The following is a 51,586-nucleotide window of genomic DNA, read 5'->3' on the forward strand; positions in this document are numbered from 1 at the left end:
ATGAGCATGAGCATGAGCATCATCACGCCCATTCCCATGGCCATCAAGATCGGCAGGGTGAACTGCATTACGGCAAGGGAGAAGCGGGGCTGTCAGTGCCGGGCATGGGCCAGCGTCAGCTGATCGCCATCGAGATGGATGTGCTGGCCAAGAACAATGCCCTTGCCGTCCACAACCGCGATCACTTCGAGGCCGCCTGCCAGCTGGTGTTGAACTTGGTATCGAGCCCTGGCTCGGGCAAGACCACCTTGCTGTGCGAGACCCTGCGCCGCCTCGAAGGCCAGCGTCCTTGCGCTGTCATCGAGGGGGATCAGCAGACCAGTGCGGATGCGGATCGCATCCGTGCCACCGGGGTGCCCGCCATCCAGATCAATACCGGCAAGGGCTGCCACCTGGATGCCAAGATGGTGCACGACGCCTGTCACCAGCTGATCGTGCAGGAAGGGGGCATCCTCTTTATCGAGAACGTCGGCAACCTGGTCTGCCCCGCCAGCTTCGATCTCGGCGAGAAGTACAAGGTCGCCATCCTCTCGGTCACCGAGGGTGAAGAAAAACCGCTCAAATACCCTGACATGTTCGCCGCCGCCCAGCTGATGATCATCAACAAGACGGACTTGTTGCCCCATGTGAGCTTTGACGTCGAACGCTGCATCGAGAATGCCAAGCGGGTCAATCCCTATATCCAGGTGATCCAGCTGAGCGCCACCACGGGGGAAGGGATGGATGCCTGGCTCAACTGGTTGGCGAGCGCCTGATCGCCAAGGGCCGATTAGGCTGCGCCAATCGAACCTACACACCACCAAGGTGCTGGGTATGTTGATGAAATAAGAGAGGGAGGCATCGGCCTCCCTCTTTTTTATTTTCGTCGCCTTGGCAGGGTTATGACCATCAATGTCACACACCCCGATCCCCTCACCCTGGCCCTCTCCCCAGGGAGAGGGAATCCATTCGTGGGTACCGACAGCATGCCCCCGAATCTGTGCTGATCACGAGAGTCTGTATGGATTCCGAAGCCAGCGGCTCAACGGGAATGGCGCAATTTTCTCCCTTCTCCCCTCGCGGGAGAAGGGCTGGGGATGAGGGGGAGAGCCACAACCCTCAGGCCGCACTGCTGACCCTCAACACCTGCTCACTGTGCCCCTCACCGAAGTGGATCACGCGATGACACACCTGTTGCAACAGCGCCTGCTGGTGGCTGAACACCAATATGCCAAGCCCCCGCGTGTCGCATTCCCTCATCAGCTCGTTCCAGAGCTGGCGCTGGATGCGGGGATCGAGTTGGGCGGTCACCTCGTCGGCGATAAGCAAGCTGGTACGGGGATCCAGCGCCCGCAGCAGAGCGATGCGGGCCAGCTCGCCGCCAGAGAGCTGGCCCGGCTTGCGAGACAACCACTCAGGCTTGACCAGAAAACGCGCCAGCATGGCGTCATCCGGGCGCCAGACATCCCACAGCGCCTGACCGGTGCTGCGATAGGGGTTGAAGCAGAGCTCTGGATGCTGGGGGATCAGTTGCACCGGGTTGTAGCCCCGGGGGAGCAAAGGGGCGCCATCGAGCAAGACTTTTCCGCTTCCCCCTGCCGGTTGCCAACCCGCCAATACCCGCCCCAAGGTGGTCTTACCATGGCCGCTTGGCGCCGAGAGGCCGAGCCGCTCCCCCGCCTTGATATTCAGACTCAAGCCCTGCCAGAGGGGGCGCTCTCCCTGGTGAATAGCCAGATCCTGTACCTCGAACATCAGCACACCTCCGCTCTGACAGGGAACAGCGGATGAAACTCCGGCAGCGCCTGCCACTGGGCCCGCAGCATGGCGCTGCCCTGCCCCGCCCGCAGCTGCTGGCTGCTCAGGCTATCGCTCACCCGCCCCTGATGGAGCGCGACGATGCGATCGGCAAAGCGCGCTGCCAGTGCCAAGTCATGGGTAACCCAGAGGATGCCACTGCCCTGATGAGCGAGCTCGCGAAGCTGGGTGAGCAGTTGGCAGGCCAGTGGCTCATCGAGCCAGGCGGTGGTCTCGTCCGCCAGAATGAAGCGCGCGCCACTGAGCGCGGCGGCGCAGGCCAGGATCCGTTTCGCCATGCCGCCGGAGAGCTGGCGGGGATACTGCACCAGGGTCGCTGGGGGCAGCTGGTATCTCAGCAATTGCTGGCTGAGCTGCTCGCGCGAACCACTCTGGCCGCAGAGGCGGGCGGCGCGACCGAGCTGGCGCTCCACCGTCAACAAGGGATTCAGCGCACTGACCCCCTGCGGCACGTGGCAGAGGGTGTGACCGCGCAGCCGGGCCCGTCCCTCATCGCACAGAGGCATACCGTCAAGAGTAATAGTGCCTCTCATGCGCAGGTTGTCCGGCAGCAGGCTGAGGGCACTTTGCAGCAGCAGACTCTTGCCCTCGCCGCTGCCCCCCACCAGCGCCACTATCTCGCCGGGGGCCAGTTGCAGGTTGATGTCGCTGAGCAAGGGCTGCCAGCGGCGGCGACCCAGCCAGTTATAGCGAGCCGCCTCTATGGTGACCTTCTCGAAGCTCAACATCTTTCATTGCTCCCAAACCACAGCTGCTGCAGGGCGCGAGTCGCCTGATCAAACAGCAGCACCAGCAACAGCAACATCAGACCGGGGAAGAGCGCCAGCCACCACCCGCCACCCGCCAGATAGCGCAGGGCATCGGCCAGCAGCAAGCCCAGCGACGCCTCGTGGGCCGCCAGACCAAAGCCCAGAAAACTTAGCGCGGCGCTGTGCAGCACCGCATGGGGAAACATCAATAGCGTGCCGATAAACCACTGGGGCAGCAAGCCGGGTAGCAAATGGGTGCGCCAACGGCGCAGTGGCCCCATGCCCTGACAGCGGGCCAGCACCACGTAGTCGCTGCAGGCGATACGCCTCGCCTCGGCCCGCAGGATCAGCGCGAGCTTGGGCCAATGGGTGAGCGCCACCGCCAGGATCACCCCGCGCATGCCGCCCCCCAGGGTGAAGCAGATAAGGATCAGCAGCAGCATGTGGGGCAGCGCCAGCATGGCGTCGATGACCAGACGCACCGCGCTGTCACATCTGGGATGCACCAGACAGAGGCTGGCGGCCAGCATGGCCAGCAGGCCGCTGCACAGCGCCGTGCTGACACCGAGATCCAGGCTGGTGAGGGTACCCTGGAAGGCGCGCTGCCACAGATCCCGCCCCATCTGATCGGTGCCAAACCAGTGCAGCATGGAGGGAGCCTGATGGCGGGCCAGCAGATCCATGGGCACGTCTTGCGCCGACAGGCTCCAGCCATAGCAGGCCAGCAAGATCAGGCAGATCAGTGCAAAGCCGAGTCGCAGCAGTGACGGCAGCGGATTAAACAGCATGATGCCCCTCCCAACCCTGATTGATGCGGGCCAGCAACCCGCTGGCCATGCTGTTGCCCAAAAAGACCAGCAGGGTGCAGAACAGCACTATGCCCATCAGCAGGGGAATGTCGCCGCGCAGCCCCGCATCCACGGTCGCCTGCCCCAGCCCCGGATAGGCGAACACCTTCTCCGCCAGCAAGGAGCCGCCGATGAGCTCGCCAAGGGAGGCAAACTGCAGACAGAGCGCCGGAGTCAGGGCGTGGCGCAATACGTGAAAGCGCAGCATGGGCCAACCGCCGTCCCCCTGGGCGCGGGCGTAGCGAATAAAGTCGCTTGCCAGCACCTCGGCCACCCGCCCCCGGGTGTGCAGTGCTATGTTGCCCATCCCGAGCAGGGCCAGGGTCGCCACCGGCAGCACCAGATGGCGTGCCCGCATGACCCAATCCACCTGGTCGGCATCGAGGCCCGGTTCCCAGGCGCAGCAGACCGGCAACAGCGGCCAGTGCACCGCAAAGATCGCGAGCAGCAACAGGCCGACCCAGAAAGTGGGCAGGGAGGCGAGCAGGTAAGCGAGGCGGCAGATGAGCCTGTCCGGCCAGCGGTTGAGATAACGCCCGGCGTACAGCCCCAGCAGCACGCCGAGGCTGCCAGACAGCAGCCAGGCCCCCGCCAGCAGCGCAAAAGAGGCGGCAAAACGCTGGCCAATCACCTCGGCGACCGGCGCGTTGTAGAGCATGGAGTAACCGAGATCCCCCTGCAGCACCCGGCCGAACCAGTGCCAGTAGCGCAGCCATAGCGGCTGATCCAGCCCCCAGCGGGCAGCGATCCTGGCGTATTGCGCGGGCGGCACGTGCAGCAGATCGTTACCGATATAGGCCTTGATGGGATCGATGGGGGAGTAGCTCAGCAGCACGAAGGTGGCGAGCGACACCAGGGCGAGCAGCCCTGCCAGACGCAGCAGGGCCTTGCCCATTGTCTTGGCAATCATCCAGCGGTTTGCGCTTAACGGCACGTCCACCGCCACGCTTGCAGGTTGTTCAGCAGTGACCAGCTACCGTGGATCTCCGGCGCCCCCTTGCCCAAGTCGACACAGGCGTTGGCCAGATAGCTGTGCTGCACATTGAGCAGCCAGGCCCAGGCGGCATCCCCCTGCACCCCTGCCCCGGCCTTGCCGTCCCACTCGACCTGCTGCCAGAACGGCACGGCCGCCTGCCAGTTGGGGGCATCCAGCGCTTGCTTGAGGTGGGCATCCACGGCGGCATTGCGGTAGTAACCCGGGTTGTAGAACTCGACCCCGGCGGCGCCGCTCTGGTAGTGGTGATAGAGCTCCATGGGATCCAGACTCCCCCAGCCCATCAGCACCGGGTTGGCGTGCATCTCCCGCTCCACCTGCTCCCAGCTGCCGGATTTGAGGCTCACATCCAGACCAATGGGTTTGAGCATGGCCCGTACCGCTTCGGCCAGATCCCGCCGGGTGCTGTCCCCGCTGGTGTACCAGAGGGTGAAGGCGGCGCGCAGCTCTCCCTTGTGGCGCACGCCGTCGCTGCCCATCTTCCAGCCTGCCTGCTCGAGCAAGGCATTGGCATGAGCGGCGTCCCCGTCCTTGAAGGCGACCTTGGGGTTATACCAGGGCAGCCCCTGCACCGCGCTGTAGGCGGGAATGGCATGGCCTTCCAGCAGTTGATCCGCCAGCAACTTGCGGTCGATGGCGTAGTTGATGGCGCGGCGCACCGCCACATCCGAGGTGATGTCGTTGCCGATGGGGTTGCCCTTGGCATCCTTATGACCGGCGGGCGGGATGGGGAAGACGATGCCGCGATTCTCCACGCTCGGCCGCACCCAGAGTTTCAGTGACGCAGGTACGGTGGGCGCCAGGGAGGGAGCGATGCGCACCACGTCGAGCTGATTGCTTTGGGCCGCGGCATAGGCACTCTCTTCGTCGATAAAGACAAACACCAACCGCTTGAAGTCGTTGCTGCCACCGGCGTAATAGGGGTTGGCCTCCACCACCAGTTGCTGGCCGGGCAGGAAGCTCACCAACCGGTAAGGGCCGGCGCCGATGGGCTGGCGAGCGTAGCGCTTGGGATCGTAATCCTTCGCCGAGACGATGCCCAAAGAGCCCAGCACGTTGACGAAGGTGCTCTGGGGGGCGCTCAAGGAGATGGCCACCTCCAACGGGGACAGAACCCTGGCATCGACGAAGTTGCCCATGTCAATCTTGCCGCCGCCCTTGACCGCGCTGTTATAGGTAAAGGCCACGTCGGAGGCATCAAGCGGCGCGCCGTTGGAGAACTTCAGGTCTGGCTTGAGGGTGATGAGCCAGCCCTTGCCATCCTCGCTCGGCACCACCGATTCGGTCAGCAGGTTGTCCCAACCGAGATCCGCCTTCTGCTTGAGCAGCGGGCTGTGCAGCAGCAGATAACTGCCGTGGCTCCAGCCGAGCAGAGGATCGAACCCCTCGGTGGGTTCGCTGCCGATGGCGAGCTTGAGCTCGGCAGGCACGGGCTGGGCGGTGGCACTTGGCATGCCGGCGCCCATCGAGAGGGCCAGCAGCGCGGCAGCCCCAAGGGGGTGAATGGTCATCAATGTCCTCGTCTCTCTTCACCACTTTGCATGGGAAAGTGGCTTTCAATAGAAGCGAATGTGGGGCCGAAAGGGCCCCATCTCTTTGTTGCCAAGGTTGGCAAACTAACGCGTAGTGGCGCCAAACAGCCGCCTGCGGCCCAGATCCACTGTCCCTTCCCCTTGTTTGATCGGCAGGGAGAGCAGCATTTTGAGCACGGCGCTCACCAGCGCAGCCCCCTCTTTGCCGTCCAAATGGGGATCGAGCGGCGACATCAGGGAGCAAGAAAGCAGCTGCCCCGTCTCGGGCAAGTCCCCCACCATAAAGGTCAGGTTGCCGCAGGGCAGCGCCAGGGCAATGCGTTCGTTGCCGCGATCCGGCCAGCACTGATCCGGCCCAGGCAGCACCACCACGCTCAGCATCCAGGGGGTAAGTGCCACCCCCAGCCACTGCTCCTCATACAGGTCGCACTCGGCCAGGACTGGCATGCCGGGGTGGTAGAAGGGCAGCTCGCACATCTGCTCGCGAGCGATGCGCTCATATTGGGACACCAGCAGAGGTGCTGGGTTGGTTGCAAAACCAGCTCGCTTTTGCGCTATTTTATGCTCTGTTTCTAGCGCAATATTCTGCTGCTCACTCAAATGAGATTGCGCCATGGGGCCTCCTGTGCTTGCTCGGCCCGCTCTTGTTCGGAAAGGGGGATGGCCGGGCAGCCAAGCTCGGCCAGCAGGGTCAAGATCCGCGCCTTCGCCTCCCCCATCGCCGCTTCCACCACTGGGGTGAGACCGATGCGGGGCTCGAGAGACAAGGGTTCGACGCCAATAAGAGTCAGCCGTTTGGGCGACTCTCCCGTCATCAATAGCGCCGACAGCACGTCCGCCAGCCCCAGCTGATGGGGGGAGATCTTGCGGCCAAACAGCGCCGGGATCTCCTCGCCTCGCAGGGTAACGACGGTGCCAGGCGGATTGCCGCTGCGCACCGCATCCGCCAGTATGATGTGGTCGCGGCTCGCCATGGCTTCCAGCAGCTCCATGCCAGCGGTGCCGCCGTCCAGCAACTCGATACCGGGGGCGAAACGGTATTCGCGCTCCAGCGCCTCGACGAGGCGCACCCCGACGGCCTCATCGCTCAGCAGCAGGTTGCCGACCCCCAGGATCAGGGTGTTCATCACAGCACCTTCACCTGGGTCACTTCGCCATTCTGGGTATCCACCACGTGCACCGCGCAGGACATGCAGGGATCGAACGAGTGGATGGTGCGCACCACCTCCAGCGGCTTGGCGGGATCCGCCACCGGGGTGCCGACCAGGGCCTGCTCATAGGGGCCGGGCTCGTCGTTGAAGTTGCGCGGGCCCGAGTTCCAGGTGGAGGGCACCACCGCCTGGTAGTTCTCAATCTTGCCGCCCTTGATGACCACCCAATGGGAGAGCATGCCGCGCGGCGCCTCCTCGAAGCCCACCCCACGAAACTCCTTGTCCGCCGGGATCTCGGCCTTGATGTAGGCGGTCACATCGCCCTTGCCGATGTTGTCGATGAGCGCCTGCCACTGATGGGACAAGGTATCTTTGAGCACGCAGCAGCGCACCGCCCGGCCGATGATGCGGCCCAGGGTGGAGTGCAGTTGCTCTGTCTTGATGGACGAGCCAGTGAGGGCCTGATAGAGGCCACCGAGCTGCTCGAAGTGCGTCACAGTCCCCGGGTGCTTGGCCGCCAGTTTCACCAGCAAGTCGGCGAGCGGCCCCACCTCGACCACCTTGCCGTAGAAGGTGGGAGATTTGACCCAGGAGTACTTGCCGTCATCCTGCCAGCCGGTGTAGTTCGGCTCTGTCTTGCCCTCCCAGGGCTTGAGCGGCTCGTCATCCTTGTACCAGGCGTGCTTGTTGCTCTCGGCGATGCCGTCCATCAGCCAGGTATCCTGGTGACTCTCGATGGGGCGATAATTCGCCAGATCGCCGTTTTCGATGTAGCCGCCCGGCATCAGGAAGCTGCCACCCTTGGCGTCGGTGGGGAGCTCAGGCACGCTCAGATAGTGTTTGGCCCCTTGCCCCAGCGCCAGCCATTCGGGGTAGTGGGCGGCGATGATGGCCGCATCCACCTTGTAGACCTGCTCGATGAACTCGCCGAGCCGGTCGATAAAGCTCTTAACATAAAGCAAACGCTCGAGGTTGAGCACGCTCGGCGCGTCCAGGTTGATGGGGTTGGCCACGCCGCCCACCGCCAGGTTCTGGATGTGGGGAGTCTTGCCCCCCAGGATGGCGACGATGCGGTTGGCATCACGCTGGCACTCCAGGGCTTGCAGATAGTGGGCCACGGCGATGAGGTTCACCTCCGGGCTCAGCTTCATGGCCTTGTGACCCCAGTAACCGTTGGCGAAGATGCCGAGCTGGCCGCTCGCCACCAGGGCGCGGATCTTATCCTGCACCTTGGTCAGTTCGGCTGCGCTGTTGAGGGACCAGGTCGATACCCCCTTGAGGATGTCTGCCGCCTTCTGCGGGCTGGCCTCGAGGGCCGAGGTGATGTCCACCCAGTCCAGCGCGGAGAGCTGATAGAAGTGGACGATGTGATCGTGGATGTTGTGGGCCGCGATGATGAGGTTGCGGATGTACTGCGCGTTGACCGGCACCTCGGCGCCGATGGCGTTCTCCACCGCCCGCACCGAGGCGATGGCGTGGATGGAGGTGCAGACCCCGCAGATGCGCTGCACTATCATCCAGGCGTCGCGTGGATCGTTGCCCTTGAGGATCTCCTCCATCCCGCGCCACATGGTGCCGGACGACCAGGCCTTGGTGACAACGCCACCCTCGATTTCACAGTCGATACGCAGGTGACCCTCGATACGGGTGATGGGGTCTATGGTGATACGTTGGCTCATACGTTGGCTTTCCCTCGGGCCTGATAATCTTGGTGAACACGTTCCAGCGATGGCAGCACCGGCAACAGCCGGATCAGCAGCAGATAGGCACAGACCTCAATGGCAACGAAGCCAAGGGAGATCAGCACCTCTTCGGCACTGGGGAAGTAGTGATAGCCATTGCCTGGATTGAAGGCGAGCAGGGAGTAATCCAGTCGCCAGAGGGCGGCGCCCAGCAGCATGCTGAGGGCCCCCAGGAACAACATGCGGGAATCTCGGCGGCTCTTGTCCCAATGGAACACCAGCAGCGGGAAGATCATCAGCGCGATCTCGCTCCAGAACATCACGGCGTAGCGGTTGAACTGGGAGAGGTACTCCGACTTGTCGTTGATGACGATCTCGGCAAAGCGCAGCGCCACGAACAGGATCAGGAAGATGTCGATCACCTGAGTCAGCTTGTAGAACAGCGGCTTCTCGTTGGGGCCGCGCCCCGCCAGTCCCGCCTGCACCAAAGACCCTTCAAACACGACGATGGAGAAGCCCATGATGAAGGCGGTCAGCAAGGAGAAGACCGGCAGCAGCTCATAGCTCTGCCAGAGCGGATGGATCTTCTCCCCCGCGACGATCATCAAGGAACCCATGGAGGACTGGTGCATGGTGGGCAGCAGGGCCCCGAGCGCCAGGATGAAGAACATGATCTTGTTGAGCCGCACTATGGTGCTCTTCCAGCCGAGTTTCTCCAGTAGCACGGGGGCGAACTCCAGCACCATGACCCCGATGTAGATGGTCATGCAGACCGCCGTCTCGAACAGCACAGAGGAGGTGTTGAAGAAACCCGGAATGTAGAAGTAAGGCAGGTTCCAATAACGGCCCACATCGATGGTGATGGAGAGGCCGCCAAGGGAGTAGCCAAACAGGCTGGCCAGGAGCGCCGGTCGCACCAGCGGGTGATACTCGCCCCGATTGAAGACATACACCGCCCAGGCCAGGGCCCAGCCGCCGCAGGCGAAACCGGTACCGATCAGCAAATCGAACGAGATCCAGAGCCCCCAGGGGTAGCCCCCGTTGAGATCCGTGACCGAGCCCAATCCGAAGATCAGGCGCTTCAAGATCAGCATACCGCACAGCAGGGCAAAGGGAGCCAGCACCAGCACCGGCCAGCTGACCAGCTTGCCGCCAAGCGGGTGTGCCTTGTGATTACTCATGATCCTTGCCTCCCTTTAGCGAACCCTGATCGTTGCGACTGTCCAGTCCATGGCCCTCGTCATCATGGTGGTCGTGGCCATTCTTCTTGCTGTTGCGGCGAATAAGCACCGAGAGACCGGTCAGCACCACCAGCGGCAGCACCATCCCCTTGTAGAGGGTGTGTTGGATATGCTCGGAGCGGGCACCGGAGGAGAGCTCCGGCAGGTCAGGCATGTCTAGCTTGGTGTAAGGCACCCCGGCCAGCACCAGCACCTGGGTGCCGCCCCCTTCTTTCTCGCCATACACATAGGGCTGATAGTTAGGCACCTGGTGCCGGTAGGGATCGTTGGCACTCAAGGTCTGGCGCGGATAGACATATTCGCTGCCGGGAGTCGCCAGCAGACGGCGCTTGGCCTCGGCCATCAGATCCTCGCGGGTACCGAAGATGACGGCGCCGGTGGGGCAGACCTCGACACAGCCGGGCAGCTTGCCCTGATCGATGCGCTCGAGCCCCTTCTGGTTGCACAGCTCACACTTGTGAATGGCCCCCAGCGGGTTGTCATAGTCATATTTCGGCACATCGAACGGGCAGCCCACCATGCAATAGCGACAACCGGTGCAGACATCCGGGTCGTAGTGAACGATGCCGGTCTTGGGATCCTTCTTGAGGGCTTGCACCGGACAGACGGAGACACAGTTGGGATCGACGCAGTGCATGCACTGCTTCTTGATGTAGGCGTAGCCATCCACCAGTTGATCCTTGTGCACCCCCGCCCCGCTCTTCCACACCTGAATGATGTTGTTGGTGTAGGGAGTCAGCTTGTCGTTGTTGGACCAGGTCTGCGCGCCGGCCGGATTGATCTCATTGCCGTTGAGTCGCTGGCACTCGGCCACGCAGGCCTGACAACCGACGCAGAGGGTAGAGTCGTAGAGCATGCCGAGCGACCCGGGAATGGGTGGTTTGTTCTTGGCAGCCGCCAGGGCCGTGCCCGGCACTGTGGTGCCCGCCGCCAATGCACCGACGGAGGCGAATTTGAGAAAGTTGCGTCTGTTCACGGTCATTCCTCCCGTGACGCGTTCGACCCGGCTTCGTGGCGCTTCTGCTGGCGACCGAGTTCACGCACCGTCATCAGGCTCACCCCGACCAGCACCCCGAGGGCGCCACCGATAAGGCCACTGGCGGTCGGCGTGATGTGCCCCCCTTCCTGAATGGCCACGTCGGGTTTTTCTACCCGCGGAGTGGGATTCTCCACCTTGGCCAGCTGGAAGATCCCCTTGCTGAAACCGACCCCCTGCTCGTTGCAGCCGTAACAGGGGTGACCGATGCCGACCGGCCAGATGCCGCCCCCCACGTCGCAAAACTCCAGGGTCGAGCAGTTGCCGTAGGTTTCCGGTCCCTTGCAGCCGAGGTGGTAGAGACACCAACCCTGGCGATGGCCTTCGTCGCCAAACTCCTTGGCAAAGCGGCCGGCATCGAAGTGCGGGCGACGCTCGCAGTTCTCGTGAATGAGCCGCTCATAGGCAAACAGCGGCCGCTTCTTGGCATCAAGTGCCGGCAGCTTGCCGTAGGTGATGTAGTAGGCGACCGTGGTGAGGAAGTTGTGGGGATTGGGCGGGCAGCCCGGGATGTTGATGATGGGGGTACCGATGTTGCCGAGGGCCTCTTCCAGGCTGACGGCACCGGTGGGGTTGCCACCGCTGGCGGGCACCCCACCCCAGGCGGAGCAGGAGCCGATGGCGATGACGGCGGCCGCATCTGCCGCGGCGCGGCGGATATGATCGACGATGGGCTCGCCGGCCACCATGCAGTAGACGCCCCCATCCTTGAGCGGAATGGAGCCATCCACCACCAGCACATACTTGCCTTTATAGCGTTCGATGGCGTTGTGCTTGTTCTCTTCCGCCTGATGACCAAAGGCCGCCGAGAGCACCTCGTGGTACTCGAGCGAGATGGTATTGAGGATCAGGTTCTCGATGGTGGGGTGGGTTGAGCGCAGCAGCGATTCGGTACAACCGGTACACTCCTGAGCCCCTATCCAGATCACCGGAGGCCGCTCGGGGCTGGTGAGTGCGGTGGCCATCTTGGCCACTGCATTTTGGCTTAACCCCAGGGTTGCGGCCATCCCGGCGCACAGTTTCATAAAATCACGGCGATTAATTCCATGAGCCGATAAAAAGTTATCCGCGACCATTCGTCTTATTCCCGTCAGTGAGCATTATTTGACAAATGCTTAATTGCGGAAATGCTATGCCTCCTCCCCCGCCATTATGTTGATCTCCATCAAGTCAGGGGACATTAGCCACCGAGAAAACTCATCACGAAAAATAAAAAAACCATATACAGCAATAGCTTATCGAAAATCATTCTCAACTGACCAATACCCATTAGGGGTTATTAATTGTTCAGCTGGAATTAAAAACATTTAAACTTCGGATTATTAAGATGACGAACTGCCCAAAATGAAAGCGTTGTCACAGAATCATTTTCTTGCGGCTGATATTGGACGTTTTAGCGACGGAGATCGCAATTTTCTGAGCGGGTGCTGCACAAAGAAAGACAGGCAGCTTGCAACATAGAGGAGCAATTAATTAATCACATTTGTTGAACGCCAATAGCAAACCTAATCCCCCCCTACAACCCAACTTGCTGATGCCGTGTCTAGCGTAAGCCTCAAACAGCCCTCCTCTGACAAACTCCTGTCGACACGACATTACCGAGATCGACGATCAGGCTTAGGGGAAAGAGCTAGAAAGGCAGTGTGCGACCGCTGCTGCTAAATCCCTTATATAAAAACACCGGCTTGAAGCCGGTGTTGGGTGATAATACATATAGACAAGCTACGTTAACTACTTATCTCCAAAATTAATATCAGTGCATAATAATAAATAATTTATTTTCTTGTTTTTATTATTTATATAACTAACTTCACAAAAGCGACTTTTTTCATCATCATAGAGATAATTTATTAAATCACCACTAATTAAATATGATGAAGTCTTTTTCCCATCTTTATAAATATAAGCCCTCTCAGAACCAACAGTCACAGGCTTGAATTTACTACACAGACTATTGTCTACGCTAGCTTTAGCGCTGACTAAATAAATACTGTTATCTCCCTTCTGCTCTGTCTTTAATAAAAGATTTTTTTCATTGTTATTGTAAATTAACCAAGGGGAATTTTTATATAACTTGCAGCCGTTTTCAGAGGCCATTGTGTAATTATAATCACCGGCTAGGAGAGATGTCTTACTTTCATATATTTTATTTAGAATTTTATTTTCATATCGATATGATACTATAGAAAGATAATTACTTTTACCATTTATGAGACGAGATGTATCAATCGCACTAAGCTGACTGGATATTTTATCAGAGAATGAAATAATGAAGTTATCAACACCATCATATCCATTATCTATTTTTTTATTTAGACCGCAAAATCCAGTTTTATCATGGAGTCCATTTTTATTACTTTTAAAATCAACATAGACACAATCTATGTAAAAGTCCTCATTGTGATATATTAATGTTGCATAAGATGAAAAACTACCCAGTGAATTACTATCATTAACAATTGCGGGTCTATTATCAAAATAATCAAACCAACGCTCTGAATTACCAGAGCTAAGATCACTAAAATGAAATGACTTCTTTATTCCACTATCCATTACGTAGACTTCGCTATCGTCTTTACTATATTTTATCTCTTGAGAGAGCGCCCCGAAAGATACAAAAAATAACAATGCTATACGTAACATATCAAAATTCCTTTGAGGCTATAGATGTCACTTCTAAAATATATTGAAATTTCTCTGCATACGATGCAATCAACGCAGCAGCATCACTACCATTTATTATTTTTCTTGCAGAGACATAATTCACTGATGACTGATTAATGTGATCATTCAAAGATGCGCCAGTAAATACTCCATCTGCCATCCCCCATATCATAATAGATACTGCATAATCAAAATCAGCTGCCTTCTCCGGGAAATTAATAAAATCAACACCAATATTGTCTTTCGCTCTCTGATAGTTTTTTTTCCATGTTAAATGAACGCAACCTCGCCCTCGATATTTATACCCATCACCTTCATCTATATTTCCATTTGACCTTGCTCGCTCTCTACGCGCGGGAGTGTCCGCTAGTATTGGGTCATATTTATCAAAATAACTAACAGGGCCAACTTCAGGCTTTTCACTAAAATACTCACCAGTGGTGAAATGATATGTCTCATGCCTAGCAGTTGCTAACATATAAGCCAATTGATAAAGATTGGCCTTGTATGAATCGTTACCAGAATAGAATTTATTAATATTTATTATTATTTTTTTAAGATTTTTCTCTGATTGAGAAGATAGAATTGGAGTGCCTTCTGCAAACCCTCTATGCATTTCTTTATATTTATAAACAAACGCATCAACATTTATCAATGAATCAGAGCCTTCAATATTTACAATTATACTCAATGGTGAGAAATGCCAAACTTCCTTATCAAGTCTTAACTTGGTAGCACTCTGCATCCATTCCAGTTTATCGATGCGCTGTTTCTCGTGATCTACCAACTTGTCAAAATCGGGTAAGCCAATTTTAGCCATCAACTTGTCCAGCCACAGATAACTGCTGGCGGAAGATTTCTCATACCATTCGCTAGGATGCTTGACGATAAGCTTGTTCAGTTGCTCTCTATTACCACTGTTTTGCAAGGCAGCCTGGATCTCTTCGCTGTTGAGATCGCCGCTTTCGTCAGTATCGAAGCTGTTAACCAGATCGGTGAAGAATGTCGGTGGTGCATCGGGATCCAGATAGCCGTCAGAACCTGATCCATCGACCTTTTTAAAGCCGATCTTCAGCCAGTCGTGCTGGCTCAGTAGCTCGACTTGCTCTTTCTTGACATATTTACCAGATGAGGTGCCAGCCCACTCCTGATTTGCCGCATCTTTCTCTATCTTGGGAGATTCAACCAGTTCCTCCAGACTCTTGCCACCGATCGCCACCCACTGATCTTTACCGTCCTGCTTTTTCTTCTCATGCAAGACGAGATCCGCCGGCACCTTGGCATAGGTGGAGCCCCCCTTGGTGCCCGCCTTGTTGGCCAGCACGTCGTCAAGTCTGGAGTCCTGCGTGAAGAGTTCGAGATGCACCTGATGCTTGCTCTCTTTCCCCCCCATGAGGGAGCCCGGCGTTTCCACCAGGCCGAGGTATCCTATTGTCTCGCCCGCGGCGATGGCGACGGGAGATGGCAACACATAGAGCTCGCCGAGATGGGAGGGGGGAAGCGTATTTGCCTTGATATATTCGTCTTCAACGCACACCCAGGCGACACCACAGCTACCTGGCGACCCTTCAATATTCGGCGTCACATATTTGCATCTGGCCATCTTGCGCGCCTTGTCACCAGTCCAATGGAATTCGAGTTGGTGCGCATCATACTGCAACTTGGTACCGGCAGGCAGAGAAACACTTCTCTTTCCCACAACCGGACGACCTGTAGGCCCATCAACTCCAGGATCCGCACGGCCAATCATATTGGTCAGCAGCTCAGCTTCTATTTGATCAAATAGCCAGGTTGGCAGATTGGGCTTAATAACGCCGATGGCATCCGGACTATTGGCTATCCAGACCGAACTCCCTTCGCTGGCCAATACCCCCGCTTTCTCACCCTCTTTGAGCTGTGTACTTGAAAGCGGGCTCTTGATGGTCACCTTGATGAAGTCATACTCCTTGCCGCCTACCATGCCTTTTTGCGACGGGGTGTCGCTGTCTATTTCGAGCTCGGTATCCTTGGGTAGCGCGAAGCGGGGCAAGGCCGCATCGGCACGCTTCTGATCCTCATCAGGGTTGGCATGGGGAGCGGAATTTCGCGCATTCCAGTTCTTTTTCAGCACCAACTTTTCGGCGATCTGATATTGGCTCCATGGCAGCAGATGCATATAGAGCGAATAGAAGGTGAACTCGTTTTTTGCCTTGGTTTCGGGGTTTATTTCACAATATTCATGCTGTACCAGGCAGAAGCAGTTGGAATAACTCAGGGATTCGCCCTGGAATTCGGAGGTCAGATAATCCTCCATCATCCGAAATGCCACCACCTTGCCATCGGCAATGGCTCTGACGGGATATTTATCCTTGCACCAGGGGGCACTCTTGTCGCTGATATGGATGCCACCGTGCCACTTGTTGTGATTACCGAGCAGATAATGACCGGACTTCTCACCCTTGATCAACGCAGTCAATGCCTTGACGTCTTTAAACTCTTCCCCTGCCGCGGTGAGGATGGGAAATGCAAACTTCATGCTGCGTCCTTATTCAGAAAAGAGGTAGAAGGCCTTGGGCTTCTTCTCTACAGGCTCCTGCTCTTTGAGCAGCGCCTCCATCGCCTTTTCGGTGGGAACGGCCTTGAGCAGCTCCACCGCATCGGGGGCCTTGACCACTTCCACGGCCTTGGGTTCCACGGGGGCCTTGCCTGCCCAGCCGGAGCCGGAACCCGCGCTGCCGCCTGCGTTGAGCTTGATGGCGGGCCCCACCAACTTGATGCCGCTCGGGTCGACTTTGACGAAGCTGCCGCCCCCCTTGAGGGTGATCTCGGCCCCCGCCTCCAGCACCAGCTTGTCCCCCACCTTGATATGCACCTCCTGCCCCGCCTGTACCAGCAGGGACTGCCCCAACTTCTGGTGCAGGGATGCATCCACGGTGAGCGAATAGTCGCCCTTGACGTGATCCCGCTTTTCGCCGTTCACGGTGAGATGGTCATTGGCCTTGATGCGGGTCACCCGCTCATTGTCGATGTCCCGGTGCTCATCGTGTTTGATGTGCCAGGCCGCATCGTTCTCAATCAGCAGATTCAGGTCTTTCTGACCGTGGATATAGATCTCTTCCTTGCCCGCCTGATCTTCGAAGCGCAGCTCGTTGAAGCCCTCCCCCTGGTGCGTCTCGGTGCGCAGCACGGTGCGGGTCTTGTTGGCCGGCAATTCATAAGGTGGACGGTTGGTGGCGTGATAGGTGCGACCGGTGATGATCGGCTGGTCCGGATCTCCTTCGAGGAAGCTCACTATGACCTCGTGGCCGATGCGCGGGATAGCCATCATGCCGTACTGACCGCCAGCCCAGCCCTGACTCACCCGCACCCAGCAGGAGCTCTGATCGTTACTCGAGCCATAGCGGTCCCAGGGGAATTGCAGCTTCACCCGGCCGTGCTCGTCGCAGTAGATCTCTTCCCCTTCCGGCCCCACCACGGTGGCGATTTGCGGGCCGTCTACCATGGGCTTGTGGGGTGCTTCCGGACTGCCGATGCGCGCGCGCCAACTGGTGTTCGCCTTCACCACCCCGAATTCGTTGTGATAGACAGTCGGACCGCTGCCTCCCTCCTCTTCCAGCGCCTGGGGCTGCGAGCCCACATGACTGATGCGCACGATTTGCCAGTCGGCATTGAGGCTGCCGTTCGGGTGTTCGGTGAGGGAAAAGTACTGACCCGGCAGCAGGGCCGCGCAGTTAGATTTGCCCTGGCCGGTGACCGCGTCATTGCGCAGGGCGTCGAGCCGATACTGGGCAAAGGCCTTGCCACTCGGGTCCAGCTTGTAGCGGCCCGGGGAGTCGAAGTGCTGGTAGGTATCTCGCTGATGTTCGAGTTCGGCGCCAAGCTTCTTGTGAGAGAGGCCATAGGCCGGAGTCTTGAAGCTGTAGTCTTTGAGCTCCACATCCGACGTCCGCACCGCTTCCCGATAGTGGAACTGGCGCACATAGGGCCCCTGCTCCAGCGAGCGGTTGCCGAGGTTGAAGAACAGCTCGGGGCCGGCGGTCAGGGCCGCCGCATCGTCGGCAAAAACGATACGATGCTTGCCCTGCTCGAATTCGTGGAAGTAGAAGAGCCCCTCTTCGGCGGCGAGCCGATTCACAAAATCGAGGTCCGTCTCCCGATACTGCACGCAATATTCCCTCTTGGCGTGCTCATTCTTGAGCGCGAAGGCGTAGTCGGTGATGCCGTGCTCTTGCAGCAAAATGGAGAGGATTTCGTTCGGCTTCTGGGCCTGGAAGATGCGGGAATTCTGACGAAGCCCCAGCCGCCATAGCGCCGGCTGCACCAACAGCTGGTAGCGAGTGCGGCGAAAGCCGCTGTCCCCTTGGGCAGCGTCGCTCACCACACCACAGACCCGCCGCTGCAGCTCGCCGTTGTACCACACCAAGAGCTCACAGGGCTGGTCCAGCACGGCGCCAAAGTCGACGTCCGGCTGGGGGCTAGCGAGTTCCAGTCTCAGCTGGAAGAGGCCGTTGAGCGCCTCTTCCAGCGCAAACTCGGCTACCACGAAGGTGTTCTCGGGCAGGGCCCCCACCTTGACGGTAAATTGTAATCCTGTGCTGTCTGCCATGGTCGGCTCCTTATCCTGCCTGCCCGCTGCCCGAACCTATGACCACGCCGCCGCAACCGATGGCGGTGCCGGTCACGGCGATGGGCTTGCCGTTCACCAGCACAGAGCCGACGCCCCCCGAGATGCTGCGCGGATGGGGAGGATTGTTGGGTTTGACATGGGGTGCCAGGGGATCCCCCTGACGGGCCACCGGCTTGCCATCGAGGAACACATTGGGGCTGGCGGCAATCACCGGGGAGGGGTGAAAGCCCTCGTGGTCGGTGCCGATGTCACCGAGCAATGCAATCGTGGGGCACATCTGAATTCTCCGTGTGGGCAAAGGGTCGCCTTGGCGCATCCCCTGCCATGGCCCAGGCCCACCTGAGTGAACCTGAGCCGAGGAACCGCTGGAGAGGCTACTCAGCAGCCTCCATGCCAACGCCATGATTTAATAAACTGCTTTTAAATCATTGCATTACCTTTTAGCTTTCGGACGTTAGCCGTTCAGGCTGCAACAACTTGCCCGCAGCAGCACAAACACAATAAAAATTGTGTATCAGGCAGTTTATTTATCTGCCTTTTGCGCAATTTTTTGCGCGGGTCGGCACGTTCAACCGCCGACATTGCCCTGCTGCAACTGATAGAGACGAACATTGAGCGCCTTCAAGTCGTTCTCCAGCCCCTTGAGATCCGCCGCCGTGATGGGCTCCTGAGCCGCCTTGCGCGCCTCGAGCTCACTCAGGCGCAGGCTGAACGGGATGTTTTGCATCAGATTTTTCTGCACCTCGTAGAGCTGGGACTTGAGGTAGGAGATGGTCACCGTCTTGCGCTGGCGCTCCAGCTCCAGCAGCTGATCGAGCAAGGCATCCACTCCGGCGCGGGCATCCAGATAGGTCGGCACGCTGATGGGCTCCCCTTGCTGACCGGCCAGCGCGTTCTGCCACTGCTTGTCCAGCGCCTTCACCGCCAGCGAATCGGGGTAGAGCATCAGCAGCGAGCTACGCAGCCCCTCGCCATAGCGGTAACCATCGAGGGGCGAAGACTGCTCCAGGCGAGCAAGCTGGCCTTGATAACGCGCCACCAGCTCGCTCTCCATCCCTTGCAGGGTCTGCTCCCCCAGCACGATGCGGGCCTGGCGAATGTCGTCATAGCTGAGTGCCCGCGGCAACTCGGTGGCGGGTTGTTGCAGACGCTGGGCGGCCAGCAACTTTGCCTCTTGCTGATGTTGCCAGCCAAACCAGGCCATCACCGGCAGGGCGCAACTGAGCAGGCCACAGCCAAACCAGAACCAGGCGGGACGCTGTCGACGGTGTTGCTCAATCTTGAGCACCGTCGGTTTGACCTGCCCCTTCTCGCGGCCGATCAATATGCTGCCCTGGGGCAGGTGCTGCGCCGCGGAAGATGACGAGGCTCCGTCGTGCTCCATGTCGGCCTTGAAGAACACCATGGGCGGGATCTGCAGCTCCTCTTTGAGGCCAGGCTCATCGGAGACGATGACGATCTCGGCCTCATCGAACAGATGGGTGTAACCCTCGATGAAGTGCACCAGGTTCTCGACCCGGGGAATGCGACTTAGGCCGGCGTTGTGCAGCTTCTCGTTGATGAGTTGCAGCGCCCGCTCGCAGCGATAGACCAGCCGCTTGTCCTCGTGGCTGATCTGGTACTGGCGGATCACGTCGCTGATGCGGGCGATGAACCAGTCCAGCATTTCGATGCGGGCCCGCTCCTGCTGCACCGGCGGCCAGAAGCTGTCCCACTGGGTCACGATGAGGTTGGCCAAAAACTCGCAACCCTCGGTGAAGCCGCTCAAGCCCTGCAGCCGTGAGCGCGCCAGGGTGAAATAGATGGCGGTCTGCAGATCCACGCCGTGTTTTTCGAAGATCTGGCTGGCGAGCTGATGGATCCGGTGCCAGTCCACCTCGGGGCGGGAGGCATGGCTGAGCTTGTTGATTTCGGCACGCAGCGCCTCGTACTCCGGCAACATCCTGGGGTCGCGCCCCACTTTCAGTGCCTGCTGGCCTTGCTGGTTGTTTGACATGGCTGTTTCCAAAACGGCGGGGGCAAGCATGCCCCCGGCTTCATCAATAGAGGGATTCGGGCAGCTTGAACTGACTGAACAGGCCGCCGGTGAAGGGGTTCTGCGCGCTGTCGGTGTAAACGCGATAGGTCATGGAGCCCTGATCCACCGGGAAGCGCACATCGAAGGTGGCCTCGTTGACCTGGGTCAGCTCCCCCTTGTCCATCAGCCGGAACATGGCCCAGGGGCCGACGAAGCCTTCGCTGCGCGGGGAGCGCTCGCGGGCGGCCGGCACCAGGGTTATCTTGCTCTCGGCCCCGTCACGCATGGTGTTGGGCCACACCAGCGGGATCTTGGTGCGCCGGCCGTGGGCATATTCCAGCAACTGGCCGTCCAGGTTCAGCACGCTGCGCCGCTTGTTGGCGGTGAGCTCGATGGGTTCCAAGGCAAACTGCACCTCCAGGTTGCCCTGCTGGCTGAAGAAGATCTGGCGGATGCGGGCGGCGCGATCGAGCTGTTTCACCAGCTCGGTCTGGATCGGCGAGCTGAGCTCCCCTTCCATCAGGCCGCTCTCCACCATGGGTTTGAGGTTGACCTGATAGAAGCTGTCCAGGGTGCCACCCGGTGCAAAGAAACGCTCCATCTCGGACAGCGGCACGTCCTTGGACGACCCCGGCTCGAACGGGTAGCGACCCGCCAGCTGGCTGTTGAAGGGGGCCAGCACCTTGTCCTGCCACTCTTGATTCAGAGAAGACATGGCCAGATCCACCACCAGCCGCGAGCTCTGCTCGGAGAGCTGCCCCACCCAGCGATCCAGCGGCGCCGGCAGGCCGCGAGCATATTGCTGCAGCGCAAACACGGGGTCGGCGTACTTGTTGGTCAACCGCAGTTGCACCGCTTTCAAGGCAGACTGGCCCGGCTCGGTGGCGTTGACGATGAGCTCCAGATAGTGCTGCAACTCCACCAGCTTCTGGTTCACCTCCTGGATGAGGGGCCCCTGTTCACCACGGCCCGCCAGTGCGGCGTTGGTTGTCATGAAGGGACGCCCGATACGGGCGGTGATGGCCTGGGCCGGATCCTCTTCCACGTCGGAAAGCTTGCGGATGCGGGTGTTGTCATCGAGCGCAGCCAAGACCCGCTGGAACGGTTGATCGTTGCCGGTGATGGCGGTCAGCACATCCAGCGCCTGCTCCGGACTGGATAAGGTCTGCACGTCCAGATTGGTCAGCAGGTTCTGCCACTGGTTGACGTAATCGGTAACATAGCGCTCATTGACCTGGCGGGTGATCTCCTTGCGATCCGCCTCGCTCAGCTGACTCAGCTTGCGCTGACCCAGCACCCAGGCATCCATGGCAGTGAGATCGATCAGTGCTTTGTCTTGTTTGAGGAAGAAATCACTGAAACCAGGCCAGGTCAGCAGGCGTGGTACCTGCCCCGCCTGCTCACTGCGCAGGGCAAAGACGGTGTCGAAGGTCGGCCCCACCTCGTCGCGCACGTTGAGATCCGGCGGCAACTGATCCCCTGCTTTCACTACCAGGTTCTGATAGACCCGCTGATACATGGGCAACTTGCCAAGCTCGCGCTGGGCGCCGTACACCGGCTCCTTGAAGGGCACGAAGGCGGTGATGGCGGCCTGATCCTTGGCCACCCTGGCCCCATACCAGTCGGTGTGCGCCAGGGCGTAGTCCAGATGCCCCATCAGCTGCTCCTGCACCGGCCCCTGACCCGGGAAGGCCTTCTGCCAGCGGCTCGCCATGTATTGCTCCACCAGCTCCTTGTTACGACCGGAGGCATCGTCCAGCATCCGCATCACCCTCAGGATGGAGAGCTTCTCCTCGCTGCCGGCCGGTGCCTGTTCAAGATCGTCCAGCAGGCCCTGCATCTGGGCGGGCAAGAAGCGCAGACTCAGCAGTTGCAGGTAAGAGCCTTCCACGTAGGGGCCGATCTCGTCCCCCTGATAGAGGCCAAGATCGGCCACCAGCGGGGTACGTTCGCGGTAGTTGCCAAAGGAGAGGGTCGCCTCGCGAATGAGGTTCAGGCGTGGCAGCTGGCTCACCCCGAAGGCGTGATCATCGGTCAGCTCGCGGGTACTGGTGAAGGCCTGGGCCTTGGTCAGCACGTTGCGACCGGCCTCTTCGTTGACCCGATAGAAATGGTGCCAACCGCCGATCAGCGCCGCCGAGAACAGCGCCAGACAGCCAAGACCTATGGTCATGCGGCGACGGCGATAGAGGGTATGAAGCCGGTTTTCCCCGGCCAGATGGGCCTCGGGGAAGATGATGCCGGAGAACAATTTTCGCACGAAATAGGTGTTGGACTCCCCGCGCAGGGCCGAGTGAATGGGCTCTGGCAGGTTGTAGCGGCGGGAGGCCGCCTGGGCGAACGCATCGAACGGCACCCCTTGCTGATAGACGGAGCTGATATAGACCCCGCGCACCAGCAGCGGCTTGCTCTCCTCTATTGCCAGGGTTTCGTCGAGCAGGCTGGTCACATAATCCTTGAGGCCCGCCAGCTGGCGCACGAAGGAGAAGAGCGCGCTGCGCTGACCGGCATCGAGCCTGGCCAACATCAGCTCGGGCAGGTTCTGGTTGAGGTTGTCCACCCACTGATCCCAGAACTGAGCCAGCTCCTGCTGCCAGCCATCGCCATCGGTCGGGTTGAAGGTCACCCCCAACACAGCCTCGCGGGCCTCTTTGTCGAGTTGCTCATACACCACGTCGAAGCCACGCAGCAGATCGAGCTTGGTGAAGGTGACATAGAGCGGCAACCGGGTGTTCATGGTGGCCGACACCTCCTGCAGGCGCGAGCGCATCAGCTGGGCATAGGCCTTGCGTTCGGCCACACTGGCGTGGGAGAGCCAGGCCAAGTCCACCGTCAGCACCAGGCCGTTGAGGGGCTGGCGACGACGGTGCTCACTGAGCCAGTTCAGCAGATGCAGCCAGAGTCGCTCGTGCTTGCGCGCCAGCGGATCCAGCTCGGGTTCGGATTGGGACAATAGCTCACCTGCGGGATCCAGCATCACCGCCTGCTCCCCCAACCAGCAGTCGATCAGCTGATCCTGCGCCACGTCCCTGAGTTCGGTATCGAGTCTCGGGTTGAGTTTGTTGGCCGGGTTGGCGCGGTGGATCAGACTGCTCTTGCCGCTGCCGGGCAACCCCAGCACCAGATACCAGGGCATGGCGTAGAGCGCCCCTTTGCCGAGGTGCTCATTGAGGGCCTGCAACCAGCGATTGAGAAACAGCGTCTGCCGATCGATGAGTCCTTTTACCGGATCCTGCTCCAGCACGACCTCATGCTGACGCTCGGCCTTGAGCTGTTGCATCTTGCGCCACATGCGCCAGGAGAGCACCCCCAGCAGCAGCCAGAGCCAGAGCAGGGTGAATACCACCCGGCCCCACAGCGGTTCGAACGGCTTGGCCTCCCGGATCTCGAGGCGAGGGCCGAGCCACCACACCAGGATCAGGGCAAGGGCCCAGAGCACCGTACCGAGCAGAGGCCAGGAGGGTTTCAATTTCGGCAGCTGCTGCCGCAGAAAGGTAAAGATGGTCTTGAACATAAGATTGTGATTCAACTCCGACTCAATGACTCATTTCGACAGCGGGGCCGCCTGGTGTTCCAGACGGCTGACCAATCCAGGTTCCCATTGCGCCAATCCAAGGCGACTTGCCTCTTGCCACAAGTGTTGATAGTGCTGGCGAGCCAGCGAATTCATGCCTTCCTGCGCCAGCAGCTCCGCCTGCACCAACTGGGCATGGAAGCGGGCTCTGGGCTCCTTCAACTGCGTCATGCGTTCATCCAGCAGGGTCAAGGCCGCGGCCATGCCCTGCTCGCCGTGACGCAGGGCAACCTCCTCGGCCAGGCTGCTGTCATCATCGCTCCCCGCCCCGCCCCGAGAGGGTTGCAGCCAGCGGCTGCAGTCAGCGCTGAGAAAGGGGCTGCCATCGCTAAAGCCGAGATCCCGCAGGGCCGGCAAGCGCTGCAAGAAACCATCGAGCTCCTGGGCGATGGCCTGGGCCGGTACGCCAAACCCCAGCTTGTCCGCCACCTGAGCCGAGAGCTGATGCCCCTCGAACCAGTAGGGCGCCAGGGTCAGGCTCTGCTCGATCCGCTGCCAGAGCGCCAGATCCGGGGCGGCCATGGCGGCGCGGTATTCGTCCACCATGTCCACCGACATGGGCGCCAGCTGGGTTTTGTTACCCGGGCCGCTCATCGGCGGCGTGGTGATCCCGGCCCAGATCGCGTGGCGGCGCAGACGATAACCCACCGCCGCCTCCGGCTGCCGCTCGATGAGCAACTCCGCCACCTTGAGCTGGGTTTGGCGCCAGGCACGGTCGTTGGAACTGTCGATCTCGATGCCCGCCACCTTGCTGCCACCACTGAGCACCATGGCGCCACTCGCGGCGCCCTGGCCGGCATGGGCACTCACCGCGCCAGACGACTCGCCCTGATCAGCCTGCGCCTGGGCAACCTGCTGGCGCTGGGCCCGCCGCAGCCCCATCAATAGCGGATCGAGCAATTCCCCCTTGTCCGGGCACTGCACCAGCCAACAGGCCCCAAGCTGCTCGGCCTGGGTCAGCAACTGCGCCAGCTCGGCCGCCGAGGCACTCTCGCTCACCCGCGCCAAGGCCCCTTCGAAGCGCTTGACGATCTGCACCATCAGCCGCTGCTTCTGGCTGGCATTGCCGGGCCAGGCCAGCAACCAATAGGCGCGGATCCAGGACTCCAGCAGGCTGAGTGCGGCCCCCATGGGGGTCGCCTTGGCCGGGTGTTGCAGGCAACGCAGCAACTGGGCCAGCACCCGCATGTCCTTGGTACGCGTCTCCAAGAGGCCAAGGCAGGCCTCAGCCACCGCATTGAGATCCACTTGGGAGTGAGCCAAGGATCCCAGCTTGACCAGTTCGGTCTCCACATAGTCCCAGCGCGGTTCATCGGCCAGCACGGCGCTCTTTATCTGTTCATCCGGCAAGCTGGCCAGCAGGCGGGTACACCAGGGGTGTTGATAGCTCATGGTTTCCCCTACCAGCGACACTGCTGACGCAGCGGAGCCAGTGCCTCTTTCAAACCACTCAGATCGACGCGCAGCAAGACGCCGTTCGCAGTCTGAGCCTGAGTGCCGTTGTCGGCCCGCACCTGCAATTCACGATGACCCAGCCAGCGCTTGAGCTCCTCGATGGCGGGCAAGCCGCGACCGTATTCGAGCAGCAGCCCCCGATCCCGGATAAACCAGCTCTGGGCACTGCGGCTGGGCTCACCATCGAGCTCAAGCTGCACCCCCTCACCGATCCAGGGGCTATCAAGCCGCAGCCGGATGTGGGTGATGCTGTCGACACAGCCGATGGAGAGCGTCGCCCCGCGCAGGGCCGGGCGGGTCAGGATCTCGCTGCCACGGCTCGCATCGGTTTGCAGCAAGAAGGGGGGACTGTCCGGGGTGCGGCTCTGCTCCTGATCCCAGATGGCCTGCCAGGCGGCAGACTTGGCCACGCCGGCGACGGGGGCCAGGCTAGCGTTGCTACCCAGGGCGTCATAGCAGGCCAGCCGGATCAGCGGCGACGGCTCACGCCGGCACTGCTGCCAGCCCGTCATGTCCAGTTGCGGTGCACCACTGGCGGTGGCCAGCAGCAGCGGCAAGAGGCTGAATGCGCCCATCAGTTCACCTCCAGTTTCTGGCACTTGTGATCCAGGGTGCGCTTGGGAATGTTCAGGCTCTCGGCCACCAACATGCGGTTGCCCTGGAAGTAGCGCAGCCGCGCCTCGATCACCGATGCCTCGTACAACTGCATGGCCCGGCGCAGGTCGCGGATGTGGTTGTAATCGTCCAGCATCCCCGGCAACTCGACGCAGACCCGCTCCTTGAGCTCCGGCGGCAGCGCCTCCAGCACCACCTCTTCCCCGTGACGGGTGTGGGCGCAGGCGACCTCGAGCAAGTTGCGCAATTCGCGCACGTTGCCAGGGAAGTCATAGCTCTGTAGTTGCTTCAAGAACTTGCGATGCAGCCCACCGAGCGCCTTGCCATCTTGCTCGGCAAACTGGGTCATGAAGTGCTGGCACAGCATGGGCACGTCATCCATGTGCTCGCGCAGGGGCGCTATCAGCAGCAGGCACTGGCAGAGGCGGTGATAGAGATCGGCCCTAAATTGCCCCTCATCCACGTGGCGAGTGAGCGGTTGATGGGTCGCCGCGATGAGGCGAAAGTCGGAGTGACTCTCCTGCTCGGCGCCGAGGGGCCGGTAACTGCGGGTCTCGAGCACCCGCAGCAACTTGGCCTGCATGGCGGCAGGCATGTCGCCCACCTCATCCAGAAACAGGGTGCCGCCGTTGGCCTGAGCGACCAGCCCGGCCTTGTTGCCAAGCGCTCCGGAGAAGGCCCCTTTCTGATAACCAAACAGCTCGCTCTCGATGAGGTTCTCCGGGATGGCGGCGCAGTTGATGGCAACGAATGGCTTGGCGGCGCGATCGGAGCACTGATGCACCAGCCGGGCGACTACCTCCTTGCCACTGCCGGTCTCGCCCTGAATGAGCACGGTCAGCTTGTGCTGACCCGCCTGGTTTATCTGTTCACGCAGACCACAAATAACAGCGGATTGCCCCACCAGTTGATCTGCAAGCAGCTTCTCGTACTGCTTTTTAACCTGCCCTTCCCCTTTTATCTGGCGCAGGGAGTCTCTCAGCACGCTCTGATCACGGCGGCTGCGCCCCAGATCCCGAATGAGGGTGAGCTGATTGCAGAACACCTGAGCCAGCTGAGCCAGCTCGGGGCCAGAGCTCCACGCCTGCAGCTGATCGGCGTTATCCATCATGGCCAGCACGGCGAACGGCTTGCCATTGGCATCGTTGAGCGGCAAGGCATGCAGGCCGCACTGCTGGCCGAGGTTGGAGAGCAGGGCGCGAAACTCCTTGTGCTCAATGCGGGCACCACCGTGCAGGGAATCCCAGCTACGGGACTGGGCCTTGTGCAGCACATAGGCCAGGGGATGGGAGAAATCGTCCACCGCCAAAGAGAGGCTGACGGCCTGCCCCTTGACCCAACCCTGACACGCCAGCTGGCGGCCGCTCACATCCAGCATGCCAAGCAGGATCCCCTTGGGCTGGAAGCTGGCATGCAGGGTTGAGGCCCACCAGTGGCACAGCTGCGGTTCGTCGCGCTGGGCGGTCAGTGCGAGGGCAAAAGCGAGGGCTTGTTCCATGCTCAGCCCTCCACCTCGGCCACGAACTGCTGATCGACCACGAAGAAACGCACCCGGTTGATGGGCTCACCGGCGGCCAGACGTTGCAGCAGTTGCAGCGACACCGGCGGCAACAGGGCGCCGTCGATGACGGATTCCAGCATACGGGCCCCGTTCTCGCTGCGATTGGCGCGGCGCAGTATCTCCTCGGCCACCTCGTCCTCCAGCACCACCTCGGCGCCGAAGCGCTCATTGAGCAGTTTGACCAGGCGGTTCAGTTTGCCGCCCACGATCTGCACTAATGTGTCGTGACCGAGCGGCAGATAGGGGATCACCTCCATGCGCGCCAGCAGCGCCGGTTTGAAGAAGGCGGCAAGCTCGGGGTAGAGCGCATCCAGCAAAGCATCCGGCTGCTCGGCGTGGTCGACGATGGTCTGGAAACCGAGGTTGGAGGTGAGGAAGAACACCACGTTCTTGCAGTCGATGATGCGCCCCTCCCCGTCCGCCAGCTCGCCCTTGTCGAACGCCTGATAGAAGAGGTTGAGCACATCCGGATGGGCCTTCTCCACCTCATCCAGCAGCACCACTGAGTAGGGTTTCTGGCGGATGGCCTCGGTCAGCACGCCGCCCTCGCCAAAGCCCACGTAACCCGGGGGCGAGCCGATGAGGCGCGAGACGGTGTGTTTTTCCTGATACTCGGACATGTTGATGGTGGTGAGGTACTGGCGGCCACCGAACATCAGCTCGGCAATCTGCAGCACGGTTTCTGTCTTGCCGACCCCGCTCGGCCCCACCAGCAAAAAGGCACCAAGCGGACGGCCCGGACGGCGCAAGTCGGCGCGAGCGGTCAGCAGGTGTTTGTGCAGATGGGCCACCGCCACATCCTGCCCCTTGATGAGATCCCCGAGGTACTCCGGCAGCCGGGTCACCACGTCGAGTTCCCCCTGGGAGATGCGATTGAGGGGCACCCCGGTCCACTCGGCGATCACCGCCGCGACCTGGGTCTTGTCCACATGGGCGGAGACCAGCACGGACTCCTGCTGCAGGGCGGCAAGCTCGCGCTCGAGCCCGGCCAGCACCTCGGCGGCAGCCTGTGGATCGAGCGGGGCATCGGCCAGATCCAGCGCCTCCCGCTTTAGCAACTCATCCTGCTCGTCGGCCAGCAAGGCGGCGCGCAGTTCGACTATCTGTTGCACCAGCCCTTGTTGCTGTTGCCACTGGGCTTCCTGCTCGGTCAAGTCCTCTCGCGAGGCCGACTGGGCGGCGTGCAGCTCGGCCAGCCGCTCGACATTGTTGCCAAGCCCGATCAGGCTCTGGCGCTCCAGTTGGCGGATCTCCAGCTCACGCTGGCGCAGCTCGTTGTGCAGGTGGCTGACGGCGCGCGGCGGCGTGGTGAGGTTGATGGCCACCCGGGCACAGGCGGTGTCGAGCACATCGATCGCCTTGTCCGGCAGCTGGCGGCCGGAGATATAACGGGCAGAGAGCTGGGCCGCGGCTTGCAGCGCCTCCTCGTCGATCAGCACCCCATGAGCCTGCTCGTAGATGCTGCGCAGGCCGCGCAGGATCACGGTGGCTTCCTCGGCATTGGGTTCGCCCACCTTCACCAGCTGAAAGCGGCGGGACAGGGCGGCGTCTTTCTCTACGTATTTTTTGTACTCACCCCAGGTGGTGGCGGCGATGGTACGCAGCTCGCCACGGGCCAGGGCAGGTTTAATCAGGTTGGAGACATCCAGTCCACCGGCCTGGTTGCCGGCGCCTATCAGGGTGTGGGCCTCGTCGATGAACAAGATGACCGGGCGCACCGCCTCTTTGACTTCCTGCATCACGCCCTTGAAGCGCTTCTCGAACTCGCCCTTGACCGAGGCACCGGCCTGCATGGCGCCGAGATCCAGGGTCATCAACTCCACACCGCGCAATTTTTCAGGCACCTGATCCGCTACCATGCGCAGCGCCAGCCCCTCGATCAGGGCGCTCTTGCCGACCCCGGCTTCTCCCACGACGATGGGGTTGTTCTTGCGGCGGCGAGAGAGGATGTCGATCATCAGGTCAATTTCATGATCCCGGCACAATACGGGATCCAGGGTGCCCTGGCGGGCCTGTTCGGTGACGTTGACGGTGAAGCGGGCCAGCAGGCTGGCATCGGCAGGCAATGCCGCCTGAGTGGGAGCTCCGTTGGCAGAAACGGTCACCTGGGTCTCGGCAGACTCTTTCACCCACTCATCGAACTGCTGGCGCAGCAGCTCGCGATTGACGTTGGCCAGCAGCCGGGTGGCCGAACCAGGCAGATAGCGCTGGGGGGTCATCAGCAGCACCAGCAGCAACATGCCGCTGCGCAGCTGAACATGCTGCAACTCGGCGGACGCCAGCAACCAGCTGTCTTGCAGCCACTCCACCAGGAGCGGCGAGAAGGAGGGGTAACCCTGCCCATAACCGCTGTCGGCGCTGGCGGGTTGCAGCAGAATGCGCAGCTCTTCCACCTCGACCTCGGCCCGTTTGAGGATCTGGCGTACGTCTGACAGGGGGGTGTCCAGCATCTTCAGCAGCAGGTGCTCGATGCGGATCTCGGCCCCCTGATGGTTGACGCAGAGGGCCGCAGCCTCCTCCAGCATGTGACGACAGATGGGGTTGAGTCTTTCCACCAGTACCGGTAGCTCTATACGAATCAAGGCGTGCTCTCCTCAGGAATAGTTATTTTAATAATTCGCCCAGTTGACGCAGCACGTCCTGGGTCTGGTTATTGAGTTGCTGGTGATAGAGGCCAAAGATGATGGCCAGGATCACCGCGCCGCCCATGAACAGGCTGCGCAGGGATATCTGCTTGCGCAGCTGATAACGGGAAGCCTGACGGCCAAGGTCCAGGTGGAACACGCTGGAGGCCTCGCCGCTCGCCTCGGGGGACAGCTGCTTGTGCAACTGCTTGACGATGCGCTCGAACTCCCCTTGCCCCTTGCTCATCACCTTGTAGCGCCCCTCGAAACCGAGGCAGAGGCACAGATAAATGAACTCCAGGATGTCGCGATAGCGCACCGGATCTTCCTGCAGCCGGGCGAGCAGCACGAACACCTTCTCCCCGCCCCAGGTCTCGTTATGGAAGCGGGTCAGCAAGGAGTGTTCCGACCATTCACTCTGGCTGCCCCAGTCGCGGCCCATCACGGCCTCATCGATGAAGGTACAGAGGATGTAGCGAAACGAGAGCACCACACCGTTCTCGTAACCCTGCGCCATCAGCTCCTGCTCGATGGCCTGGATCTCGGTCACTACCCGTTGGTAGAGCTCGGGCACCCGGTCGTAGCGCGACAGCAGGCGTACCCGCTGCACCAGCCCGAGCAAGGGGGTCACGGCGTCGATCATGGGGTTGATGCTCTGGCCGCGCAGGCGGAACCAGTAGTCCGAATCCATGTCCAGCTGCTCGGCATGATCGAACAGCAGGTCGCTGAGTTGCTCGTTCTTGATAATGTCCGTGGTCATCTGTGCTTATTCCTTGATGGGATCACTGGCTGCGAATGGCCCAGAGCTGCATATCGAGCTCCGGGAAATCGCCGGCGATGTGGAAGGCAAGCGTGTTGCCCACCGCCAGCATCTGCCAGGCCGGGCTCTGCCGGTCGAGCTGGAAGTAGCTGTAACCGGCGTGATAGGGCAGCTGGCGCGGGGCCACCGGCAGCGGCAGCAACGGAATGCCGGGCAGTTGCAGGCTGATGAGCTCGCGGATCTTGTCGCTGGAGGCCACCTTGGTCTGCTGCAGCAGCTGTTTGCGCAGCTGCTCCTGAGGCATGCGGGCACGCACCGCCAGCACGAAGTCGGCGCTTTGCATCAGCTCGCTCTCCCCCACCACGGCCACCATGACACCGTACTGGTGCTTGCGCAGCTGGATGGAGACGGCCCGCGGCGACAACACGGTACTGAGGGCCTGGCGCAGGGCCAGCATCACCGGTTCGAAACTCACCTGCTGATCGTCGTGACGATAGGCGGCAAACTCCGGTGGCAGGCGGGACTCATCGGTGAAGGTCATCAGCTCGCCGCACAGTTGCACCAGCGCCTCAAACAGCCGCTCCGGATGCAGGGTGCCGAGGCGGGCGAGATGGGAGAGCTGGGGCTGGGCCCGGTTGAGCAGTTGCAACATCATGAACTCGGCCACGTCGGCGACCCCCTGCTGACCCGGCGCCGCAATGCGCTGGGAGAGGCTGCGGGCCCGCTCGGCCACGAGGCCAGCGGATTCGCCGAGGAAACGCTTGAGGGTCGGGATGGCAGAGACGCTGATGCTGCAGGGCATGAAGTTGGGATCCAGCACCAGACCGCCGTCCGGGCGCTTGTCCAGGATGCGGGCGATGGCGAGTGACGCATAAGCGCTGCGATCGTCGCGCTCCAGCATCAGCCGCAGGCTGACTCGTCCCACCTCGAGGGAGACCACGTCTCCTCCTTCGCTGTGCAAGTCGCGCACATCGTGGCGATGGGCCTGCAACCTCGTGGCTACCTGGCCGCCCTGATTCACCTCGTTGACCCCGCTCACCGAGAGCGGCAGTGCCAGGTAGATCTTCTGGTTGGCCACCGAGGCGTCGGTGACTTCCAGCGGGGTCGGCAGCACATCATCGTTTGGGATGTTGAAGACGGTGCCGTCCGGCAGGATGCCGGTGGCCCCCACCAGGGCGATGCGACCGAACCCCAGATAATCCTCGTTGATGGCCAGCGTCTGCAGCCCGTAGAAATAGTCGGACAGCGCGCTCAGGCGAGCGTGCAGTGCGTACTCCGAATGTCTTTGTTGTTGCTGGAAATGCTGGGGCTTGATGAACAGCCCCTCACGCCAGATAACCCGATTTCGACTCGACATGATTATTCTTCTTCTTGTTGCAGCTCTACTTCATCCAGACGCAGATGAACCAGAATTTGGTAGGCTCGGCCCACGCTCTTGACCTTGATGACCTTGCGCCACTCGGCGCTGTCCGGATCGGCGTAGCGTGCAATCACCCCGATGTAACGGGTCTTCTCGTCGAGCTTGATGGGAGGCAGATACTTGAACTGCCCTGGCAGCAGGGTGTAGTCCTGATGATCCAGATAGTTCTTGCCGAGTGCCTTCTCCACATCCTCGGTCACCTGGTCGTAATCGGTGGCGAGCAGCTTGGAATCTTCCGCCAGCAGCAGCACCTGGAACTCGATGGGCGCCGCCTCCCCGCTGCCGTTGGGGTTGACGTCCGGCTCGGCCACCAGACTCAGGCCCAGGGTCGAGGGTTGATCGTCATTGCTACCCACCTGAATATCCGGGTCCATGGCCACATCAGCCATCTTGCCCATGGTGGTACAGCCCGCCAGGGCCAGCAGAGCGGCCCCCAGCATCAGCACTCGCATCATCAAATCAGTCCCTGTTGCTGACGCACGGCCTGGTCATAGGCCTGGGCATAAACCTGATGGAAGAGTTTGTCGAAGCCTTGCTGGCGGGCGGAAGTGAGCTCGCGGTAGTAGTGCTGGTACATGTTCCAGGCCCAGCCCTCGTCGGCCATGCCCGGGGTACCGGTGCGGCGGTAGTGCTCGAAGCGACCCAGCAGCGCATCCGGCGAGAAGGCTTGCAAGATGCTGTCGAGCGCCGCGCCTATGGCCTGTTGATTCGCCACATGGTGGATACGCACGTTGCGCAGGCTCTCGGCCACCGCCGCCGGCGCGGTCAGGTGCACTGGGCTCTTCTGCTCGGCAAACATCACCGCCAGGGTCTCGTCATAATCGAGCCCGAGGCGCAACGGGTTGTCCTCGATGGGGCGCAGATGCCTATCTGCCAATGCCGCCTGATCGCTTTGCAGCTTCAGCAAACCTTCCACCATGGCGCGCACCGTCTTGCCCATCTCTTCGAGCATGTCGTGGGCCTGCTGGGTATCTTGCAGTTGCAATGGCTGACCCAGGCCACGCATCAAGGGGGTCAGGGCCACGTGATCGACCCCTTCCAGTGGCGGGAGGTAATCGGGGTGATTCTCGATGGAGGGCATATCCAGAAATTCTTGGCTCATGGTGTTCTCGACGGCAGAAAAGGGGGACAGGGACGGATGTTCCATATCCGGTTGCGAATTGAAGTCACTCTGGCGACGGGGGTCGACCAGCGGAGTCAGTGCGGAGCGCTCATGTTGCAGCGCCAGCAAGGGATCGAGCGCCAGGGCATGGGGATCGCCCTCGCGAGTAGCGGGCTCATCGCTGGCCAGCCACTCATCGAGCTGCTCGGTGGGGCGATTGCCCAGCACTTGCTGCAGGCTCTGCTCTGCCGAAATGGCTCCCAGATAGGCACGCAGCCGGAACGGGCCGACGATCAGCTCGTCACCCTGCTCCAGATGCACCTTGCGGGCCCGCCCGATGGGGGACGTTGCGCCATTGATATAGGTCTGGCCGCTCAGATCGCACAGGCAGAAGCGACCATCATGGTGCTCGATACGGGCATGGGCCGGCACGACCGCCCCCAACCTGTCTCGCAGCTGCCAGTCATCCTGCTCGGACGCGCCAAGGGAGCCGCCCATCTCGCCGAAGCGATACTGAACCTGCTGGTTGCCATCGAGCTGCTCGCTGTTGAGCACCACCAGAGAAAGCTGTTGATTAAAGTCGTCCACATTCACTCCTGCTCTCATTCCTGCACTTATTCCTGAACACAAATGGTCACAAACGGGTCACTTGGTGGTTCACCGAGGAAGGTGCTCCACCCCAGACGCGCACTCTGCTCCTCCCCCAATCTCAATCCCCTCGCCTGCTCCTGGCCGAAACCCAGTCGCAGATCCCAGGCCAGTTGGTCGCGCAGGATGAAGGAGACAAAGGTCACCAGGGCATGGAAATGTTCCCCGTTCGGGAGAAACCCGAGAAACTGCCCAAAGCTCAGGTTGTTGATCTTCAATAGAAACTTGCCCGCACAGTCGTTCACCTTGTCGCCGATGACGAAATCATCCCCCAAGGTGGCGCAGGCACTGCCCAGTCGGTTCTGCTGATCCTGATGGATGGGTACCCGCCGCCACTGCCAGGCATTGACCTCCACATCCGCCAGATCGAAGCAGTGCGCCACCAGCCCGGCCACCACCTCGGGGGAGCGGCTGGGGCTGGCCAACATGCCCGCGTAGGAGAGCATCTTGGCGCGATTGACCGGCAGACTGCGGCAGACTGCCTCGTTGCCGAGCCCCACCAGGGCAAACATCAGGCGGGAAAAACCATCCTCGCCGTTGTCCTGAAAACGCACGTGGTAGCGATACTTGCGCCAGATCCGGTGCAGTAGGGTCAGCAATCGGTGATGGAAAAAGTCCAGAAACAGGCCGAGCTTCTGCTCGCCCTGGGCGTATTCCCAGGCCAGGGAGTCGAGGTAGTAACCGGGCATGGGGGACTGGCTGCCGTGCAGACCGAGGAAGGCGACCTCCAGCTCGTGGCGACCCTTGCCATCCTTGCCTATCTGCAGCACATCGCTGGTAGGGAAACCCAGCGACGCAGTCGCCTTGAAGCGGATCCCCTCATCGCTTGGCAGATGATCGAGCCCCCGCTCCTGATCGGCGCCATCCAGCCGGTTGAGCAACTCCACCAGCTGGAAAAAATTGAAGCGAGGTGCGTCCCTGGCGGACGTCACATCAGGGAGTGTTGACCGATCTGGACTGGCCACTGGTAACGCTCCTTGTTGTCGAGATTGACCACCTCAAGCAGGTGGAAGGCATTGACGCTGGCATACAGCGAGAAGAAATGGGCCAGTACGGTGCTGAACAAGTAGAGTTCCCCTTCGCTGCCAAAGGCGGACTGGCGGATGGAGAGCACCGATTTGAGCCCTCGCACCGGCATGCCGCGCACCAGCCGGTCGACCGGGGTAGTCTCGATCTGCTCGATCCCTGCCAACCGCTTGCGCGAGGCCTGCTCAGCCTGCTTGTCATGCAACGCGGGAAAATCATAGGTACGCAGCACCTGCACCAGGGCATCCCGCCGCAGCAAGGAGACGTAGTTCAGGGACAGGTTGGAGATGAGGGTCCAGTGCAAACTGCCATCGAGCGCCGGTCGCAATGGTCGGGTCGGCCGGATCAGATTACGAAAGGTCGCAAACGAGGGCGAGCTGCCGGTCGGCACACAGATGTTGCCGACCTTGAGGGTGGCGGCGCGGGAGCGGTTGGTGCAGGTCAGGGTCACTGAAATGGATTCATCCAGCTCGACCGTGGTGGTTTCGTCTCCCCGTACGAAGGAGAGCGTGTGCTCAAAACCGTCTCCGCTGACCGCTTCTCTCACTCGCACCCGGTAGTAGAGTGCCAGCCGGTGTTTGGCCCGCTCAATCTGGTGCTGGAAACTCTCGAACGGCTGATAGATGCGGGGTGTGCCGCGCGAACGGCCGAGATTGCCCTCCACCCAGCCTTCTACCTCGTCGACCGAGAAGATCTCGAAGCTGTCCGCATGGCGGTAACTCGCCTTGAGCGGATATTCCGCCTGACGACCGTTGAGGTTGACTGGCTCGCTGTCGTGCTGGAACAGGTTGATGGCCGGCACGCAGTTGAGCATGAAGGAATCGGGGCGGATCTTGAGTTCGGCGGGCAACGGCCGGTCGAAACAAAAATGGATCTTGAACTCGCTGACGGGCAGGGGTTGCTTGGGCCAATCGCCACCACTGAGCTCGAAGAACAGGAAGCTCTGTGGGAAGCAGAAGTACTCCTGCAAAATGCGGTAGCCGGAATAGACGTTGTTCGGATAGGGCAGCAGTGCATCACCCCGCTCGAAGCCAATGGGCTTGAGGGCCTTAGCATCTTGGCGAAAGCGCTTGCCGTCGACCTCGAGTTCGATGTGAGCGAGCTGGTTGGAGAGCCAGAAATAGAGCTCGTAGGCGGTATAGCCGTCGCCACCAAGGTAGAAGCGCAACTTGTCCAGTTGCAGTTCGCTCAGCGGCAAGGGGGCATGCAAGGCGATATCCAGGGAGATGGTGGAGAGATCGTTGCCACTCTGGGCCGCGATATGGCGGATATCGGCTGGGTAGATCCAGGCATCGTGGCTGGTCTGGAAGTGACAGGTCACCTCATCGATGGGCAGGCTGTCGAGCTGACATCCCTGCTTGACCAGCGCCGGCTGGGTGATGGCGCCAGGAATGACCGAAAATTGCATGATGGTCATGCTGGGCACCGGGCGCAGATAGTTGGGCCAGAGCATATTGAGCAGACCATGGGTCAGCTCGGGAAACTCATCCTCGATTTTGGCGCGCAGGTTGCCGGTGAGAAACGCGAAGCCTTCCAGCAGGCGCTCTACGTCCGGATCGGTATTCTGCTCCGACAGGAAGCGGGTGAGTTCGGGATAGGCATCGGCAAATTCGCGCCCTTGCAGGCGCAAAAATGCCAGTTCATCCCTGAAGTAATGTTCCAGCGACATTGATCAGACCATGCGGTAGTGACGGTGGCTGTCCATATGGACGTTGAACGAGGTGACCTGTTCGATGTGCTCCAGCCTCACGTGGGCCGTCACCTGAAACGACATCTCGAGCGGGCTCGCCTGAGCGTCGGGTGAACGGACTTCCACATGAATGATCCGCGGCTCGTAGCGGCGGATGCATTGCCGGATCGCCTCACGGATCCGTCCCTTGATGTCGGCACTGCCCTGGGTGGCGTCATTGAGATCGATGACACCCAGATCCGGGGCACTGCGGCAATTGCCGGGACGGGTATTGAGGATCTGATCGAGCTGCCGTTTGACAGAATCCACCAGTTCATCAACCTCCGAGCGGGGGGAAGGGAGCTGCCCCTCCCCCCGGATCCTGTCAAACAGGCTGGCCGCATTTCCTCTATCCCAAGAAGAGAGAGACGGCATCGGCCATTATTCCTTGTCCAGACGACCCACCAGAGACAGCTCGAAGCTAGCCCCCATGTACTTGAAGTGCGGGCGTACGGCCATGGCAACCTGATACCAGCCCGGCTCGCCTTCCACGTCCAGCACCTTGATCTGGGCGGCACGCAGCGGACGGCGGCTACGCACGTCTGCCGGCGGGTTTTCCTGATCGGCCACGTACTGCTTGATCCAGCCGTTCAGTTCACGCTCCAGATCCTGACGCTCCTTCCAGGAGCCGATCTGCTCGCGCTGCAACACCTTGATGTAGTGTGCCAGGCGATTGATGATGAACATGTAGGGCAGCTGGGTACCCAACTTGTAGTTGGTCTCCGCTTCCTTGCCTTCCTTGGTGTTCGGGAACACCTTGGGCTTTTGCACCGAGTTGGCAGAGAAGAAGGCCGCGTTATCGCTGTCTTTGCGCATGGTCAGGGTGATGAAACCCTCTTCCGACAGTTCATATTCACGACGGTCGGTGATCAGCACTTCGGTCGGGATCTTCGCTTGCAGCTGACCCATGGCCTCATAGACATGCACAGGCAGGTCCTGGATGGCGCCGCCGCTCTGCGGGCCTATGATGTTCGGGCACCAGCGGTACTTGGCGAAGCTGTCAGTCAGGGAGGTGCCCATCAGATAGGCGGTGTTGCCCCACAGGTAGTGGTCGTGATCCGAGCTGATATCTTCCTGATAGTTGAAGCCCTTGATGGGATTCTCGCTCGGATCGTAGGGCAGACGCGCCAGGAAACGCGGCGCGGTCAGCCCCAGGTAGCGGGCATCTTCCGATTCGCGCAGGGAGCGCCACTTGGTGTAGGCCGGACCTTCGAACACCGACTTGAGATCCTTGATGGACGGCAGATCGGTGAAGCTGTCCACACCGAAGAAGGCCGGCGCGACGGAGGAGATGAAGGGGGCATGGGCCATGGCACCGACCGCACTGACATACTGCATCAGTTTGATATCGGGTGAGCTGTGGGTGAAGGCATAATCGCCGATCACGGCACCGATGGGTTGACCACCAAACTGGCCATAACCAGTGGAATAGACGTGTTTGTAGAGGCCTGACTGGGTGATTTCAGGTGAAAACTCGAAATCTTCCAGCAGTTCCTCTTTGGTCGCATGCAGCACCTGGATCTTGATGTTCTCGCGAAAATCGGTGCGATCCACCAACAGCTTGAGGGAACGCCAGGAAGACTCCAGCTCCTGCACCTCTTTGGCGTGCAGGATGACGTCCATCTGCTTGCTCAGCTTCTTGTCGAGCTCGACAATCATGCTGTCAACCAGCGCCTTGTTGACCGGATCTGTGGTGGTACCGCTGTCCAGAATGTTCGCGATCAGGGCGGCGACACCCTGCTTGGCGACGCTGTAACCCTCGTCAACCGGGGTGATGCGCGCCTGCGCCATGATTTCGTCCAGCAAGGACGAGGAGGCAACACTCGCCCCCGCTTGAACCTGTTCTTCAACCTGAGACATAATTTTTCCTTATCGATCAGTTAATTAATCTGCAGATCACTCGGCAGGCTTAATCAGATCCAGTTCCTTGAGCAGCTGCTCGCGAGCTTCACCACTGGACAGCAGATCCTGCAAACGATTGCGGAAGGACGGGATATTTCCCAAGGGTCCTTTCAGGGCAACCAGGGCCTCACGCAGTTCCAGCAACTTGCGCAACTCGGGCACTTGCTGGGCAACGCTGTCGGGGGTGAAGTCCTCAAGGGACTGGATCTTGATCGACACAGGCAAGTCGTCCTGGCTGTTCTCTTCCAGGCGATTGGGAACGGAAAACTTCAGCTCCAGTGCAGATTCTTTCATGACAGACGAGAAATTATTCTTGTCGATGGAGACGGTCTGACGCTCCTCAATGGGGGTCTCTTCCGTGCGTCCTTTCATGTTGCCAACCACCATCATGGTCAACGGAAGCTCTATTTCAGCCTGCTGACCACCGGTTGCCGGCACATATTTGATATTAATACGCTCTTTAGGCGCAACAGTGGCGCCATCAATTCCTTTTCCCATGCTCTAAATACCAAGTTAAGGATCCATGAAGACCCTAAAGCTTATAGCCAATGCCCATGTCGGCAACTGTAAAAAATGACAGTTGACGTGTTAAACCCAACTTCAGGTGAATGGGCATTAGCCGAGGAGGCATTCTTGACGTATATCAGGCCGAGGCGTTGATAATCAAAAACGCAATATGCAGCTTGTTACTTATACAATCCGATTGTGCCTCTACTCTTTGGAAGAGGTCTTCTTGGCTTAAGAGCCATTTGCGACAAATGGTATATTTATGATTCACTTACCGTCAATAAAAAAAATATTAAAAAGTAGTAATTATTTCACGACAAATAAAACAAATGATTTAAAATCAATTGGTTAGATAATGTTGATGGAAATGTAAGAATTATCTGAATTAGACTTCATGGCTGAAAAACGTGTTTAACATCCTAAAAAACATGGAGTCATTATCAATATGATGAAAACTAATAATTGCTGACAGCCACCTCGTCACCATTGAGAATTGACGAATTCGAACTCACTAGAAACAGTCATAATAGATGCATCATAAAAATTTCACGTGATGTTCAAAAATCACACACAAGAATTTTTATTACAGCACGTTATTTTTCATTCAACATGCACATTTACGATGCTTAATCGCCTTGCTGAACACTAAATGTCACCCTTTATTCCTTCAAGCGAAGGATCATTTTTCAATTTGATAAACCAGTGCTGGGCCAGCTTTTGGCCCGAGGCTTTCTCCTGTTTTGTCATCCCTTTTTCAAGCTCATTACCAGCATCGGTCGCATTCTTGTTTCCGTCCGTGGCAGCCAGCAGATACCATGCATAGGCATGCAAGCGGTTACGGGGCGCTCCCCACCCCTGCTCACGCATGGTCCCCATGCGATATTGCGCCTCCCTGTGGTTGGCATTTGCCGCCAACCGATACTGCTTCAAGGCTTGGCGATAGTCTGCCTCACCCCCCTGCCCCAGCCGCAGCATCTCGCCATAGGCATACTGAGCGTCGACATTCCCCTGAGCGGCAGCCAATGCAAGGCTCTGGCGCGCCGCGTTCAGCTCTCCCCGACCCTGTTGCAACTTGGCCAGCTCGAGTTGTGCCTGGCTCACCCCTCCAGCCGCCGCCAGCGTCAGCCAGTGTTCTCGCGCCGCGGCATCGCCCGTCTGTTGCAAGCTCAACTGGTATTCAGCCTCATGAGATCCGTGGCTCGCGGCCAGCTCCAGCCAATAACGGCCGAGCGCAAGATCTTGTGGTACCGCCTCACCCGCCAGATAGGCTTGTCCCAACCACAGCTGAGCCGGTGGCGATCCTGCATTGGCGGCGTGTTGATAAAGAGGGAATGCCTCGCTCGCACTGGCCTGACGAGCCAGGGTCAACAAAGCATCCGGTTGCTGTTGGGTGGCAGCCTTCTCGTACCAACGCTGGGCGAGATCGGGTCGCCTGGCGACTCCCTTCCCTTGTTCATAACGAAGGCCGAGTTGGTATTGCGCCTCACGATTACCCTGCTCGGCCGCCTTCTCCAGCCACTCGATGGCATCGGCGTCGGCGCCGGGCTGCTTGGCATACCACTGACTCAGGATCAGCTGCGCCTCGGCATGATCCTGCTTGGCCGCCTGTTCAAACCAATTAAGACAGTCGCCAACCAATTTGCCTTGGTGTTGCTGCTGACAATCCACGCCAAGCCGATAACTGGCGTCGCGATTGCCTAGCTTGGCCGAGCGCTGCCACCAATCATGGGCCAGCTTGGGATTTTTGGGTTCACCCAGACCAGCCTGATACCAGCTCCCCACCTGCAGCGCCGCTTTTCCCCGAATATCCGCGTCTGCCGCCAGTGGTCCTGATTGACCCGCAGCCTGCTTCATCCAGCGCATCGCCTCGGGATAATCCGGCTTGGCCGCCAGACGGTTGGCCAGTTCATACTGCGCCTTGCCCTGACCCTGTTGAGCCGCTTGAGATAGTTCAGACTCAGTGAGTGATGTAGTTGTGGTGCAGGCAATCAGCCAACTTGATACTAATATCGATAATAAAGTACGGTATATCATCTATAAATTCCGCAATTATAAGTAAGATGAGAATTCAAATCATTTTAAAATAACTTTACTAACACAGAGAACATACTATAAGTGGGATGTCTTCAATGAAATCTTGACGCATGAAAACCATCTATTAAGATAAAATGCGAGTCAAACCTGACCGAAAATATGATTTATTTATCAAGGGGTTATAATTTACCCCTGGCAGTTAATATTTATGCTATTAATTTATTTCCCTGTACCGCAACAGTACATGACTTTGTAAAGACATATTATCTTATATATAACATCATATATCTAACAATGAGGTTCTGGTGGTGATTTTTAGTGATAGCCCTATCTTAATATAAGTAAGCAGACACCCGTTGAGCGATAGCGATAATATTTATCTCAATGAAGAAAAATATTCACCATTCACTCTGGAAAATCACCTAGGGAGATGCTAAATATTTTTGGCATTCATTTTATATACTTTTCACATTGATTTCGCTATCAAAAAAGACTGGTTATGTACATGAAATTTATTTGCAAATAAATATCACAATGTGACGAAATTATATTTTAGATGTCCACAAATCAATCTGATTTAAAAAGTCATCTTTATTGAAAGTATGCGAAACCAATTTATCTATCTCACACAAACCACCAGTTGCATTCTTAGAATAATAAAAGAGCCACCCATCTCGACCATCGCACTCTATCAGATAATTAGTACCACCTTTAGAGAACGACACAGACCATGATGAAAAAAAATCACTGAAATCAGAAAACTTATCCAAGAAGAAGTTATTTTTTAAAGCTATCTGTCGAATGTCTTTTTCACATATCATTGTTGGTAACCTCTTTAAATTTATCTCGCTCAGTAGTAAACATCTGAGTTCCCCCACCCGATGATGGTTGACTCTTTCCTCTAACGGACCATGTATCATCTATAGCCTTAGAGGTTGAACGTAGAACTTTAGTTTTCTCTTGGGAGATATATTGTTTTTTCAATTTAAGTTCGACTGTACCTTTCGCCCTATTTTCACCCATTTCACCTATCCCTAATTCAGATGGTGTCGTGCTACCCCTTATTGCATAATAATTCCCTTGTGGAGCTCCAGAGGATTGATATTGGTACACCTTTTTACCTCTATTGATAGTTTCCACCGTAACGTCTTGGCTAAAATCTATCCCATGTAAATGACTAGGTATGCTCTCTTCAGAAAAACCTTGTTTTTTATAAAAATCAAATGCTATTTTTTTTCTAGCGCGCTGGTTTATATCAGCATTAATATCTCCAGTACGACCAAATTTATTATTCAGGAATGTTCGTCTAGTAATATTAAAAGTACAATTTGCAGCTTTAAACATCAACCCCAGCGGATCCACCCAGCCGGTGGGGTTGGGGGCATACTGGTAGTTATTGAGCCCACCGGCCAAGCCTATCGGGTCGGGGGTAATAAATCTACCGGTGTCGGGCTGATAGTAACGGTGACGGTTATAGTGCAGCCCCGTTTCAGCATCATAATATTGCCCCTGGAAACGTAGAGGCGTCTCGACCTCGGCCAGCTCTTGCTTCCAGACGTTGCCATAGGCGCGATATCGCACCTGCCAGGCGGTGTGACCGTCATGATGAGTCAGAGCCAGCGGAGTGCCCAGATGATCCAGCTGGTAGTGGTAAACCTCGGCCTGTTTACCCTCTCCCTCCAGCTGTACCAGCGGTTTGAAGCTGCCAGGCTCATAGATAAAGCTGCGATAAGCCCCGTCGCTGCAACTCTCGGCGATGAGGTTGTTGGCTTGCCACAGGAACTCGGTCACCTGCTCATCGCTACCCTCTATCACCGTCTTGCGGATGCGACGGCCAAAGGCATCGTAGTCATAACGCGCACGCCTGCCATCGGGCAGCTCGGCGCCAATCAGCTGATGCTGACAGTCGTACTCATAGCGGGTAACCAATCGCTGCTCTTTGCCGCGCCGCTCGGTGGCCAGACGACCAAACTCGTCATACTCGAAATGGCGATCGCCACTGAATAGCAGCCGGTTGCCTTGAGTGCGTGCGGGTTCAAATTGGTTACCCTGGGTTTGGCTCAGCAAGTTGCCGGCCGGATCATGCATAAAGCGTTCGGTCAGCTCACCGCGTACCTCCAGCAACCTGTCCAGTGGATCGTAGCGATAGTGCTGCTCTCCTTGTGGATTGCCGGCCGCCACCTGAGCACTGTCATTGACACGCAGCAGATTGCCGGACCTGTCGTAACCGTAGCGCCGCTCGCGGGAGACCTGCTGGCCACGGTGCAGACGTAGTGCGGTCAGGCGACCCTGCTCGTCATACTCATACTGCTGGGTCAGTGCCCCCTGGCGACGACGCATCTCGAGGCCCGCAGCTACCTGATGGCGGGTCAGCTCGCTGCCATTAAGATCGATGCCGCTTAACGCCCCGTCCTGATAGTGGTAATCGAGACGGTTGCCATCTGGCAGTCGCCACTGGGCGAGTTGCCCCATGGCATCGTGCTTGAAATAACTGGTGGCCCAGCCCTGATGCTCCGCCACCAGGTTACCGCCCCTGTCATATTCAAAGGCAAGCGGCCAGACACCATCATCGACCCGGGTCAGCTGGCCATATTGGTCATAGGCAAACTGGATCTCACGGCCATCCGGCAACTGCTTCTTGAGCAGACGGCCCATGGCATCGCGCTCATAGCTGGTAACCAGTTCACTCCCCTGCTTGCCAAATTCCACCTTTTCGCAGAGATGGCCGGTGAGATCATAACGGTAGGCGATGGTACGCCCGTCAAAACCGGTCTCCTCGGCCACCAACCCATTGGGGTGATACTGGATGCGGTGCTGCTCGCCGTGCTCATTCTCGATTTCACTGAGAAACAGCTTGGCATTGTCATAGCGGTACTTGAGTTCGCTGCCGTCAGGATTGATGCGCCGGCTGAGCAGATGCAGGCGATCGTGGTATTCATAACGAGTCTCGCGGCCCAGCTCATCCCACTCGGCCGTCACCTTGTCATAGGGGTTGTATTCGAAACGGCGACTACCGCCGCCGGGCAGATGCACTGCCCGCAGGCGATCGGCTGCATCCCACTCATAACGAGTGATGGCCCCACGTGGATCGCGCTGCAGGATCTGGCGGCCCCGCTCGTCATAGCGCCAGCGGGTGAGGCCGCCATCGGCCCCCTTCTCTTCGATGAGCTGGCCAAGGCGATTCCAGACCAGTTCGATGCGACTGCCATCGGGCTGTGCCACCCAGCTGAGTTTGCCTTGCGCGGTGTAGCCATAGCGGGTCTCTCGCCCGAGCGGGTCAACCCGGGCAATGACATCGCCCTGCTCATTGCGCTCGAAGCGCCACTCACGCTCACCTTGCACCACTTTGCGAACGCGACCATCCCAGTAGCTATAGCTGGTTTCACTGCCATCAGGGGAAATTTCAAGGCAGAGCAACCCCGCATCGTCATAGTGATAATGGGTTTCAGCTGCCATGGCATCGCGGGCCAGTATTTTCTGTCCCTTGTCGTTGTAGTCAAACTCGGTGACTGCACCGTCCGGGTCTTGCTGGCGTACGAGGCGGGCATTGCGGTCATGCTGATACACTTCCAGGCTGCCGTCAGCGTTGTTGACGGTGACCTCGCCCTTGTCATCATCCCAGCCATAACTGACATCGAAACGGGCGCTGTCACTCCAGTGACGGATGGCGCGGGCCTTATTCCCCTCCCCTTCCCACTGCCAGAAGAAGCCGGCACCACCGGCGAGGCGACGCTCCAGGATCACGCCATCGCTGCGATAACGATACTGCTCCCCCTCGCCCGCCCCATTTTCAGTGGCCACCAGGTGACCCGCATCATCGTAGTGATAGCGCTGCAAGATCGCCTGCGGCTGCCAGTTGATACCATCAAACTGCTGCAACTCGATGGCGACGAGACGCGAGTCCTGATGAACGAGCCGCAGAGCCAGGCCACCATCATGCTCAATCCAGCTTGGGCGTCCTTCGGCATCGGGCCGCACCGTCAGGCGATTGCCATACCCATCTGATATCGCCGTCAATCGTCCTGCACGCCCCTGCCAGGTGAAATGCAGGAACGGAGAGCCCGCCTTGGCAAGTATCACCTCATCGGCTTCATCCCCCAGGTAGACCGCCGCCCCCGACAATCGATTGGTTGCCATCGGCATCGTGGTTGATGGCAGCGGCAGCTCGATGGCAAGAGCCTCGTCATCCCACCAGGTCAGGGTCTCGCCGTGGCGCTCGAGCCGATGTGCCAGGGAGTGACTCCAGCCTGGCCCCATGCCGCACTCCTGCTCTACTGCAGACGTCCGGTAGAGGCGACCAAAGGTGAAGGGCAGCATGCCAGGCAGTTGGGCATCCTCCAGTGCCAATAGCTCTTCCCCGGTCACCATGGAGACGGGGCAGCCGTTGGTACAGGTCTGGGCTTCGGGCTGATGCGCCTGATCCGATGGCGTCCTGGCCGGCGTGGAGGCATCCGGGGTGTTGTTGACCTGCTTGATCTCGGTATGAGCCTCGAACTTGCGTTTGGCGGCGGTCCCCCGCACGACCTCGGTCATGGCGCCGCCATCCACCAACCTGAGATCCGCCTTCTTGGCCGGATTGAGGGGGGCGACACCGGCTACTAGCACCTTCTTGGCGCTCTGAGCATGCTGGGCCAGATTGTGTTTCTTGGACATGGATATCAGGCTCGTCACAAGCACAACCATACGAGCCTGCTTTTTAGCAGCGCCAGCAGCTTTTACGCTATAGCGCACCGCCAACCCCGCCCCCCCGGTCAATACCACGCCGACGATAACGTCGATCAACACCGAGGCGATCACCTGAGCGCCAAACTCGGTCTGCTCATCCGGCGGCAACAATTTGACCCAACTCACCAGTGCGTAGGCATAGAGATAGAGCAGCGCCTCATCCTGTAGCACCAGCATGGCCGCCTCCATCTGGGAGGCTCCCGCCTCAGCCATGGCGGCGGCATCAACCCCGAACTCGGCCAGCTTCTTGGCATTGCCCACCGGATCGGCCAATAGCTCATAGATGGTCTTGAGATCATCCCAGACCCCCACCAGCGCCTTACCAATGCCGCTGGCTGCGGCCAGGGAATGACTGGCCAGCCCGCCGCCGGTCGCGTTGTAGCGTCCCCATGCCGCCTTGTGCTCACCATTCCACTCCTGGGTGAGCCAGGCTTCCAGGTCTTTTTGTACCGGCGCATAGGATGCAAACAGCGTATCCAGATCGCTTTTCTTCACATTGGGGTAGAAGGTCACCCGATAAGATTTACCTGGGGTCAGTTGGCCGACCTCGGCGATGCCCTTGGCATCCAGGCTTCCCTCCTTGACCGTGACCTCAGAGATGAAAGCTTTGCCGGCCATCTTGCCCGCTTCCACCTTGTATGGGGTATTGCCGATGGGGATGAAGCGCACCGACTCGAACAGATGAACCAGACGCAGGGTGCCGCTCAGTGGGCATTGGGTCACGACCGATTGGGTTTTATTGCTGCCCGATGAGGTCGTGATCGTCTTGTCACCGACCTTGATGGTCTGCTCCATGTCCATGCTGAGCATGTCGCCAAGAAAGAAGCTCTCGGCATCCTTGCGGTACTCGGTCAAGGCATTGCGATAATCGGCAAGTACCTGGTTGAAAACGGCTTGGCCGGCATCATTCATGCTTGAACCTCTTGGCACAGCGCAGCTTCCAGCGCCGGAAATACATCTGAATCACTCAAGTTGCTACGCTCGACAAAGCGGGCAACCTTGAATCGCAAGTTGGCTTCGGGAAAGGACCAGTAGAGCTGACCATTCCGATCCGCCAACTGCTGCATCAAGTTAGCGATCAAGGGGCCCCTATCCCGCCTTGCCAACACCTCGGCCAGGGGCTCGGGCAGCGTCCACCAGGGAAAGGGACGAGGAGTCTCCGGATCCGATGTCTCCCAGGAGAATGCCCGGCCACCGACCCACAGCTCACGCAGCTCGGGCAACAGGGTGGTGAAGCGATCTGCCAGTTGCTCGACAATAGGGCCGAGGTAGGCACCGTCCCAGTAGCGAAAGAACACCGCGTTCTCCTGATGCCAGATCTGGGTCAATCCCTGCAGATGGGCGTAGAGGGTGTTGACGGGTTGCGCCGTCGACAGCAGGCATCCCCAGTCGTGCGCCTCGGTATTGGCAGCCCACTCGATAAAGTCACTGCCGGCATCCAGCTCTACCAGGTAGGGCATGACCGGGTGCCAATCCGCATAAGGGGTACCTAAATAAAGCCCGCGGGGAGTGTGGCGGCCATCGAGCCGGTAATAGTGTTGCAAGGGGGCCGCATCACTGGCGCCCGCCAACAGGGCATATAGAGGGGATGTCCCATGTGCGTCTACCCACTCGGGTAGCGCTATGACCTCAGATCTCACAACTACCCTCCTTGCACTTCTCACACTCCTCGCAGAAGGGGGCTGCGCTCTTCATGGTGGCAAGCTGGGCGGGACTGAGTGGTACCTTGGGTGGGGGTGGAACGGCGACACCGAGGGGGTCGATAGGTGATTTTCCAGCCCAACCAGAGCCCGAACCCGGGCCGCCGCCGGAGTTCATCTTGATAGTGGGGCCGACCAGGGTGACGCCGCCGCCATCGACCTTGACGAAGCAGCCACCGACCTTGACGGTGATTTCAGATCCCGCCTCCAGCACCACCTTGGCGCCAGCCTTGACGTGCACCTCCTGCCCCGCCTGAGTGAGCCAGCTCTGACCCAGCTTCTGGTGCATAGACGCATCCACGGTGAGCGACAGGTCACCCTTGATATGATCCCGCTTCTCGCCGTTCACGGTGAGATGGTCATTGGCCTTGATCCGGGTCACCCGCTCATTGTCGATGTCCCTGTGCTCGTCGTGCTTGATATGCCAAGCAGCGTCGTTCTCGATGAGCAGGTTCAGATCTTTCTGACCGTGGATATAGATCTCTTCCTTGCCCGCCTGATCTTCGAATCTCAGCTCGTTGAAACCCTCCCCCTGATGGGTTTCGGTGCGCAGTACGGTGCGGGTCTTGTTGGCTGGCAGCTCGTAAGGCGGTCGGTTGGTCGCATGATAGGTGCGACCGGTGATGATCGGCTGGTCCGGGTCTCCTTCGAGGAAGCTAACTATGACCTCGTGGCCAATGCGTGGGATGGTCATCATGCCGTACTGACCGCCAGCCCAGCCTTGAGATACCCGTACCCAGCAGGAGCTCTGATCGTTACTCGAGCCATAGCGATCCCAGGGGAATTGCAACTTCACCCGGCCGTGCTTGTCGCAGTAAATTTCTTCGCCTTCCGGCCCTACCACTGTGGCGATCTGCGGGCCGTCCACCATGGGCTTAAAGGGCGCTTCCGGGCTGCCGATGCGTGCGCGCCAACTGGTGCTCGCTTTGACCACCCCGAACTCGTTGTGATAGACGGTGGGGCCGCTTCCCCCCTCCTCTTCCAACGCTTGCGGTTGTGAGCCGGTGTGACTGATGCGCACGATTTGCCAATCGGTATTGAGGCTGCCATTCGGGTGTTCGGTGAGGGAGAAATATTGGCCCGGCAGCAGGGCCGCGCAGTTGGACTTAGCCAAGCCGGTGACGGCGTCATTGCGCAGGGCGTCGAGCCGGTGCTGGGCAAAGGCCTTGCCGCTGCCGTCAAGCTTGTAGCGGCCCGGGTAGTCGAAGTGCTGGTAGGTATCCCGCTGATGCTCAAGCTCTGCGCCGAGCTTCTTGTGAGACAGGCCATAGGCCGGAGTCTTGAAGCTGTAGTCTTTGAGCTCCACATCCGACGTCCGCACCGCCTCGCGGTAGTGGAACTGGCGCACATAAGGGCCCTGCTCCAACGAGCGGTTGCCGAGGTTGAAGAACAGCTCCGGGCCGGCGGTCAGGGCCGCCGCATCATCGGCAAAAACAATACGATGCTTGCCCTGCTCGAATTCGTGGAAGTAGAAGAGTCCCTCTTCGGCGGCGAGCCGATTAACAAAATCGAGGTCCGTCTCCCGATATTGCACGCAGTATTCGCGCTGGACGTGCTCGTTTTTGAGCGCGAAGGCGTAGTCGGTGATGCCGTGCTCTTGCAGCAGGATAGAGATAATTTCGTCCGGTTTCTGGGCCTGGAAGATGCGCGAATTCTGACGAAGGGAGAGCCGCCACAGCGCCGGTTGCACCATGAGTTGATAGCGGGTGCGGCGAAAGCCGCTGTCCCCTTGGGCAACGTCGCTCACCACACCACAGACCCGCCGCTGCAGCTCGCCCTCGTACCACACCAAAAGCTCGCAGGGCTGGTCCAGCACGGCGCCAAAGTCGATGTCCGGCTGGGCGCTGGCGAGTTCCAGCCTCAACTGGAAGGGGCCGTTTAGCGCCTCCTCCAGTGCAAATTCGGCCACCACGAAGGTGTTCTCGGGCAGGGCCCCTACCTTGACGGTAAATTGTAATCCTGTGCTGTCTGCCATTGGCGCGCCTCTGCTGTAAACCCGGTCCCACAATGCTGCCGGGCAACGTCAAGCTGGATGAGAGATCCCCCATGGCCACCATTTTTTCGCCACCATGGCTACCGCACGCCCATGGGACGCGCGGTCAGATCTTCAGTCATGATCTTTCTTTTGCTCGCTCACCCGGGGTGAACAAGCAGAAGAAAAACAACCGATTGTGGTAAGCAGGCCGGTCATCCCGGCCTTCGGGATCAGGCCAGATTGGCCCTGATGTATTGCGCAATCTGGACACTGCGGTTGTCACCACGGTTTTGCAGATCGGCGATGACCTCCTGCACTGTGCCGCGATAGACCAGGGAGCCACGGACAAGGGTCCGATGGTTATGGCCCACGTCGGTGAAGGTGGCGCCGCCCCTGTGCAGGTGAATGTGCGGTTCGTTGGTATCGGGGTAGAACGACTCTCTTGGCATCTTGCCTCCCTGTCTGGATAGCGAAAAAGGAGCACCCGGATGGGTGCTCCCTCATGGCATCAAGCCTCGATCGGTGCGCGCCAGTCATCGGCGCCGGAGGTACCGGCGACGGTGTGCTCCCAGTCGATCTTGCGATAGGCCAGGGAGACCTGGATCAGCTGGGTGAAGTCAGCGTTGGCCGGATCCTGGCAATGGGGCATCTGGCAGTCGATGTCGACGATGGTGGAGTCGGTCAGCACGGTAGAGAAGAAATGCTCCTGCTTGCCTTCGACCGAAGTGCGGTACCACTTCAGGGTCACTTTCGGCAGCATCTCGCCGGAGGCCAGGGAGTTGTACATCAGCGGCACGGCTTTGTTCAGCGCGACGGTGAATTTGAACGGCTTGTGGACACGCTGGCCAGCGGGCTGACCGGATTGCGGATCGGTCGGCACGGTGACGATGTGTTGGAACTCTTGTACCAGCATCTCGTCTTCGTGGCCCTGCACGAAAATGTTGCCGACGGAGTCAGAGGTGAAGGCACCGGCAGTGATGTTGCCCTGGGTTTTACCTTCGATGCTGATATAACATGGAGTTGGCATGGGTATGCTCCTGATTGGTTGAACGGTAATGACACTCAACCGAAACTATTAGCAGTGACCATGCCAATCATTTTTGTTCATATATAACAATAACTTAAATCGAACCTCGTTTTACTCATCATCTCAAACACCGCAATTTATTGCCCACTTAGAATATCTCTCTATTTTTTTTTGCATAGACAGATATTAATTCTGAAATATAAGCAACTAATTGCCCGTGTCGGGATCTATCTCCAACTCAGCCGAGTCGGCCATATTCGAAACCTCAGCTAAGCCCCTGTGATGGGCCCAGCAGCAGGTTAAGCAATCGGCATATCCGCAGACGCCATGTGGCATGTGGCATGTGGCATGTGGCATGTGGCATGTGGCAATGATGCCCCCACAAGGGCCGTTTCAATACGACAGGCAACAGTGACCGGTTAGTGGCCTCGCATCTGGCAGGACAATAGATGCAGATTTCACAGCTGATGAGCGCTGATATGTTGAAGTGGAAAGGAATAGTCCGGTCTATCTCGCCTCGGGCGAGCATTATCTGCTCGGCCAGGTGATCAGCCCGAACGGCGGCATGGTGATGTGGGGCCAGCAGCCGTCCGTTCACATTCAGGCACTACCCTCTCGACCAGTGCAGGAGACGTTCTTGGCGCACAGATGGACCTAGTCCCTCCCGGCCGTTCACACAGGTTGGCAGTAATAAACCTGAAGCCTGGGGAGAGGATCTATCGCGTAGTGATGATTTGGTTATCTGATGAGGAGACGCGACAGGAGCAGGACATGGGCCTTCTCCTATTGTCATCGCACATACAAAGGGAGTGGACCGCATTGGCTGTCAAACTGGTTCAACTGCCAGCGGAGGCCACATGGCATTTGGGATGGGATGGGATGGGA

Annotated in this window: 37 protein-coding genes; 1 reads left to right on the forward strand and 36 read right to left on the reverse strand. The window is 59.1% G+C overall.

Annotated elements, in window-relative coordinates; translation table 11 throughout:
* Window positions 1-89 precede the first annotated feature (89 nt).
* A complete protein-coding gene (gene hypB / locus BN1137_RS18980) occupies window positions 90-755 on the forward strand; it encodes a hydrogenase nickel incorporation protein HypB (protein ID WP_332309867.1) in 666 nt (221 codons plus the stop codon).
* A gap of 343 nt (window positions 756-1,098) precedes the next feature.
* Here the strand turns inward: hypB and BN1137_RS18985 are convergent, their stop codons facing one another.
* The 36 genes from BN1137_RS18985 to hcp1 form a co-directional block, all read right to left on the reverse strand.
* Window positions 1,099-1,734, reverse strand: coding sequence for an ATP-binding cassette domain-containing protein (locus BN1137_RS18985; RefSeq protein WP_050720087.1), 636 nt, complete (start codon window positions 1,732-1,734; stop codon window positions 1,099-1,101).
* Window positions 1,734-2,525, reverse strand: coding sequence for an ATP-binding cassette domain-containing protein (locus tag BN1137_RS18990; RefSeq protein ID WP_050720088.1), 792 nt, complete (start codon window positions 2,523-2,525; stop codon window positions 1,734-1,736). The genes BN1137_RS18985 and BN1137_RS18990 overlap by 1 nt, the downstream gene beginning before the upstream one ends.
* Window positions 2,519-3,334 (reverse strand): ABC transporter permease, encoded by an 816-nt coding sequence (locus tag BN1137_RS18995; RefSeq protein WP_050720089.1) that lies wholly within the window; start codon window positions 3,332-3,334, stop codon window positions 2,519-2,521. Before BN1137_RS18995 ends, BN1137_RS18990 begins: the two co-directional genes overlap by 7 nt.
* Window positions 3,324-4,334: an ABC transporter permease gene (locus BN1137_RS19000; protein ID WP_083443489.1), complete on the reverse strand. Its 1,011-nt coding sequence runs from the start codon at window positions 4,332-4,334 to the stop codon at window positions 3,324-3,326. Before BN1137_RS19000 ends, BN1137_RS18995 begins: the two co-directional genes overlap by 11 nt.
* A complete protein-coding gene (locus BN1137_RS19005; protein ID WP_050720091.1) occupies window positions 4,319-5,899 on the reverse strand; it encodes an ABC transporter substrate-binding protein in 1,581 nt (526 codons plus the stop codon). The genes BN1137_RS19000 and BN1137_RS19005 overlap by 16 nt, the downstream gene beginning before the upstream one ends.
* Before the next feature lie 105 nt (window positions 5,900-6,004).
* The gene (gene hybE, locus BN1137_RS19010) at window positions 6,005-6,535 is read right to left on the reverse strand and encodes a hydrogenase-2 assembly chaperone (protein WP_050720092.1); all 531 of its coding nucleotides are present in this window, start codon (window positions 6,533-6,535) and stop codon (window positions 6,005-6,007) included.
* Window positions 6,517-7,047: a HyaD/HybD family hydrogenase maturation endopeptidase gene (locus BN1137_RS19015; RefSeq protein ID WP_050720093.1), complete on the reverse strand. Its 531-nt coding sequence runs from the start codon at window positions 7,045-7,047 to the stop codon at window positions 6,517-6,519. The genes hybE and BN1137_RS19015 overlap by 19 nt, the downstream gene beginning before the upstream one ends.
* Window positions 7,047-8,750, reverse strand: a complete 1,704-nt coding sequence (gene hybC, locus BN1137_RS19020; protein WP_050720094.1) for a hydrogenase 2 large subunit — start codon at window positions 8,748-8,750, stop codon at window positions 7,047-7,049. The genes BN1137_RS19015 and hybC overlap by 1 nt, the downstream gene beginning before the upstream one ends.
* Entirely contained in the window at window positions 8,747-9,934 is a 1,188-nt protein-coding gene (gene hybB, locus BN1137_RS19025) for a Ni/Fe-hydrogenase cytochrome b subunit (protein ID WP_050720095.1), read from the reverse strand. Before hybB ends, hybC begins: the two co-directional genes overlap by 4 nt.
* Window positions 9,927-10,976 (reverse strand): hydrogenase 2 operon protein HybA, encoded by a 1,050-nt coding sequence (gene hybA / locus BN1137_RS19030; protein WP_232306971.1) that lies wholly within the window; start codon window positions 10,974-10,976, stop codon window positions 9,927-9,929. Before hybA ends, hybB begins: the two co-directional genes overlap by 8 nt.
* The gene (gene hybO, locus BN1137_RS19035) at window positions 10,973-12,106 is read right to left on the reverse strand and encodes a hydrogenase 2 small subunit (protein ID WP_050720096.1); all 1,134 of its coding nucleotides are present in this window, start codon (window positions 12,104-12,106) and stop codon (window positions 10,973-10,975) included. The genes hybA and hybO overlap by 4 nt, the downstream gene beginning before the upstream one ends.
* A 655-nt stretch (window positions 12,107-12,761) precedes the next feature.
* Window positions 12,762-13,673, reverse strand: a complete 912-nt coding sequence (locus BN1137_RS22615) for a hypothetical protein (RefSeq protein ID WP_157433843.1) — start codon at window positions 13,671-13,673, stop codon at window positions 12,762-12,764.
* A gap of 1 nt (window position 13,674) precedes the next feature.
* Window positions 13,675-16,209, reverse strand: coding sequence for a hypothetical protein (locus BN1137_RS19040; protein WP_050720097.1), 2,535 nt, complete (start codon window positions 16,207-16,209; stop codon window positions 13,675-13,677).
* Between the two features lie 9 nt (window positions 16,210-16,218).
* Complete coding sequence (gene tssI, locus BN1137_RS19045; protein WP_050720098.1) at window positions 16,219-18,279, reverse strand: type VI secretion system Vgr family protein; 2,061 nt, start codon at window positions 18,277-18,279, stop codon at window positions 16,219-16,221.
* 10 nt (window positions 18,280-18,289) lie between these two features.
* Window positions 18,290-18,577, reverse strand: coding sequence for a type VI secretion system PAAR protein (locus BN1137_RS19050; protein WP_050720099.1), 288 nt, complete (start codon window positions 18,575-18,577; stop codon window positions 18,290-18,292).
* Window positions 18,578-18,868: 291 nt separating this feature from the next.
* Window positions 18,869-20,296, reverse strand: a complete 1,428-nt coding sequence (locus BN1137_RS19055) for a VasL domain-containing protein (RefSeq protein WP_050720100.1) — start codon at window positions 20,294-20,296, stop codon at window positions 18,869-18,871.
* Between the two features lie 43 nt (window positions 20,297-20,339).
* Window positions 20,340-23,831 (reverse strand): type VI secretion system membrane subunit TssM, encoded by a 3,492-nt coding sequence (gene tssM / locus BN1137_RS19060; RefSeq protein WP_050720101.1) that lies wholly within the window; start codon window positions 23,829-23,831, stop codon window positions 20,340-20,342.
* A gap of 30 nt (window positions 23,832-23,861) precedes the next feature.
* Window positions 23,862-25,283 carry a type VI secretion system protein TssA gene (gene tssA, locus BN1137_RS19065; RefSeq protein WP_050720124.1) on the reverse strand — a complete coding sequence of 474 codons (1,422 nt, stop codon included), beginning with the start codon at window positions 25,281-25,283 and terminating at the stop codon, window positions 23,862-23,864.
* A gap of 8 nt (window positions 25,284-25,291) precedes the next feature.
* A complete protein-coding gene (gene vasI / locus BN1137_RS19070) occupies window positions 25,292-25,921 on the reverse strand; it encodes a type VI secretion system-associated protein VasI (protein ID WP_050720102.1) in 630 nt (209 codons plus the stop codon).
* The gene (locus tag BN1137_RS19075; RefSeq protein WP_050720103.1) at window positions 25,921-27,459 is read right to left on the reverse strand and encodes a sigma-54 interaction domain-containing protein; all 1,539 of its coding nucleotides are present in this window, start codon (window positions 27,457-27,459) and stop codon (window positions 25,921-25,923) included. Before BN1137_RS19075 ends, vasI begins: the two co-directional genes overlap by 1 nt.
* 2 nt (window positions 27,460-27,461) lie before the next feature.
* Window positions 27,462-30,104, reverse strand: coding sequence for a type VI secretion system ATPase TssH (gene tssH / locus BN1137_RS19080; protein ID WP_050720104.1), 2,643 nt, complete (start codon window positions 30,102-30,104; stop codon window positions 27,462-27,464).
* A 22-nt stretch (window positions 30,105-30,126) separates the two neighbouring features.
* The gene (gene icmH, locus BN1137_RS19085; RefSeq protein WP_050720105.1) at window positions 30,127-30,906 is read right to left on the reverse strand and encodes a type IVB secretion system protein IcmH/DotU; all 780 of its coding nucleotides are present in this window, start codon (window positions 30,904-30,906) and stop codon (window positions 30,127-30,129) included.
* A 22-nt stretch (window positions 30,907-30,928) separates the two neighbouring features.
* Window positions 30,929-32,263 (reverse strand): type VI secretion system baseplate subunit TssK, encoded by a 1,335-nt coding sequence (gene tssK, locus BN1137_RS19090; protein WP_050720106.1) that lies wholly within the window; start codon window positions 32,261-32,263, stop codon window positions 30,929-30,931.
* A 2-nt stretch (window positions 32,264-32,265) separates the two neighbouring features.
* On the reverse strand, window positions 32,266-32,781 hold the full coding sequence (tssJ, locus tag BN1137_RS19095; protein ID WP_050720107.1) for a type VI secretion system lipoprotein TssJ: 516 nt from the start codon (window positions 32,779-32,781) through the stop codon (window positions 32,266-32,268).
* Complete coding sequence (gene tagH / locus BN1137_RS19100) at window positions 32,781-34,016, reverse strand: type VI secretion system-associated FHA domain protein TagH (protein WP_050720125.1); 1,236 nt, start codon at window positions 34,014-34,016, stop codon at window positions 32,781-32,783. The genes tssJ and tagH overlap by 1 nt, the downstream gene beginning before the upstream one ends.
* Before the next feature lie 26 nt (window positions 34,017-34,042).
* A complete protein-coding gene (gene tssG / locus BN1137_RS19105; RefSeq protein ID WP_050720108.1) occupies window positions 34,043-35,041 on the reverse strand; it encodes a type VI secretion system baseplate subunit TssG in 999 nt (332 codons plus the stop codon).
* Window positions 35,005-36,771 (reverse strand): type VI secretion system baseplate subunit TssF, encoded by a 1,767-nt coding sequence (tssF, locus tag BN1137_RS19110; protein WP_050720109.1) that lies wholly within the window; start codon window positions 36,769-36,771, stop codon window positions 35,005-35,007. The genes tssG and tssF overlap by 37 nt, the downstream gene beginning before the upstream one ends.
* 3 nt (window positions 36,772-36,774) lie before the next feature.
* Window positions 36,775-37,206 (reverse strand): type VI secretion system baseplate subunit TssE, encoded by a 432-nt coding sequence (gene tssE, locus BN1137_RS19115; protein WP_050720110.1) that lies wholly within the window; start codon window positions 37,204-37,206, stop codon window positions 36,775-36,777.
* Between the two features lie 6 nt (window positions 37,207-37,212).
* The gene (gene tssC / locus BN1137_RS19120; protein WP_050720111.1) at window positions 37,213-38,691 is read right to left on the reverse strand and encodes a type VI secretion system contractile sheath large subunit; all 1,479 of its coding nucleotides are present in this window, start codon (window positions 38,689-38,691) and stop codon (window positions 37,213-37,215) included.
* A 36-nt stretch (window positions 38,692-38,727) separates the two neighbouring features.
* Complete coding sequence (gene tssB / locus BN1137_RS19125; RefSeq protein WP_050720112.1) at window positions 38,728-39,231, reverse strand: type VI secretion system contractile sheath small subunit; 504 nt, start codon at window positions 39,229-39,231, stop codon at window positions 38,728-38,730.
* A 654-nt stretch (window positions 39,232-39,885) separates the two neighbouring features.
* Complete coding sequence (locus BN1137_RS19130; protein WP_050720113.1) at window positions 39,886-41,274, reverse strand: tetratricopeptide repeat protein; 1,389 nt, start codon at window positions 41,272-41,274, stop codon at window positions 39,886-39,888.
* Window positions 41,275-42,084: 810 nt separating this feature from the next.
* Window positions 42,085-46,911 carry a polymorphic toxin type 46 domain-containing protein gene (locus tag BN1137_RS19135; protein WP_050720114.1) on the reverse strand — a complete coding sequence of 1,609 codons (4,827 nt, stop codon included), beginning with the start codon at window positions 46,909-46,911 and terminating at the stop codon, window positions 42,085-42,087.
* Complete coding sequence (locus tag BN1137_RS19140; protein WP_050720115.1) at window positions 46,908-47,639, reverse strand: DUF4123 domain-containing protein; 732 nt, start codon at window positions 47,637-47,639, stop codon at window positions 46,908-46,910. The genes BN1137_RS19135 and BN1137_RS19140 overlap by 4 nt, the downstream gene beginning before the upstream one ends.
* On the reverse strand, window positions 47,629-49,674 hold the full coding sequence (tssI, locus tag BN1137_RS19145) for a type VI secretion system Vgr family protein (protein ID WP_050720116.1): 2,046 nt from the start codon (window positions 49,672-49,674) through the stop codon (window positions 47,629-47,631). Before tssI (BN1137_RS19145) ends, BN1137_RS19140 begins: the two co-directional genes overlap by 11 nt.
* A gap of 230 nt (window positions 49,675-49,904) precedes the next feature.
* Window positions 49,905-50,123, reverse strand: coding sequence for a hypothetical protein (locus tag BN1137_RS19150; RefSeq protein WP_050720117.1), 219 nt, complete (start codon window positions 50,121-50,123; stop codon window positions 49,905-49,907).
* 59 nt (window positions 50,124-50,182) lie between these two features.
* Window positions 50,183-50,701 (reverse strand): type VI secretion system effector Hcp1, encoded by a 519-nt coding sequence (gene hcp1 / locus BN1137_RS19155; RefSeq protein WP_050720118.1) that lies wholly within the window; start codon window positions 50,699-50,701, stop codon window positions 50,183-50,185.
* Between the last annotated feature and the right edge of the window lie 885 nt (window positions 50,702-51,586).

The sequence above is a fragment of the Aeromonas tecta genome (assembly GCF_000820185.1).
In the GTDB taxonomy this organism is placed as follows: Bacteria; Pseudomonadota; Gammaproteobacteria; order Enterobacterales; family Aeromonadaceae; genus Aeromonas; species Aeromonas tecta.

What these genes read in the sequence shown, in the direction of transcription:
- BN1137_RS18985 (WP_050720087.1), bottom strand. Translation starts at nt 1,734, where the DNA reads ATGTTCGAGGTACAGGATCTGGCTATTCACCAGGGAGAGCGCCCCCTC.
- BN1137_RS18990 (WP_050720088.1), bottom strand. Translation starts at nt 2,525, where the DNA reads ATGTTGAGCTTCGAGAAGGTCACCATAGAGGCGGCTCGCTATAACTGG.
- BN1137_RS18995 (WP_050720089.1), bottom strand. Translation starts at nt 3,334, where the DNA reads ATGCTGTTTAATCCGCTGCCGTCACTGCTGCGACTCGGCTTTGCACTG.
- BN1137_RS19005 (WP_050720091.1), bottom strand. Translation starts at nt 5,899, where the DNA reads ATGACCATTCACCCCCTTGGGGCTGCCGCGCTGCTGGCCCTCTCGATG.
- hybE (WP_050720092.1), bottom strand. Translation starts at nt 6,535, where the DNA reads ATGGCGCAATCTCATTTGAGTGAGCAGCAGAATATTGCGCTAGAAACA.
- BN1137_RS19015 (WP_050720093.1), bottom strand. Translation starts at nt 7,047, where the DNA reads ATGAACACCCTGATCCTGGGGGTCGGCAACCTGCTGCTGAGCGATGAG.
- hybC (WP_050720094.1), bottom strand. Translation starts at nt 8,750, where the DNA reads ATGAGCCAACGTATCACCATAGACCCCATCACCCGTATCGAGGGTCAC.
- hybB (WP_050720095.1), bottom strand. Translation starts at nt 9,934, where the DNA reads ATGAGTAATCACAAGGCACACCCGCTTGGCGGCAAGCTGGTCAGCTGG.
- hybA (WP_232306971.1), bottom strand. Translation starts at nt 10,976, where the DNA reads ATGACCGTGAACAGACGCAACTTTCTCAAATTCGCCTCCGTCGGTGCA.
- hybO (WP_050720096.1), bottom strand. Translation starts at nt 12,106, where the DNA reads ATGGTCGCGGATAACTTTTTATCGGCTCATGGAATTAATCGCCGTGAT.
- BN1137_RS22615 (WP_157433843.1), bottom strand. Translation starts at nt 13,673, where the DNA reads ATGTTACGTATAGCATTGTTATTTTTTGTATCTTTCGGGGCGCTCTCT.
- BN1137_RS19040 (WP_050720097.1), bottom strand. Translation starts at nt 16,209, where the DNA reads ATGAAGTTTGCATTTCCCATCCTCACCGCGGCAGGGGAAGAGTTTAAA.
- tssI (WP_050720098.1), bottom strand. Translation starts at nt 18,279, where the DNA reads ATGGCAGACAGCACAGGATTACAATTTACCGTCAAGGTGGGGGCCCTG.
- BN1137_RS19050 (WP_050720099.1), bottom strand. Translation starts at nt 18,577, where the DNA reads ATGTGCCCCACGATTGCATTGCTCGGTGACATCGGCACCGACCACGAG.
- BN1137_RS19055 (WP_050720100.1), bottom strand. Translation starts at nt 20,296, where the DNA reads ATGTCAAACAACCAGCAAGGCCAGCAGGCACTGAAAGTGGGGCGCGAC.
- tssM (WP_050720101.1), bottom strand. Translation starts at nt 23,831, where the DNA reads ATGTTCAAGACCATCTTTACCTTTCTGCGGCAGCAGCTGCCGAAATTG.
- tssA (WP_050720124.1), bottom strand. Translation starts at nt 25,283, where the DNA reads ATGAGCTATCAACACCCCTGGTGTACCCGCCTGCTGGCCAGCTTGCCG.
- vasI (WP_050720102.1), bottom strand. Translation starts at nt 25,921, where the DNA reads ATGGGCGCATTCAGCCTCTTGCCGCTGCTGCTGGCCACCGCCAGTGGT.
- BN1137_RS19075 (WP_050720103.1), bottom strand. Translation starts at nt 27,459, where the DNA reads ATGGAACAAGCCCTCGCTTTTGCCCTCGCACTGACCGCCCAGCGCGAC.
- icmH (WP_050720105.1), bottom strand. Translation starts at nt 30,906, where the DNA reads ATGACCACGGACATTATCAAGAACGAGCAACTCAGCGACCTGCTGTTC.
- tssK (WP_050720106.1), bottom strand. Translation starts at nt 32,263, where the DNA reads ATGTCGAGTCGAAATCGGGTTATCTGGCGTGAGGGGCTGTTCATCAAG.
- tssJ (WP_050720107.1), bottom strand. Translation starts at nt 32,781, where the DNA reads ATGATGCGAGTGCTGATGCTGGGGGCCGCTCTGCTGGCCCTGGCGGGC.
- tssF (WP_050720109.1), bottom strand. Translation starts at nt 36,771, where the DNA reads ATGTCGCTGGAACATTACTTCAGGGATGAACTGGCATTTTTGCGCCTG.
- tssE (WP_050720110.1), bottom strand. Translation starts at nt 37,206, where the DNA reads ATGCCGTCTCTCTCTTCTTGGGATAGAGGAAATGCGGCCAGCCTGTTT.
- tssC (WP_050720111.1), bottom strand. Translation starts at nt 38,691, where the DNA reads ATGTCTCAGGTTGAAGAACAGGTTCAAGCGGGGGCGAGTGTTGCCTCC.
- tssB (WP_050720112.1), bottom strand. Translation starts at nt 39,231, where the DNA reads ATGGGAAAAGGAATTGATGGCGCCACTGTTGCGCCTAAAGAGCGTATT.
- BN1137_RS19130 (WP_050720113.1), bottom strand. Translation starts at nt 41,274, where the DNA reads ATGATATACCGTACTTTATTATCGATATTAGTATCAAGTTGGCTGATT.
- BN1137_RS19135 (WP_050720114.1), bottom strand. Translation starts at nt 46,911, where the DNA reads ATGAATGATGCCGGCCAAGCCGTTTTCAACCAGGTACTTGCCGATTAT.
- tssI (WP_050720116.1), bottom strand. Translation starts at nt 49,674, where the DNA reads ATGGCAGACAGCACAGGATTACAATTTACCGTCAAGGTAGGGGCCCTG.
- BN1137_RS19150 (WP_050720117.1), bottom strand. Translation starts at nt 50,123, where the DNA reads ATGCCAAGAGAGTCGTTCTACCCCGATACCAACGAACCGCACATTCAC.
- hcp1 (WP_050720118.1), bottom strand. Translation starts at nt 50,701, where the DNA reads ATGCCAACTCCATGTTATATCAGCATCGAAGGTAAAACCCAGGGCAAC.